Source organism: Nonomuraea sp. NPDC050404 (assembly GCF_040655495.1).
GTDB lineage: Bacteria > Actinomycetota > Actinomycetes > Streptosporangiales > Streptosporangiaceae > Nonomuraea.
Genome location: NZ_JBFAKB010000002.1, coordinates 115344 through 169250, shown reverse-complemented (window position 1 = coordinate 169250; position 53907 = coordinate 115344). Strand labels below are relative to the sequence as shown.

General features: G+C 71.1%; 59 protein-coding genes and 5 tRNA genes (1 of these 64 cut by a window edge). 24 read left to right on the top strand and 40 right to left on the bottom strand.

What is annotated here, in order from left to right:
• Nucleotides 1-5 precede the first annotated feature (5 nt).
• The 3 genes from AB0I81_RS06005 (at nucleotide 6) to AB0I81_RS05995 (ending at nucleotide 3780) form a co-directional block, all read left to right on the top strand.
• Nucleotides 6-926 carry an aldo/keto reductase gene (locus AB0I81_RS06005; protein ID WP_360650703.1) on the top strand — a complete coding sequence of 307 codons (921 nt, stop codon included), beginning with the start codon at nucleotides 6-8 and terminating at the stop codon, nucleotides 924-926.
• A gap of 39 nt (nucleotides 927-965) precedes the next feature.
• Nucleotides 966-1727, top strand: coding sequence for an aldolase/citrate lyase family protein (locus tag AB0I81_RS06000; RefSeq protein ID WP_360650699.1), 762 nt, complete (start codon nucleotides 966-968; stop codon nucleotides 1725-1727).
• 115 nt (nucleotides 1728-1842) lie between these two features.
• Nucleotides 1843-3780 carry an AAA family ATPase gene (locus AB0I81_RS05995; protein ID WP_360650696.1) on the top strand — a complete coding sequence of 646 codons (1938 nt, stop codon included), beginning with the start codon at nucleotides 1843-1845 and terminating at the stop codon, nucleotides 3778-3780.
• Here the strand turns inward: AB0I81_RS05995 and AB0I81_RS05990 are convergent.
• The 11 genes from AB0I81_RS05990 to AB0I81_RS05940 all read right to left on the bottom strand — a co-directional run bounded on the left by AB0I81_RS05990 (nucleotide 3708) and on the right by AB0I81_RS05940 (nucleotide 9544).
• Entirely contained in the window at nucleotides 3708-4097 is a 390-nt protein-coding gene (locus AB0I81_RS05990) for a VOC family protein (protein WP_360650693.1), read from the bottom strand. The two genes, AB0I81_RS05995 and AB0I81_RS05990, sit on opposite strands and share 73 nt — an antisense overlap.
• A gap of 274 nt (nucleotides 4098-4371) precedes the next feature.
• Nucleotides 4372-4719 (bottom strand): phosphotransferase, encoded by a 348-nt coding sequence (locus AB0I81_RS05985; protein ID WP_360650690.1) that lies wholly within the window; start codon nucleotides 4717-4719, stop codon nucleotides 4372-4374.
• Between the two features lie 35 nt (nucleotides 4720-4754).
• Complete coding sequence (locus AB0I81_RS05980; RefSeq protein ID WP_360650687.1) at nucleotides 4755-4976, bottom strand: hypothetical protein; 222 nt, start codon at nucleotides 4974-4976, stop codon at nucleotides 4755-4757.
• 274 nt (nucleotides 4977-5250) lie between these two features.
• Nucleotides 5251-5763 (bottom strand): DUF6879 family protein, encoded by a 513-nt coding sequence (locus tag AB0I81_RS05975; protein WP_360650684.1) that lies wholly within the window; start codon nucleotides 5761-5763, stop codon nucleotides 5251-5253.
• On the bottom strand, nucleotides 5717-6007 hold the full coding sequence (locus AB0I81_RS05970; RefSeq protein ID WP_360650681.1) for a hypothetical protein: 291 nt from the start codon (nucleotides 6005-6007) through the stop codon (nucleotides 5717-5719). The genes AB0I81_RS05975 and AB0I81_RS05970 overlap by 47 nt, the downstream gene beginning before the upstream one ends.
• A 255-nt stretch (nucleotides 6008-6262) precedes the next feature.
• Nucleotides 6263-6337: transfer RNA gene (locus tag AB0I81_RS05965), tRNA-Val, on the bottom strand.
• A 21-nt stretch (nucleotides 6338-6358) separates the two neighbouring features.
• Nucleotides 6359-6430, bottom strand: a tRNA-Gly gene (locus tag AB0I81_RS05960).
• Between the two features lie 50 nt (nucleotides 6431-6480).
• Nucleotides 6481-6551, bottom strand: a tRNA-Cys gene (locus tag AB0I81_RS05955).
• A 15-nt stretch (nucleotides 6552-6566) separates the two neighbouring features.
• A tRNA-Gly gene (locus tag AB0I81_RS05950) sits at nucleotides 6567-6638 on the bottom strand.
• 91 nt (nucleotides 6639-6729) lie between these two features.
• The gene (locus AB0I81_RS05945) at nucleotides 6730-8868 is read right to left on the bottom strand and encodes an N-acetylmuramoyl-L-alanine amidase (RefSeq protein ID WP_360650678.1); all 2139 of its coding nucleotides are present in this window, start codon (nucleotides 8866-8868) and stop codon (nucleotides 6730-6732) included.
• A gap of 64 nt (nucleotides 8869-8932) precedes the next feature.
• Nucleotides 8933-9544 carry a TetR/AcrR family transcriptional regulator gene (locus tag AB0I81_RS05940; protein ID WP_360650674.1) on the bottom strand — a complete coding sequence of 204 codons (612 nt, stop codon included), beginning with the start codon at nucleotides 9542-9544 and terminating at the stop codon, nucleotides 8933-8935.
• Nucleotides 9545-9599: 55 nt separating this feature from the next.
• Between AB0I81_RS05940 and AB0I81_RS05935 the strand changes: the two genes are divergently transcribed.
• From AB0I81_RS05935 to AB0I81_RS05900, 8 genes are all read left to right on the top strand, one after another.
• Nucleotides 9600-10436 (top strand): ABC transporter ATP-binding protein, encoded by an 837-nt coding sequence (locus tag AB0I81_RS05935; RefSeq protein WP_360650671.1) that lies wholly within the window; start codon nucleotides 9600-9602, stop codon nucleotides 10434-10436.
• Nucleotides 10408-11166, top strand: coding sequence for an ABC transporter permease (locus AB0I81_RS05930; RefSeq protein WP_360650667.1), 759 nt, complete (start codon nucleotides 10408-10410; stop codon nucleotides 11164-11166). The genes AB0I81_RS05935 and AB0I81_RS05930 overlap by 29 nt, the downstream gene beginning before the upstream one ends.
• A gap of 69 nt (nucleotides 11167-11235) precedes the next feature.
• A complete protein-coding gene (locus tag AB0I81_RS05925; protein WP_360650664.1) occupies nucleotides 11236-11511 on the top strand; it encodes a hypothetical protein in 276 nt (91 codons plus the stop codon).
• Between the two features lie 12 nt (nucleotides 11512-11523).
• Entirely contained in the window at nucleotides 11524-13344 is a 1821-nt protein-coding gene (gene glmS / locus AB0I81_RS05920) for a glutamine--fructose-6-phosphate transaminase (isomerizing) (protein WP_360650661.1), read from the top strand.
• A gap of 47 nt (nucleotides 13345-13391) precedes the next feature.
• A complete protein-coding gene (locus tag AB0I81_RS05915; RefSeq protein WP_360650658.1) occupies nucleotides 13392-14165 on the top strand; it encodes an SAM-dependent methyltransferase in 774 nt (257 codons plus the stop codon).
• 72 nt (nucleotides 14166-14237) lie between these two features.
• Complete coding sequence (locus AB0I81_RS05910; RefSeq protein WP_360650655.1) at nucleotides 14238-15257, top strand: tripartite tricarboxylate transporter substrate-binding protein; 1020 nt, start codon at nucleotides 14238-14240, stop codon at nucleotides 15255-15257.
• 93 nt (nucleotides 15258-15350) lie between these two features.
• The gene (locus tag AB0I81_RS05905; RefSeq protein WP_360650652.1) at nucleotides 15351-16445 is read left to right on the top strand and encodes a mechanosensitive ion channel domain-containing protein; all 1095 of its coding nucleotides are present in this window, start codon (nucleotides 15351-15353) and stop codon (nucleotides 16443-16445) included.
• A 457-nt stretch (nucleotides 16446-16902) separates the two neighbouring features.
• Nucleotides 16903-16978 (top strand) — tRNA-Pro (locus AB0I81_RS05900).
• Nucleotides 16979-17138: 160 nt separating this feature from the next.
• Here the strand turns inward: AB0I81_RS05900 and AB0I81_RS05895 are convergent.
• The 12 genes from AB0I81_RS05895 to AB0I81_RS05840 all read right to left on the bottom strand — a co-directional run bounded on the left by AB0I81_RS05895 (nucleotide 17139) and on the right by AB0I81_RS05840 (nucleotide 25016).
• Nucleotides 17139-17612 carry a hypothetical protein gene (locus tag AB0I81_RS05895; RefSeq protein ID WP_360650649.1) on the bottom strand — a complete coding sequence of 158 codons (474 nt, stop codon included), beginning with the start codon at nucleotides 17610-17612 and terminating at the stop codon, nucleotides 17139-17141.
• Nucleotides 17613-17620: 8 nt separating this feature from the next.
• Entirely contained in the window at nucleotides 17621-17953 is a 333-nt protein-coding gene (locus AB0I81_RS05890; RefSeq protein ID WP_360650646.1) for a hypothetical protein, read from the bottom strand.
• 11 nt (nucleotides 17954-17964) lie between these two features.
• A complete protein-coding gene (locus tag AB0I81_RS05885; protein WP_360650643.1) occupies nucleotides 17965-18477 on the bottom strand; it encodes a hypothetical protein in 513 nt (170 codons plus the stop codon).
• Nucleotides 18478-18546: 69 nt separating this feature from the next.
• Nucleotides 18547-18705 carry a hypothetical protein gene (locus AB0I81_RS05880; protein ID WP_360650640.1) on the bottom strand — a complete coding sequence of 53 codons (159 nt, stop codon included), beginning with the start codon at nucleotides 18703-18705 and terminating at the stop codon, nucleotides 18547-18549.
• The gene (locus AB0I81_RS05875) at nucleotides 18702-19235 is read right to left on the bottom strand and encodes a hypothetical protein (RefSeq protein ID WP_360650638.1); all 534 of its coding nucleotides are present in this window, start codon (nucleotides 19233-19235) and stop codon (nucleotides 18702-18704) included. The genes AB0I81_RS05880 and AB0I81_RS05875 overlap by 4 nt, the downstream gene beginning before the upstream one ends.
• Nucleotides 19225-19725, bottom strand: a complete 501-nt coding sequence (locus AB0I81_RS05870; protein WP_360650635.1) for a hypothetical protein — start codon at nucleotides 19723-19725, stop codon at nucleotides 19225-19227. Before AB0I81_RS05870 ends, AB0I81_RS05875 begins: the two co-directional genes overlap by 11 nt.
• Entirely contained in the window at nucleotides 19722-20471 is a 750-nt protein-coding gene (locus AB0I81_RS05865) for a hypothetical protein (RefSeq protein ID WP_360650632.1), read from the bottom strand. The genes AB0I81_RS05870 and AB0I81_RS05865 overlap by 4 nt, the downstream gene beginning before the upstream one ends.
• 466 nt (nucleotides 20472-20937) lie before the next feature.
• Nucleotides 20938-22248, bottom strand: a complete 1311-nt coding sequence (gene selA / locus AB0I81_RS05860; protein ID WP_360650629.1) for an L-seryl-tRNA(Sec) selenium transferase — start codon at nucleotides 22246-22248, stop codon at nucleotides 20938-20940.
• Between the two features lie 316 nt (nucleotides 22249-22564).
• Nucleotides 22565-23011, bottom strand: coding sequence for an ester cyclase (locus AB0I81_RS05855; RefSeq protein WP_360650626.1), 447 nt, complete (start codon nucleotides 23009-23011; stop codon nucleotides 22565-22567).
• Nucleotides 23012-23041: 30 nt separating this feature from the next.
• Nucleotides 23042-23413 carry a DoxX family protein gene (locus AB0I81_RS05850; RefSeq protein ID WP_360650623.1) on the bottom strand — a complete coding sequence of 124 codons (372 nt, stop codon included), beginning with the start codon at nucleotides 23411-23413 and terminating at the stop codon, nucleotides 23042-23044.
• 104 nt (nucleotides 23414-23517) lie between these two features.
• Nucleotides 23518-24675, bottom strand: a complete 1158-nt coding sequence (locus AB0I81_RS05845) for a sigma-70 family RNA polymerase sigma factor (protein WP_360650620.1) — start codon at nucleotides 24673-24675, stop codon at nucleotides 23518-23520.
• 2 nt (nucleotides 24676-24677) lie between these two features.
• Complete coding sequence (locus AB0I81_RS05840) at nucleotides 24678-25016, bottom strand: YciI family protein (protein ID WP_360650617.1); 339 nt, start codon at nucleotides 25014-25016, stop codon at nucleotides 24678-24680.
• A 171-nt stretch (nucleotides 25017-25187) separates the two neighbouring features.
• On the opposite strand from AB0I81_RS05840, the gene AB0I81_RS05835 reads away from it, so the two are divergent.
• Entirely contained in the window at nucleotides 25188-26462 is a 1275-nt protein-coding gene (locus tag AB0I81_RS05835; RefSeq protein ID WP_360650614.1) for an FAD-dependent monooxygenase, read from the top strand.
• A 12-nt stretch (nucleotides 26463-26474) separates the two neighbouring features.
• Here the strand turns inward: AB0I81_RS05835 and AB0I81_RS05830 are convergent, their stop codons facing one another.
• Complete coding sequence (locus AB0I81_RS05830; RefSeq protein ID WP_360650611.1) at nucleotides 26475-27347, bottom strand: sigma-70 family RNA polymerase sigma factor; 873 nt, start codon at nucleotides 27345-27347, stop codon at nucleotides 26475-26477.
• Nucleotides 27348-27467: 120 nt separating this feature from the next.
• Here AB0I81_RS05830 and AB0I81_RS05825 point away from each other — a divergent pair, with 120 nt between their 5' ends.
• The 5 genes from AB0I81_RS05825 (at nucleotide 27468) to AB0I81_RS05805 (ending at nucleotide 31324) form a co-directional block, all read left to right on the top strand.
• A complete protein-coding gene (locus AB0I81_RS05825) occupies nucleotides 27468-27857 on the top strand; it encodes a VOC family protein (RefSeq protein ID WP_360650608.1) in 390 nt (129 codons plus the stop codon).
• Nucleotides 27858-27888: 31 nt separating this feature from the next.
• Nucleotides 27889-28329 (top strand): DoxX family protein, encoded by a 441-nt coding sequence (locus AB0I81_RS05820; protein WP_360650605.1) that lies wholly within the window; start codon nucleotides 27889-27891, stop codon nucleotides 28327-28329.
• A gap of 65 nt (nucleotides 28330-28394) precedes the next feature.
• Nucleotides 28395-28670 carry a cytochrome P450 gene (locus AB0I81_RS05815; RefSeq protein WP_360650603.1) on the top strand — a complete coding sequence of 92 codons (276 nt, stop codon included), beginning with the start codon at nucleotides 28395-28397 and terminating at the stop codon, nucleotides 28668-28670.
• A gap of 52 nt (nucleotides 28671-28722) precedes the next feature.
• Nucleotides 28723-29958 carry an epoxide hydrolase gene (locus AB0I81_RS05810; RefSeq protein ID WP_360650600.1) on the top strand — a complete coding sequence of 412 codons (1236 nt, stop codon included), beginning with the start codon at nucleotides 28723-28725 and terminating at the stop codon, nucleotides 29956-29958.
• A gap of 220 nt (nucleotides 29959-30178) precedes the next feature.
• The gene (locus AB0I81_RS05805; RefSeq protein ID WP_360650597.1) at nucleotides 30179-31324 is read left to right on the top strand and encodes a hypothetical protein; all 1146 of its coding nucleotides are present in this window, start codon (nucleotides 30179-30181) and stop codon (nucleotides 31322-31324) included.
• A 12-nt stretch (nucleotides 31325-31336) separates the two neighbouring features.
• Here AB0I81_RS05805 and AB0I81_RS05800 read toward each other — a convergent pair whose 3' ends face one another.
• Together AB0I81_RS05800 and AB0I81_RS05795 are read right to left on the bottom strand one after the other, a co-directional pair.
• Nucleotides 31337-31756 carry a beta/gamma crystallin-related protein gene (locus tag AB0I81_RS05800; protein WP_360650594.1) on the bottom strand — a complete coding sequence of 140 codons (420 nt, stop codon included), beginning with the start codon at nucleotides 31754-31756 and terminating at the stop codon, nucleotides 31337-31339.
• 89 nt (nucleotides 31757-31845) lie between these two features.
• Nucleotides 31846-32835: a DUF5937 family protein gene (locus AB0I81_RS05795; RefSeq protein ID WP_360650591.1), complete on the bottom strand. Its 990-nt coding sequence runs from the start codon at nucleotides 32833-32835 to the stop codon at nucleotides 31846-31848.
• Between the two features lie 61 nt (nucleotides 32836-32896).
• Here AB0I81_RS05795 and AB0I81_RS05790 point away from each other — a divergent pair, with 61 nt between their 5' ends.
• Complete coding sequence (locus AB0I81_RS05790) at nucleotides 32897-34129, top strand: MFS transporter (protein WP_360650588.1); 1233 nt, start codon at nucleotides 32897-32899, stop codon at nucleotides 34127-34129.
• 79 nt (nucleotides 34130-34208) lie between these two features.
• On the opposite strand, the gene AB0I81_RS05785 is transcribed toward AB0I81_RS05790, so the two are convergent.
• The 8 genes from AB0I81_RS05785 to AB0I81_RS05750 all read right to left on the bottom strand — a co-directional run bounded on the left by AB0I81_RS05785 (nucleotide 34209) and on the right by AB0I81_RS05750 (nucleotide 41184).
• Nucleotides 34209-34496, bottom strand: coding sequence for a YciI family protein (locus AB0I81_RS05785; RefSeq protein ID WP_360650585.1), 288 nt, complete (start codon nucleotides 34494-34496; stop codon nucleotides 34209-34211).
• 24 nt (nucleotides 34497-34520) lie between these two features.
• Nucleotides 34521-35417 carry an amidohydrolase family protein gene (locus AB0I81_RS05780; RefSeq protein WP_360650582.1) on the bottom strand — a complete coding sequence of 299 codons (897 nt, stop codon included), beginning with the start codon at nucleotides 35415-35417 and terminating at the stop codon, nucleotides 34521-34523.
• A 5-nt stretch (nucleotides 35418-35422) separates the two neighbouring features.
• Complete coding sequence (locus AB0I81_RS05775; RefSeq protein ID WP_360650578.1) at nucleotides 35423-36529, bottom strand: VWA domain-containing protein; 1107 nt, start codon at nucleotides 36527-36529, stop codon at nucleotides 35423-35425.
• Nucleotides 36522-37379, bottom strand: a complete 858-nt coding sequence (locus tag AB0I81_RS05770; RefSeq protein ID WP_360650575.1) for a MoxR family ATPase — start codon at nucleotides 37377-37379, stop codon at nucleotides 36522-36524. The genes AB0I81_RS05775 and AB0I81_RS05770 overlap by 8 nt, the downstream gene beginning before the upstream one ends.
• On the bottom strand, nucleotides 37369-38385 hold the full coding sequence (locus AB0I81_RS05765; RefSeq protein ID WP_360650572.1) for a molybdopterin cofactor-binding domain-containing protein: 1017 nt from the start codon (nucleotides 38383-38385) through the stop codon (nucleotides 37369-37371). Before AB0I81_RS05765 ends, AB0I81_RS05770 begins: the two co-directional genes overlap by 11 nt.
• 3 nt (nucleotides 38386-38388) lie before the next feature.
• On the bottom strand, nucleotides 38389-39768 hold the full coding sequence (locus AB0I81_RS05760; protein ID WP_360650569.1) for a molybdopterin cofactor-binding domain-containing protein: 1380 nt from the start codon (nucleotides 39766-39768) through the stop codon (nucleotides 38389-38391).
• Nucleotides 39768-40325 (bottom strand): (2Fe-2S)-binding protein, encoded by a 558-nt coding sequence (locus AB0I81_RS05755; protein WP_360650567.1) that lies wholly within the window; start codon nucleotides 40323-40325, stop codon nucleotides 39768-39770. The genes AB0I81_RS05760 and AB0I81_RS05755 overlap by 1 nt, the downstream gene beginning before the upstream one ends.
• 61 nt (nucleotides 40326-40386) lie before the next feature.
• Nucleotides 40387-41184: an FAD binding domain-containing protein gene (locus AB0I81_RS05750; protein ID WP_360650564.1), complete on the bottom strand. Its 798-nt coding sequence runs from the start codon at nucleotides 41182-41184 to the stop codon at nucleotides 40387-40389.
• Between the two features lie 69 nt (nucleotides 41185-41253).
• On the opposite strand from AB0I81_RS05750, the gene AB0I81_RS05745 reads away from it, so the two are divergent.
• The 3 genes from AB0I81_RS05745 to AB0I81_RS05735 all read left to right on the top strand — a co-directional run bounded on the left by AB0I81_RS05745 (nucleotide 41254) and on the right by AB0I81_RS05735 (nucleotide 43501).
• Nucleotides 41254-41937 (top strand): GntR family transcriptional regulator, encoded by a 684-nt coding sequence (locus tag AB0I81_RS05745; protein ID WP_360650558.1) that lies wholly within the window; start codon nucleotides 41254-41256, stop codon nucleotides 41935-41937.
• A 69-nt stretch (nucleotides 41938-42006) separates the two neighbouring features.
• Nucleotides 42007-42606, top strand: coding sequence for an RNA polymerase sigma factor (locus AB0I81_RS05740; RefSeq protein WP_360650556.1), 600 nt, complete (start codon nucleotides 42007-42009; stop codon nucleotides 42604-42606).
• The gene (locus AB0I81_RS05735; protein ID WP_360650553.1) at nucleotides 42599-43501 is read left to right on the top strand and encodes a hypothetical protein; all 903 of its coding nucleotides are present in this window, start codon (nucleotides 42599-42601) and stop codon (nucleotides 43499-43501) included. Before AB0I81_RS05740 ends, AB0I81_RS05735 begins: the two co-directional genes overlap by 8 nt.
• A 239-nt stretch (nucleotides 43502-43740) precedes the next feature.
• Here AB0I81_RS05735 and AB0I81_RS05730 read toward each other — a convergent pair whose 3' ends face one another.
• On the bottom strand, nucleotides 43741-44964 hold the full coding sequence (locus AB0I81_RS05730; RefSeq protein WP_360650550.1) for an MFS transporter: 1224 nt from the start codon (nucleotides 44962-44964) through the stop codon (nucleotides 43741-43743).
• Nucleotides 44965-45166: 202 nt separating this feature from the next.
• Complete coding sequence (locus AB0I81_RS05725) at nucleotides 45167-46957, bottom strand: calcineurin-like phosphoesterase family protein (protein ID WP_360652013.1); 1791 nt, start codon at nucleotides 46955-46957, stop codon at nucleotides 45167-45169.
• 430 nt (nucleotides 46958-47387) lie between these two features.
• On the opposite strand from AB0I81_RS05725, the gene AB0I81_RS05720 reads away from it, so the two are divergent.
• Nucleotides 47388-47870, top strand: a complete 483-nt coding sequence (locus AB0I81_RS05720) for a DUF4396 domain-containing protein (RefSeq protein ID WP_360650547.1) — start codon at nucleotides 47388-47390, stop codon at nucleotides 47868-47870.
• Nucleotides 47871-47880: 10 nt separating this feature from the next.
• Here AB0I81_RS05720 and AB0I81_RS05715 read toward each other — a convergent pair whose 3' ends face one another.
• Together AB0I81_RS05715 and AB0I81_RS05710 are read right to left on the bottom strand one after the other, a co-directional pair.
• Nucleotides 47881-48957: a beta-eliminating lyase-related protein gene (locus tag AB0I81_RS05715; RefSeq protein WP_360650544.1), complete on the bottom strand. Its 1077-nt coding sequence runs from the start codon at nucleotides 48955-48957 to the stop codon at nucleotides 47881-47883.
• Between the two features lie 15 nt (nucleotides 48958-48972).
• Entirely contained in the window at nucleotides 48973-49728 is a 756-nt protein-coding gene (locus AB0I81_RS05710) for a sulfite exporter TauE/SafE family protein (RefSeq protein WP_360650541.1), read from the bottom strand.
• Between the two features lie 139 nt (nucleotides 49729-49867).
• Here AB0I81_RS05710 and lgt point away from each other — a divergent pair, with 139 nt between their 5' ends.
• Entirely contained in the window at nucleotides 49868-50731 is an 864-nt protein-coding gene (lgt, locus tag AB0I81_RS05705; RefSeq protein WP_360650538.1) for a prolipoprotein diacylglyceryl transferase, read from the top strand.
• On the opposite strand, the gene AB0I81_RS05700 is transcribed toward lgt, so the two are convergent.
• On the bottom strand, nucleotides 50721-51812 hold the full coding sequence (locus AB0I81_RS05700; RefSeq protein WP_360650535.1) for a hypothetical protein: 1092 nt from the start codon (nucleotides 51810-51812) through the stop codon (nucleotides 50721-50723). The genes lgt and AB0I81_RS05700 overlap by 11 nt on opposite strands.
• 799 nt (nucleotides 51813-52611) lie before the next feature.
• Here AB0I81_RS05700 and AB0I81_RS05695 point away from each other — a divergent pair.
• Nucleotides 52612-53628: a helix-turn-helix domain-containing protein gene (locus AB0I81_RS05695; RefSeq protein ID WP_360650532.1), complete on the top strand. Its 1017-nt coding sequence runs from the start codon at nucleotides 52612-52614 to the stop codon at nucleotides 53626-53628.
• 29 nt (nucleotides 53629-53657) lie between these two features.
• On the opposite strand, the gene AB0I81_RS05690 is transcribed toward AB0I81_RS05695, so the two are convergent.
• Nucleotides 53658-53907: the end of an aldehyde dehydrogenase family protein gene (locus AB0I81_RS05690; protein ID WP_360650529.1), read on the bottom strand. Its footprint extends 1190 nt past the window's final position; only the last 250 of its 1440 coding nucleotides appear in the window; the start codon falls outside the window, past its right edge; its stop codon occupies nucleotides 53658-53660.

The following is a 53907-nucleotide window of genomic DNA, read 5'->3' as shown; positions in this document are numbered from 1 at the left end:
GCTCCATGACCCCCGAGCCGGTGCTCGGAACCATGACCTTCGGTGACACCGTTGACGCGGACACCGCCGGGCGCATGCTGGACCTCGCGCTCGACCACGGCGTGACCGGCGTGGACACGGCCAACGGCTACGCGGGCGGGGCCGCCGAGGAGATACTCGGCCCGCTGCTGCGCGGCCGCAGGGACCGCGTCGTGCTGGCGACCAAGGCCGGCATCCCGCACCCGGACGCCGGCGGGCACGCGCCCCTGTCCCCGGCCGGGCTGCGGGCCGCGCTGGAGGGCAGCCTGCGGCGGCTGGGCGTGGCGCACGTGGACCTGTTCTACCTGCACCAGCCCGACCGGGCCACACCCCTGGACGACACCCTGGCCACGGTCGCCGACCTCATGGCCGAGGGCAAGATCGGCGCCCTGGGCGTGTCCAACTACGCGGCCTGGCAGATCGCCGGGATCCACCCGCGTCCCGTGGTGGCCCAGCAGCTCTACAACCTGCTGGCCAGGCGGATCGAGGACGAGTACGCCGAGTTCGCGCTCACCGCCGGGCTGCGCACGATGGTCTACAACCCGCTCGGCGGCGGCCTGCTGACCGGCCGGCACCGCTTCGACCGGACGCCGGAGACGGGCAGGTTCGGGGATTCGCGGCTGGCGGCGATGTACCGGGAGCGGTACTGGGACGCCCAGCTCTTCGAGGCCGTCGAGACGCTGCACAAGATCGCGCTGGACGCCGGGCTGCCGACGGCCGAGTTGTCGCTGCGCTGGCTGCTCGGCAAGCCGGTGGTGAGCGCCGTGCTGCTCGGCGCCTCCAGCCTCGACCACCTGCGGGCCAACCTGGCCGCGCTGGCGGCCGGGCCGCTGCCCGCCGACGTGGCCGCCGCCTGCGACGCCGTGGGAGAGTCACTGCGCGGCCCGATGCCCGCCTACAACCGCTGAGCGGCCCAGTGCCCCCCTGTAACCGTTGAGGAGACCGCCATGACCGCAGCCGAGTTCGCCAGGAAGATCCGTGACCGGGAACAGTGCGTCGGCTACTGGGTGGTGCTGGACGCGCCCGTCGCCACCGAACGGCTGGCCCGGCTCGGGTACGACTACGTGGCGCTGGACGCCCAGCACGGCCTGATCGGGAACGCGGGGCTGCTGAGCAACCTCATGGCCATCGACGCGGGCGGCCGGTCCGTCGGCGTCGTACGCGTCGAGTCGGGCGACCCCGCCGTCATCGGCCGGGCGCTGGACTTCGGCGCGGGCGGCGTGATCGTGCCGCTGGTGGACACGGCCGAGGACGCCGCCCGCGCCGTCTCCGCCGCCCGCTACCCCGCCGGGGGCCGCCGCTCGTACGGGCCGATGCGCTCCATGTTGCGCATCGGTCCCATCCCGGCTGAATCGGACGCCAGCGTGCTGGTCCTGGCCATGATCGAGACGCCCGACGGGCTGGCCAACATCGAGGAGATCTGCGCCACCCCCGGCCTGGACGGCGTGTACGTCGGCCCGTCCGACCTGTGCCTGGCCGTGGGCGGCAAGTTCCCGAACGACCCCGACGTGGCCGAGGTGTTCGAGGCGGCGCTGGAGACCGTGCGCACGGCGGCGGCGCGGGCGGGCATCGCGGCCGGGATCCACAACCCCACCGGCGAGCAGGCGGCGCGGCGGCTGGCCGAGGGCTACACGTTCGCGACCGTGGCCTCCGACCTCGTCCATCTGGAGCAGGCGGCGGCGGCCCACCTGAAGGCCGCACGCGGTTGAGCCACCCGCTTCACCCCGTCCCGTGGGCGGGCCAAACCTGTTCCACGGTCATGGAACAGGCGTGGAACACCGGTGTCACGCCCACCAGGTAGGAGGCCGTGATGCCGGGGGTGACATGACCGAGGCGAATGGGGTGCTGATCAGGCTCGCCGGGTCCTTCGCCATTGAACGGGACGGGGTGCCGTACCCGCGGGGGGCCATCGGTGGGAAGGCCAGGACGCTGCTGAAGCTGCTCGCGGCCGAGCGGAGCGGCGTGCTGGCCGCCGACCGGGTGGCGGAGGCGCTGTGGCCGGGCGGCGGGCCGAAACAGCCGGTGCAGAACGTGGCGACGCTGGTCAGCAGGCTGCGCGGGACGTTGGGCGCCGGGATCGTGATCGGCGGGCGGAGCGGGTACCGGCTGGGTGGCGCGCCCGGCGTACGAGTCGATCTGGATCTGGCCGCCGGGCTGGTCGTCGAGGCCGAGGGCTGCCTGAACGCAGGGGAGGCGTCGCTGGCGGGGGCCGCGGCGGGACGGGCCGTGGAACTGCTGCACGACGGCGTGGTGCTGGCCGGCGAACCGGACGCGGGGTGGCTGGCGGCGGCCAGGGAGGAGGCGGCGGGGCTGGTACGGCGCGCCAGGCACGCGGCCGCCGGCGCGGGCCTGCGGGGAGCCGACCCTGGCAGGGCGCGGCGGGCGGCCGAGGCCGCGGTGCGGGCCGATCCGTTCGACGAGGCGGCCTGCCGGCTGCTGATGCGTGCGTACGCGGTGGCGGGCGAGCCGGCGAAGGCGCTGCTGGCCTACGAACGGCTGCGGCACCGGCTGGCGGCCGAACTGGGCACGGACCCCGCGGCGGCGACCCGGGCCGTGCACGTGGCCATCCTGCGCGAGGAGCCCGTGGCCGCGCCGGGTCCCGCGCTCGCCGGGCGGGGCGATGAGGTGGCGCGGATCTCGCGGGCGTGGGCGCGGGCGGCGGCGGGACGCACCGGGGTGCTGCTGATCGCCGGCGAGCCGGGCATCGGCAAGTCGCGGCTGGCGGCCGAGGCGGAGCGGATGGCGGGCGCGACGGGCGGGAGCGTGTTGCGGGCCCGCTGCCACGAGATCGAGCGGGCGCTGTTCCTGCAGCCCTTCGTGGACGCGCTGCGCCCCCGCATCGCCCACCTGCCCGGGGACGTGCTGCGCGAGCTGGCGGGCACGTGGGCGGCGGCGCTGGAGTCGCTGGTGCAGGGCCAGGCCATGGAGCGCCGGTACGCCTTCGAGGCCGTCACCGCGTTCCTGCGCGCGCTGGCCGCCCGCGAGCCGGTGCTCCTGGTCCTGGAGGACCTGCACGCCGCCGGGCCGGCCACCGTCGAGCTGGTGCACTACCTGGCCAGGCGCGTGTCGGGGGTGCGGCTGCTGATCGTCGCGACGGCGCTCACGGGTGAGGACGGGGTGGTCGAGGCCCTGCGCGGGGTGGCGGAGACGGTACGGCCGGGACCGCTGCCCATGGCGGCGGTGCGCGAACTGGCGGGCGACGCGGGGCTGGCCGACGAGGTGTGGTCACGCACCCGCGGCCAGCCGCAACTCGTGGCCGCCCTACTGGCCGAGGCGGCAGCGGGCATGCCTGCGGTGAGGAACGGGCAGATGCCCGAGGCGGTGGCGGGCGCGTCCGCGGTGGGGAACGGGCAGGTGCAGGAGGCGGTGGCGGGCCCGTCCGCGGTGGCGAATGGGCAGGTGCCCGAGGCGGTGCGGGTGGTCGTGCTCGGGCGGCTGCGCGGGCTCGGCGAGCGGGGGCTGCGGGTGTTGCGGGCGGCGAGCGTGCTGGGCGGGGCGTTCGATCCCGTGCTGCTCGGCGGGCTGCTCGGGCTGGCGCCGCAGGAGGTGGCCGGGCACTGCGAGCGGGCGCTGGGCAGGGGACTGCTGGTGGTGTGCGGCAGCGCGTACGAGTTCGCCAACCCCCTGACCCGCGAGGTCCTCTACACCACCACCCCCGCCCCCACCCGCCTCGTCTACCAGCGCGAGGCTCAGGGCCAGGTCTTGGCCTCCGCCTCGAACACCGCACGGTCGCTCTCCACGGGCAACACGCACATGAGATGACCGCCGGGAACGCGCAGGGTGCGGCACTCCTGCCACCGCGCCACCTCACTCGCCCCCAGGGCGGTCAGGCGCCGGACCTCCGCCTCGAGGTCGTCGGTCTCGATGTCCACGTGGATGCGGGGCGTGTCGTCGTCCGTCACCTGCACGGCCATGAGCAGGCCGGGCTGGGGCATGGCCCCGTGCAGGGAGATGAACTGCTCATAGGAGGGCAGCGGACTGGCCGTGGCTCCCAGCGCCGCGGCCCAGAAGGCGGCCGCCGCCTCGGCTTCCGGGGAGGGGGTGTCGATCAGGAGGGCGTAAACACGACTTCGATGCATGTTGATCACCCTAAGCGGACACGCGATTCGACACACAGGCTAGGCGCCTCTGGACCGGCTGGGACACAGGCTGAAACCGACCGACCTGCTCACCCAGGCCCTGCTCAGCACCGATCGGCCCGGCCTGAACACCGAGGCGAAGTACCTGCTCTTCCGGCACAACTTCGAGAACGGGGATCGTGGCCGGGGCCGACCTGGAGACGGATGCCGTCCATGCCGGTACGTGAAACAGGTGACGTACCAGGCTCCCGGCCACGCTGGATCAGAATGGTCCTCAGTGCGGAGGCAAGTGCCTGTGCAGGGACCACCGGTGCGCCATGTCAGCCGCACGGAGCTTCCAATCCTGGGGATCATGATCTGCCGCCCGTCGCCAGGATCGGTAGTTGGCGATCACGAATTCGTCCAGCACGGTTCCGTCCTGCCAGGTCGCCAGTTCTCGCCCCCAGCCCTCCGCACCATCGATGGGGTGACCGGCCACCATCAGCCGGAAGGCCAGCATGGCGGGCTCCACCCAGGCGGCTCCCTTGCACGCCCAGGCCCAGTCCACCAGGACAGCTCGATCCCCCGAGATCAGCACGTTCTCTGGGTGCAGGTCGGTGTGTAGGAGGTGGTTTCCGGTCATGGCGGGCAAGTCGCCGTAGTGACGCTCCACGCCCCTCAACGCGCGCCTGCGACCTCGTTCAGGGCCTTGACCTGAGCCTCATCCATGACCCCACCGGCCCAGATCCAAGCGCCGTATTTATGGTCAGCCTCCACCGGGCGGAGCCCGTCGAACCGCCCGTCCTTCGCAGCCTTCTGGAACACCTCGTACGCCAAGGCGGAGGTGAAGACGTGCTGAACGGTCTTGCACACCGCCCGGTCGTGGATCGGGATGGTCATCTGGTCGCCATCATGTTCAGGAACAAGCCTTGGCCGACCTCGAACTTCCAGTCGCACCAGTACTTGGCGCTCATCAGCGCCAGGCGTTCGGGGCAGGTCAGGTCACAGAGTTGGACCTGCGTGGTTCGGCCAACTCGACGGACAGCGAGGCAGTGGTCGGAGGAGGCGGGCGTCTTGGCGTCTGAGGATGCGTTCAGCCCTGCGTCGAGGCGTAGATTACGAAGCCTGATCCCGAACGCCTTCCGGGCCTCCGCTGACTGGTCCTGCACGTGCGTCAGGCCGGGTGGTACTCGCGGTGGGGGATGGCCACCGCGTAAGCCACCTCGAAGACCTCCAGGCAGCGAGCAACGATAGCTGGGTCATCGGTGAGCTGAATGTCGGCTCGTTCTCCGTTGCCGTCCAGGACGTTGAACATCGCGAACTTGCCGTCCAGAACGAACATGTCATTGGCCGGGACGACAAGGGCAGAAGCGAGCCGCCGGGGCAGCCAGCGCAGATCCTCTCCCGCATCGACGGCCATGCCGGAGTAGCGGACGGACATGCGCTGGTAGTCCGACAGGGGTTCGGATATCAAGCGCACCCGGCGCAGATGCCTTCCGCCTCTCTCCTTCTCTTCGACCTTATCGGCCCATTGCCGGTAGGAGGCGGCCACCGCATCGAGGTCGGCCGCGAGAAAGAGCTTCAGATCCTCCTTATCGGCACCGTAGTAGTCGTGAAGCTCCAGCTTGCAGGTGTCGCGGCTAGCCCGCGCCAGCGCACCCCGCCTCTGGACTGAGATCGACTCCATACCGCTCCTTGGCGTACATCCGCACGAACCGCTCGGCCAGCGCATCAGGGATCTCGACGAAGGTTTCGTCGTCCTTCAGCGCACGTAGTTGGACCGCCACACGCTCTCCATGGCGGAGGCCCTGCACCATCCAGCTTCCCTCGCTCGTGCGGTAGAAGCTGGGGCAGTCCTCGACATCCTTGGAGTCGGGGTCCTTGCAGTAGAAGGTAAGCGAGAGATCGCCTCTGCTGCTGTTGTCTTGCACGAGATTTCGCCCTCCTGGACCACGCCGTGAGCACCCTAAGAGTCAGCTAGAGATGCGCAGAGTCAAGGTGCCGGTCACATACGATCTGACCTGGGGATCTAGTGACTCTCGGAGGGTCGGCACGATGTCTGCGCCCGTGCTGACATGTAGGGTGATCAACCACAAATAACAAGAAGCCCCAGACTCGCGGTTGTGGCCGTGAGCTGGGGCTTTGACTTGTCTTTAACCAGGTCAAACCTGATCTGCTATGGAGCATGGTGGACGATACTGGGATTGAACCAGTGACCTCTTCCGTGTCAGGGAAGCGCTCTCCCGCTGAGCTAATCGTCCATTATTGAGTTGGAAACTCAGAGCGGAAGACGGGATTCGAACCCGCGACCCTCACCTTGGCAAGGTGATGCTCTACCACTGAGCCACTTCCGCGTGGTGTTGTCTTTACTTTAGCGGATCCCGGAGGGTCCGCCGATCGGTCGAGGTGGAGACGGGATTTGAACCCGTGTAGACGGCTTTGCAGGCCGCTGCCTCGCCTCTCGGCCACTCCACCAGGAGTCTTGCTCCGAGCGGAAGACGGGATTCGAACCCGCGACCCTCACCTTGGCAAGGTGATGCTCTACCACTGAGCCACTTCCGCGTGAACTCCCGGCTACGCGTGCCGGGCCACGGGAAAACCATATCGCCTCCGAAGAGTGCCCGTGCGCACGGTGCGTCCGGTGGGGTGAAATTCAGCCGATCAGGCGCACGTCCTTGGCCATCACGAACATCACCCGGTGGCCGAGCTGGATCTGGTGATAACGGGTCTTTCCCGTGGTGGTGACATGTTTGGCGGGGGAGTAGGCGTTGGCGGCGTAGTAGGAGCCGGTGATCGTGTCACCCACCGTGTACGTCTGCCCCGGAGCGATCTTGTACTTGAGCGGGGTCAGCGGCTGATAGGCCGCGCTTTTGTAGGCGGATTTTTCCGGATACGCCCGCCCGTACACCTTCACGTTGCCCGACAGCGGCGTCACCATGGGCCCCTTGGCCGGGACGGCGGTCGGGTTCGCGGCCGGGTTGTGGAACCACGCCTTCTGCCCCAGGTACCAGATGGCCGTCCAGTCCCCCTGCCGGGCCGCGACCGCGTAGCGCTGGCCGGTCGAAGCGCGGGCGCTGTGGTCGTACACGCTGTGCGTGCTCGGCTTGCCGGGATGTTTGCCCAGGTCGGTGACCAGGGAGGCGGTCGGGCTCGGCGCGGTGCGCAGCCACACGGTGGCGGCCCCGTGCGAGGGGCAGGCCACGGTGGGCTTGGTGGTCACGCAGCCGGTGAAGTACGCGCGGTGCTTGTTGTAGGACGGGCGGATGATGATGGAACCGCCGTCCTTGGCCGCCTTGAACGGCCGGTCCATGAGCTCGAAATAGTGCTCCCAGTCCCAGTACGGGCCCGGGTCCTCGTGCATGCCCGCGACCGTCTGCGGGCTCGTGCCCGGCACGTTGTCGTGGCCGATGACATGGGCGCGGTTGAGCGGGATGTCGTACTTGTCGGCCAGGAACTTGACCAGCCTGGCCGACGACCGGTACATCGCCTCGGTGTACCAGGCGCCGCCCTTGGCCAGGTAGCCCTCGTGCTCGATGCCGATCGAACGGGTGTTGACGTCCCAGTTGCCCGCGTGCCAGGCGATGTCGTTCGTCGGCACGTGATGGGCGACATGTCCGTCGCGGGAGCGGATCGTGTAGTGCCAGCTCACGTACTTGGGGTTCCTGACGAGGGAGGGGATGCCCTGGTAGGAGCCCTCGGTGTCGTGGATGACGAGGTAGTCGACCGAGCGCTTGCGGGCCAGGCGGTCGTGGTTGCCGTAGTCGCGGTCCTTCTTCTTGCCGAAGCGCTTGTAGGCGGCGGGCATCCATTCACAGGAGAGGGAGGACGGGCATTCCGCCTGCCCCGCCGGTTGCCCCTTCGGCCCGTAGCCGGTGCCGGGGGACCACGTTGAGGTGGATGTGGGCGGTTGTTGTGCGGGGTTGTCCTCCGAGGTGGGTGCGGGGTTGTCCTCCGAGGCGGGTGGGGTGTCGGTGTCGAGCTGCTCGTTGCCCACGGGCGGGGCGTCGTCGTCGGTGACCAGTTCGTCGGTGGTGGGCCGGGCGTCGTCGTCGGCCGCCGGCTCGTTCGACGCGGGCTCGGCGTCCGGGTCGGCCTGGGTGGTGGGCTCGGCGTCGTCGTCGGCCGTGGCCATCGGCAGGGGCGGCACGGGCAAGAGTCGTACCACATGGCCATCGTCGGTACGGCGCTGCGCCCCCTCCCGCATCACCGCGAACACCTCATCCGCGAACGCCCGCGAGGCCGCCGCGTCATCCGTCCCCGCGTACCGGGCGACGGCCGCGTGCCAGTCGGCGGGATCGGAGCTGGGCCGCTCCTGGTAGGAGGCGAGGAGGGCGGCCCCGGCGCGGATGTTCGCGGCCGGGTCCGCCCGCAGCAGGGCGGGCTCCACGCCGGCCAGCCGCCCGGCCTCGGCGAGGGTCGTCCGGGGCGGCGGTTGCGACGTGCGCAGGGCCGAGCGCGACAGCACCTCGGACAGCGAGCGGGACATGGGACGGGAATCGTCCCCCCGTGGGTCGCCGGAGGCGTCGCCGATGTGGCCGTGCGTCCGCGCGTCCTCGGGAAAGGCGTCCACCAGGTGCATCGGCCCGTACCCGCCCGCCGTGCTCGGCCGCCCCCCGTTGGCGTCCCACCGCGACTCCAGGTACGCCACCCCGAGCAGCACGCTCTCCGGCACGCCGTACTCCCGCGCCGCCGCCGCGAAGTCGGCCTGCCGCCCGGGAGCCGCGCCGCCGTAACCCGTAGCGGGTACGGCGAGGACGCCGGCGGCCAGGACGGCGGCGAGCCAGAGCTGCATGACCATCTCCTCAGGAACGTCACGATTCGACTACTCACCGTAACCATTCCCAGAATGGGATGTGTCAGACGGGTCGGATGATACGCATGAGATCCGCTAGATCCGCAGCGAACTCCGCATCCCAGTCATCGACCTCCAGATGCCCCGCCAGCCGCCGATGGGCGGGAGCGTCCGGGCCGCCGCGATGCGCCCGCGACTCGTTCGACGCCGCGGAGAAACGCCCGTTCACCTCGGAGACCGCGAACCCGAGCACGAACGTGCTGACCAACCGCTCGATCCGCGGCACCTGCGCCTCCGGCACCCCCGCGTCGAGCAACGCCTGGTAGATCAGGTCCACCACGCGCACCCCGTCCGGCGTCACCGAGGAGCGGAAGAGCAGCAGTGGGAAGACCGCGGGGTGCTCGGCGGCCATCCGGCGGGTCGCCCACGCGAAGGCGCGCAGCCGCTCCTCCCAGGTCGCCCCGTGATCGGCGGGGGCCAGGCCGGTGAGCAGGCGGCCCACGAGGCCGTCGAGCAGTTCGTCCTTGTTGCGGAAGTAGCCGTACAGGGCCATGGGCGTCACCCCGATGCGCTCCGCCACGGCCCGCATGGACAGGGCGTCGAGCCCGCGCTCGTCGGCGATGGCGAGCGCCGCGTCGAGGATCTCCGGCTGACGGGAGGTCTTGAGCTTCCGCACGGCCTCAGTCTACAGTGTAGAGCAGTCTACGCCGTAGACCAAGAGGGTGATCGTCATGCTGGTCGCTGACGGGCTGGTCAAGCGCTACGGCGACGTCACCGCGCTGGACAGCTTCGACCTGCGGGTGTCGCCGGGCGAGATCGCGGGGCTGGTCGGGCACAACGGCGCGGGAAAGACGACGTTCTTCGAGGTCGCCGCCGGGCTGATCGCGCCGGACGCCGGGTCCGTACGGGTGGATGGAGAGGTCGGGATGGCGCCGCAGCGGCTCGCGCTCTACCCCAGCGTCACCGTGCGCGAGACGCTGCGGCTCTTCGGCGGCCTGGCCGGGCTGCGGGGCGGCGTACTGGCCCGCGCCATCGAGGCCACGGCGGCGGAACTGGCGCTCGAAGAGGTGCTCGACCGGCGGGTGAGCGTGTTGTCGGGCGGCCAGCAGCGCCGCACACAGGCCGCCACCGCCCTCCTGCCCGACCCCGGCGTGCTGCTGCTCGACGAGCCCACGGCGGGCGCCGACCCCGAGACGCGCGCCGCGCTGCTGCGGGCCGTGCGCAAGCGGGCGGATCGCGGCGCGAGCGTCGTCTACTGCACCCACTACCTGCCCGAGCTGACCGAACTGGGCGCCACAATCGCCGTCGCCAGGAACGGCCGGGTGATCGCCAGGGGCACCGGCGCCGAGTTGCTCAAAGACCTGCCGGGGGAGGTCAGGGTCACGGTGGACGGCGGCGAGGAGATCGCCGTGCCCACCACCGATCCCACCGCCACCCTGGCCGCGCTGCTGCGCGACCTGCACGATCGCGGCCGCCCGGTGCGCGGCGTCGACATCCGCCAGCCGTCGCTCGACGACCTCTACAGGGAGTTGTCCCATCATGCGGACCACGCGAACCATGCGTGCTGAGTCGTTGCGCCGCATCGCCGTGCTGGCCGGGCACAACGCGCTGCTGCGCAGGCGCGACCCGGCCCACTTCGTCAGCTACCTCGTCATGCCCATGGTGCTGATGCTGATCTTCAAGGGCATGCTCGGCGAGGCCACGCAGGCCGTCACCGGCCTGCTGGTGATGTTCTCGGTGTTGTCGATGGCCGACGTAGCCACCGCCACCCTCACCGAGCGCGTCTGGCACACCTGGGAACGCCTGCGCGCCACCAGGGCCAGGATCCCCGAGATCATGATCGGCAAGGCCCTGCCCGTCTTCGCCGTGCTCGTGATCCAGCAGGCCGCGCTGCTGGTGTACGGGGTGCTCGCGGTCGGCATGCGTCCCGCCGGTCCGATCTGGCCGCTCGCGCTGGCCGTGGTCGCGTGGTGCTTCGCCCTGCTCGGCGTGGGCACGGCCATCGCCGGCGTGGTACGCAGCCAGGGCGAGCTCAGCACCCTGTGCAACATCGCGGCACTGTCGGTCAGCGCGCTGGGCGGGGCGCTGGTGCCGTACGCGCTCATGCCCGCCTGGGCGCAGGCCGTCGCACCGGCCTCGCCCGGCTACTGGGCCACGACCATGTTGCAGGCCGCGGTCGAGGGCGATCTCGCGGGTACGGCCGGCCCGGCGGCGGTGCTCATCGGGCTCGGACTGGCGGCCGGAGCCTTCGCCTGGTGGCGGTTCGGCAAGGGCTGGGACCGTACGGGCATGCTCTAGACGCATTTCCTGCCCGATATCGGGCAGGATGTTGGCGTGTCTCGTTCCAGCGCCGTAGTGTCCTCGTCTGTGTCCACGGCACGGCATCCGTACGAAGATCTCATCGCCCACCTCACCAGGACGAGCCCGCTCGGCCCAGGAGAGGCGGCCCGGGTGGTGGCCGACGTGCTGGCCTACTTCTCCGAGCCCGTCGAGGAGTTCGTCCGCCGGCGCCACGGGGAGCTGAAGTCCAGGGGCTTCACCAACGACGAGATCTTCCCCCGGATCGCCGGCGAATTACGGGGCCGCCGGGTTGCGGCTCCAGAGCTGTCCCTGAGGCAGCTACGAAGGATCGTCTACGGATAAGAGGAGACCTCGATGTGCGGAATCGTGGCCTATGTCGGCCCCAGGGACGCTGCGCCCATCCTGCTGGAGGGCCTGCAGCGGCTTGAGTACCGGGGCTATGACTCGGCCGGGGTCGTGGTGTCCAACAAGGGACTGAAGGTGCGCAAGGTCAAGGGCCGGGTCGCCGATCTGGCCAAGGTCGTGCCGGCCAGGTTCAAGGGCGGCCTGGGCATCGGGCACACCCGGTGGGCCACGCACGGCGTGCCCAGCGACGTCAACGCCCACCCGCACCTGTCCGGTGACGAGCGCATCGCCGTCGTGCACAACGGCATCATCGAGAACGCCGCCGAGCTGCGCGCCAAGCTGGAGGCCGACGGCGTGACGTTCGCCTCCGAGACCGACACCGAGGTGCTCGCGCACCTGATCTCGCACGCCGCCGACGAGAACGACTCGCTGGAGGAGGCCGTCAGGAAGACGCTCAAGAGCGTCGTCGGCACGTACGGCATCGCCGTCGTGGACGCCCAGCGGCCCGGCGAGGTGGTCGTGGCGCGCAACGGCAGCCCGATCGTGCTGGGCATCGGCGAGAAGGAGATGTTCGCCGCCTCCGACGTCTCCGCGCTGGTCCGCTACACGCGCCAGGTCGTGCACCTGGAGGACGGCGAGCTGGCCGTGCTCAAGGCCGACGGCTTCCACACCTTCGCCAGCGACGCGCGCGAGACGGCCAAGGAGCCGCTGACCGTCGACTGGGACGCCGGCCACTACGACACCGGCGGTTATGAGCACTACCTGCTCAAGGAGATCTCCGAGCAGCCCGAGACGATCACCCGCACGATGAGCGGCCGCCTCGACGAGCGCTTCCACGTGGCCCACCTCGGCGGCCTGAACATGGACGCCCGCGAGACGCGCGGCTTCCGCCGGGTGAAGATCATCGGGTGCGGTTCCGCGTACTACTCGGGCCAGATCGGCGCGCAACTCATCGAGGAGCTGGCGCGCATCCCGTCCGACGCCGAGCCCGCCAGCGAGTTCCGCTACCGCAACCCCGTCGTGGACCCCGACACGCTCTACGTCGCGATCAGCCAGTCGGGGGAGACCTACGACACCCTCGCGGCCGTGCAGGAGCTCAAGCGCAAGGGCGGCCGGGTCATCGGCATCGTCAACGCGGTGGGCAGCGCCATCGCCCGCGAGGTGGACGGCGGCATCTACCTGCACGCGGGCCCCGAGGTCTCGGTGGCCTCGACCAAGGCGTTCACCTCGACCTCGACGGCGTTCGCGCTGCTGGCGCTGCACCTGGGCCGGGTGCGCGACCTGTCGCCCGCCGACGGGCGGCGCGTCGTGGAGGGCCTGCGCCGGCTGCCCGGCCAGATCGAGGAGATCCTCCAGCAGGGCGACAAGATCGCGGAGCTGGCCAAGAAGTACGCCCCTCATCCGAGCATGATGTTCGTCGGGCGCGTACGGGGTTACCCGGTGGCCCGCGAGGGGGCGCAGAAGCTCAAGGAGATCTCCTACGTGCACGCGGAGGCGTACCCGGCCAGCGAGCTCAAGCACGGCCCGCTCGCGCTGATCGGCCCCGACATGCCGACGGTCGCGATCGTGCCCGACGACGAGCTGCTGGACAAGAACCTCACCACGCTCGGCGAGATCCGCGCCCGTGGCGGCCGGGTGCTCATGGTCGGCCACCGCGAGCCCGGCCCCAAGCTGGCCGACGACTCGATCGTGATCCCCAAGAACGAGATCGAGCTCGACCCGATCCTGCTGACGATCCCGTTGCAGCTGCTGGCCTACCACGCGGCCGTGGCGCTGGGCCGCGATGTGGACAAGCCGCGCAATCTGGCCAAGAGCGTTACGGTCGAATAATCGCCTGGGTAGTGTTATTCGGCTGCGTACGACATAAATTCGGTAGTGTGCGGCAGTTCGACCACCACAGGCCCAATCCCGCACGCATGTACGACTACATGCTCGGCGGGAAGGACAACTTCGCGGTCGACCGCCAGGCCATCGACCAGCTCGCAGAGCTGATCCCGGAGGCGGTCCCGCTGGCCCGCGCGAACCGGGCCTTCCTGCAGCGTGCCGTACGCTACGTCGCCCGAGCCGGGGTCGACCAGTTCCTCGACCTCGGCAGCGGCCTGCCCACCCAGGGCAGCGCACACGAGGTGGCGCCCCGGGCCAGGGTCGTCTACGTCGATTCCGACCCGGTGGTCGCCGCGCACGCCGCGATCCTGCTCCGGCGCTCGCCTGGCATGGCCCGGTTCATCCACGCCGACCTGCTCGACCCGGTGAACGTACTGACCAGGGCCGGTGAGTTCCTGGACCTCGACCGGCCGATCGGAGTGCTGCTGGTCTCGATCCTGCACTTCCTGCCCGACTCGGCGGATCCGCAGGGGGCCGTGGCCAGGTTGCGCGAGCTGATGGCGCCCGGCGGGTTCCTGGTGATCTCGCATGCCACGACCCTGGGGCACCTGGAGGATGAGGAGCGGGCCAGGGGCTTCTACGGAGGCCCGTCCGCCAGCGGGGGCACCGACCGGACGCCGGGGCAGATCCGGGAGTTCTTCGGTGGCTGGCCGCTGGAGCCGCCGGGGCTCGTACAGGCCACGGACTGGCGTCCCGACCGGCCCAAACTGGTGGGCGACTGGTCGCTGCCATCGTCCCTGATGGCCGGCACCGGCAAGAAACCCTGAAATATCGCGATATTGGTGGCGGACTGGGACCCCGGTGTATAGCTCTCCGTAATGGGGCAATAACCTGGAGTAATGCGGGGATATGGGGAGCGGGGGCCGTCCAGGAGGCGGTTCCTCGTCTGGGGGCTGGGCCTGGCCGCCGGCGCTGCGGCCTGCGCCGCCGGTTGCGGCACCGAGCACGCGGGCGGCGGGGGTGTGGACGCGCTCCGTACCCGTTTCTCGATCAATCCCGGCGGGCCCCGCTGGGCCAGGGCCGGGCGGGCGTTCGCCGGAGTGGCCCGCGCGGCCGGGTTCATGGCCGGCGGCGGCCCGGAAGCCGGCCGGGCGGCGGGCTTCGGGTCGGCGATCACCCTGACCGGCCTGCCCGCGCTGGCCGCCGCCGAGCTGAACAACGCCCAGAGCCTGCTCGACGACGCCACCCCGCTGGCCAGGCTCAGCGGCGAGGTCGAGGTGGTGGTCGTGCCGGACGGCTCACCCCTGCGCGACTTCGACGACTTCGGCGCCCAGCTGCTCGCCCGCCCCGGCCAGACGCCGCTGGCCGGCGGGCCGCAGGGCGAGCCCGACCACCTGCTGTTCGGCCTGATCGCCAGGGCGCTGGGCGCGGACGGCAGGCAGGTCGACTACAGCGGCTACCCCAGCAGCGGCGAGGCCGTCACCGCGCTGCTCGCGGGCAAGGCCGCCGCCGCCGCGGGCCCGCTGCGCGACTGGCGCGCCGGCATCGGCCGCGGCCGGGTCAGGGCGCTGGCGGTCTCCTCGGCCCTGCGCGTGCCCGACCTGGACGTGCCCACGCTGCTGGAATGCGGCGCACGCGTGGACTTCGCCGACTGGGTGGGCGCGTTCGGGCCCGCGGGCATGTCCGACGAGAGCCGCGACTCGGCCGTACGGATGTGCGCTGAGGTGATCGGCTCCAGCGCCTGGGAGGCGGCCTGCCAGGCGGCCGGCTGGTTGCCGATCCCGCTCTCCGGCGACGACTTCGCCAACTGGCTGGACACCGAGATCGCCAGAACCCGCGCCGTGCTGCGGGACCTCGGCCTGCTCCCCACCGCCAAAGAGGACACGACCTGCTGGGTCAGCTGCGGCAACGGCCACTAGGCACCGGGCCGGTTTCCTACAATGGCTTACCGAGTGGCGGTTGGGGGCAATGGGACCCCTGAAGAGACGTTCTAAGTTTTTGGGGGCTTAAGCGTGCGGTCTCTGGCGGACTGGCCGATCCTCGTCATCTCGGTGGTCGGGTCGATCCTCCTGGTGGAAGTGGCCCGGCGGGTGCTCAACCGGGTGGGGCGCAAATGGGCGCTCGCGCGGCACCTGGTGGAGCACTGCACGTGGCCGGCGTTCTCGGTGGCCGCCGTGGTGGCCTTCAACCTGGCGTTCGGGCCGGACATGTTCGGCGACTCGGGAAGTGATCAGGCCACCGCCGGGACGGTCGAGCGGGTGCTCGGCCTGGCCACGATCGCCGCGGTCACCTGGCTGATCGTGCAGGCCGCGTACGCGCTGACGGACGTCATCCTGGACCGGCTGGTGCTGGTCGAGGGGGAGCGCAACCGGCGGGCGCGGCGCATCATGACGCAGATCGCGCTGGTCCGCCGCGTCGCCGCCGCGATCATCATCGTGATCGCGGTCGGCGCGATGCTCTTCTCCTTCCCGCAGGTGCGCGCGCTCGGCGCCGGACTGCTCGCCTCGGCCGGGATCGCCGGCGCCATCGTCGGCATCGCCGCCCAGCCCACGATCGGCAACATGCTCGCCGGGCTCCAGCTCGCCTTCAGCGACGCGCTCCGGCTGGACGACGTGGTCGTGGTCGAGAACGAGTGGGGGCGCATCGAGGAGCTGACGCTCACGTACGTGGTGCTGCGGTTGTGGGACGAACGCCGGCTGGTGCTGCCCGTGTCGTACTTCACCCAGAACCCGTTCGAGAACTGGACCAGGCACGGCAGCCGGGTGCTCGCCGTGGTGCACCTGCGGGTCGACTGGTCGATACCGGTCCCCAAACTCCGCGAGGCGCTGTATGAGTTCCTTCAGGAGAGCCCGCTGTGGGACCAGAAGGACTGGACGCTGCAGGTCACCGAGGTGCTGCCGAACGGCCTGGTCGAGCTGCGGGCCCTGATGAGCGCCGCGGACGCGCCCTCCTCGTGGGACCTCAAGTGCGACGTACGGGAGTTCCTGGTCAACTACGTCAGGGACAACCACCCCGACTCCCTGCCCCGCTTCCGCGTCGACACCCAGGAGGACCGGGCGGACCTGAGCTGGACCAGAGATCGGGGTCCGGTGCGGGAAGAGGATTGAGAGGTTCCCTCCACCTCCCCGTGAAGGCGGGGCATTGTTCCCTCACGGCGAGTTCAAAGCCGGTCGCCGCGCGCAATGTATGCAGTATGACGGCAAACACCAAGAAGAACTGCTCATGCGGACACGGATCATCCTGTTCGTGCGCCAGTAGCTGCAGTTGCGGCTGCAACGCCTGATCCGCGGCGCGTACCCCCGAAGGGCGGGCGTCCGGCAGTGAAGCAGTTTCATTTGCCGGAGCCCGCTGCGCCATTAAACAAGTGGCGCCGGCCTCGATCGCCGGTTTACCGTGGACATCGTCCAGCAGCGAGCAGAAAGGCGGCGAAGTGAGTTACCTGAGCATCTCACGACCGCCGGCCGGCCTGTCCGAGCTGCGGCGATGGCTTTCCGGATAACCATTTACAGGTTGTCGGGAAAGCCGCCTCGGAATTCTTCCGGGGCGGTTTCTTCATACGTGTGACCGAGTGTGGGGCAGTTTGGTCAGCCCGCCTGCCTTGGGAGCAGGAGCACCGCAGGTTCAAATCCTGCCGCTCGGACTCGGCCCTGAAAGAAAAGGGCCGCGGGTACGGCCTGGCCGACGGGAATGGCGCCCCCCGGCCGGACCACGCCCCCGCCCCGGGCCGGCCCACGCCAGTCCAGCCCGGGGCCCAGCCACTCCGGCCCGGAGCTCAAGAACGAGACTCCCGGGTTCGGCGCTCATGAGCAGGAGGGGCGTGCCTGCGCCGGAGGCTTCGCGGGCAGCCCGAGCGCCCTGAGCGTGCCCTTGAGGTACGCGGGGGCGCGCATCCAGCCGGGACTCACGACGTTCTTCTGCGCGGGCGTGTGGACGACCGGCCGCGTGCCCGCGTACGGGTAGACGTACTGGACGACGACCGGCAGATCGACGCCGGGCTCGTACCAGTCGATCCGGTAGCGGGGCCCGAGGCCGCCGTCGGGGCGTCGGGCCGAGAACACGTCGGGCAGCCCTTCGAGCAGCGTGTTGTTGACGGCGGTGCCGGTGCGCACGGTGTTGAGCCGCCGGTCGTCGGCGGCGGTCCCCGGCTTGATCTCGATGGGGCGCGACAGGCCGGGACCGGTCAGCGTGCCCCGCTCCACCAGCTTGGCGGCGGCGGGAGAGGCGATCACGAGAGGGAGCAGCGCCACCGTGAGTACCACGAAGAGACGTCTCATGTTTTCTCCTACCGCCGGATGGCCGGCGAGGTTCCCAGGAGGTGACGGAGCCTGAGCCCCGCGAGCGTCCAGGCCAGCCGGAGCGCCGCCGCCCGCCGGCCGGGGGCGACGAGCCTGGCGCCCCGCCACCACAACGGTACGCCGCCGAGCAGCCGGGCCGAACCCTTCTCGTCCTCCTCCACGGCCAGCGGCCTGGCACACGGACGCTCTCCCCGTACGACGGGGAACTCCACCGGCAGGTGCGGGTCCCGGCAGGAGCGGACCAGCACGGGCACCGCGAGGATCCCCGCCAGTTCGGCCGCGATCGCCGAACAACCCCCGCAGGAGCTGTCGGCGATCACGACCAGCCGCCTCACCACAGCGGCCCGGAGATCAGCAGCCCGGACGTCAGCGCGGTCACCGTCCCCACGACGGTGGCCGCGGCCAGCACCCTGGCGTTGGCGTGCCACAGGTCGCTCCACGCGCCGTCGTCGCTGTGCGCGATGCTCGTCGCCGCCATGCCCCAGCGGGCGATCGCGAAGCCCGTGGCCGCCGCGGCGGCGCCGTACCAGGGGAGGGCCAGCAACATCGCCAGCAGCACCAGGTGAGGCTGGGCCGACGGCGAGTACGTGCGCATGCCCGTGCCCATCTCGAAACCGAACTGGATGCCGCCCACGAACCGGCCCTTGTGCACCACGTGCTCGGGCACCAGCCGCGCGTTCTCCGGCACCGGCACGTTGATCAGGCCGAACTCACGCAGGACGACGATCGCCGCGAGCAGCGCGAGCAACCCAAGCCGTACGGATGCGGGGACCAGAGCCTGCACCACGCCGCCGAGCACCACGGCGACCAGCGCGACCGTCCACGCCCCGAGCAACAGTCCCACGCCATAGACGGCGAGGGCGCCACGACCGCGCCAGACCGACGCGCTCAGCAGGAAGGCCGAGTTGTGGCTTCAAGTGCTGCCCGAGTTGGCGTAGCCCGCGTTGAGGCCCGCCCAGAGGAACATGAGGGCCGCCGGGGCCTTCACCGCCAGGGGCAGCGCCGAGCCGAGTACGATCGGCACGGCCACGACCAGCGGATGAAGGACCCGGCTGCGCAGCGGCTGACTCATACGCCGCACATCGCGATGGTCAGGTCGCGGTGGTAGGTGCCATCACGCCAGGTGACCGTGGTCATGGCGTCGGAGCAGCGCCAGGCGTTGTTCGACCAGCGCCAGGCGTTCCGGCCCGCGCACGTGGTGGTGCGGATGACGTTGGTGTAGCGCTCCTGGTCGGAATAGCCGGGCCGGTGCGTGCGGCTGCCCTCGAAGTGGAAGCCGCCGCTGCACGGATAGGAGCCCATGCGCCAGCCGCCGAAGCAGACGGCCCGGCCGTCGCCCCACCAGTTGTTGCGGCCCTGGGAGTAGTCGCCGTAGGGCGGGTCGCAGTTGCCCGCGGTGTACTCCGACGTCGGGCCGGCCAGGGCGCGGCGGCGCGACAGCGCCCAGTCCAGGGGGACGAGGGTGGCGGCCATGGCCGTGACCGCCAGGCCCTTCATCAGGGTCCTGCGACCGGCGGGCATTTCGGCGATCATGGCGCGGACCCTGCTGCGCGGCGCCCCCTCCGGCGCGGGCCCCATTTCGGGAATCGACTCAAAGCGCATGGTTGCTCCCCGTTGGTAGAAGTTCGCTGAGAAGAGTTGGGATGTCGGTGTCGCCGTACACGAAGCGGCGGTCGAGGACGGCTCCCGCGTCGTCGATGATGGTCAGGCTGGGCGCGTATCCCTCGTACAGCGCCGTCCACAGGTCCGGGTCCGCCAGAACGGTGCCCTCGGTGAAGGCGGAGGCCGCGGCGAGGTCGCCGGTCACCCCGACCACCCGGACGCCCGGCAGGTCGGCGCCCTGCAGGCTCTCCCAGACGCCGTGGCAGATCGCGCAGCCGCCGTCGAGGAGCATCGCCAGCGTCGCCTGCCGCCCGGGTCCGGGAAGCAGCGCGGCGGGCATCTTCACCTCGTCGTCGGCCAGGCGGTCACTGTCAGGGTTCAGCGCGGTCTGCTCCAGGGCCTTGACCCTGGAGTACACGGCGGTCACGGCGATGACCGCGAAGATCGCGATGAGGAGGGAGAGCAGGGACAGGGCGAGCGGCAGGCTCATGCGGCCCACTCGACCCGGACGCCGCCGAGCACGGCGTCGACCATGGCCTGGTCCCGGGAGTTCCTGAGCGCGGCCGCCTCGGTCCCGTCCTTGGGGAACATGACCGTGAAGACCGCGGTCGGGCTGGCGAAGGTGTAGCGCCACTCGTAGGGCGTGCCGGTCAGCGCGGCCTTCTGCTCGGGGTCGAGGGCCAGCGCGTCCTTCCAGACCTCGACGTCGCCCCTCGCCATGCCCTGCCAGTCGGGCAGGGACTCGCGGGCCGTGCGCGCGTCGAGGGCCATGATGAGGACGCGGTCGCTGATCCCGAACACCGAGGTCCCGAACTGCTGCGTGCCTACCTTGAGGCGAGGCGTGACCTTGGCGCCCTCGGGGCCGTCGGCGAACTCGATCGCGGCGGCGAGGGAGTTGAGCACCGACTGGCGCGGCGCGGGCCCGTTGAACCAGGTGGTGGCCTCGTGGTACGGCCCCGCCCAGATCAGGCAGCTGTTGGAGCGGTCGGCCGCCTCGTACAGCCGCAGGTCGTATCCACGGCGGCGGAACGTCTCGGCCCGCCCGCCGGGGAAGATGTGCGTGGGAACGGCCTTGCTGTGACCGGCCGGCGCGAGGCTGAAGGCCCGCAGGAGCCCCGGCGCCGCGATCCGGGTGTGGCCGTGCCATTCCAGGGTTCCCGTCTCCACCGGGAGGTCGATGGTCAGCCGTGCCCCGTCGGCTGCCAGGCGTGTGAGGGCGAAAGTGGAAGTGATCATGTGTCCCCAATCGTCGGGTGCGTCGTTATGCGCACCACCGCATGATCCATGCGAACAGTAAGGTCAGGATTTCTCGACATCAATAGATGTATGGACACTTCGGAGTTCCCGATTATTTGGGCCAGGCCCTATTGCCGGTTCTCCAGAAGCGGCCCGTCGATGACCCCGGCTCACCTTTTTCTAGATCCGTTTCCCGTTTTCGCTCGGATCAGAGCAGGTGAAGTGCGTCGTCAGGCCCGGCGGAAGCTCCCGCTCGTAATTGTTGCGGGCGGCGACATTTGAGGTGCTGATCCGCATGGCTCGACCCATCTCCAACTGCGGTGGGAGTGGTTCCCGTGTTTGCCGGAGGAGTCGGTTCGTGCCGTATATTTAATGCTTTCGGGTCGCAGTTGAAATGGCCTACGAATTGTTGTCAGGTTCAAGGCGCCGGCCTGCCGTGCTACTCGGGTCGGAGTGGCCGTCGCACTCACTCCGCTGCCGGCACGGCATGAACGCTCGCCAGCAGCGCGTCGTCGTGATCGGCCGGCACCGCGCGCAGGTCGAGCAGGCATCGGTCGTTCTCCACACGGGCCAGTACGGGCGGCTCCGCCCGGCGCAGCGCGGCGGCCATGCGCCCGTCCAGCGCGACGGCGGCGCTCGGCAGCACGACCCCGGGCGCCCCACCGCCGCCGACCACGCTCTGGGTGTCGACGGCCTCGGCGTCGATCCCCTCGCCGCGCAGCCGCGCCGCCAGGCGTTCGGCGCGGGACCTCAGCGTGGCGTGATCGGCGTGCAGGCACTCCCAGGTCGGGGTCGGCGGGCCGGCGACCGTGGCCTCCAGGGCCGCCAGCGTGATCTTGTCCACCCGCAGCGCGCGGGCGAGCGGATGGCGGCGCAGCCGGTCCACGAGGGCGGCGCGGCCGAACAGCAGCCCGCACTGAGGGCCGCCGAGGAGCTTGTCCCCGCTGGTGGTGACGAGGTCCGCGCCCTCTTTCAACCAGCTCGCGACGTCGGGCTCACGGGGCAGCAGCGGCTCGGGAGTCAGCAGCCCGGAGCCGGCATCGCCGACGAGCGGGATTCCGCGCTCCCGGCACAACTCCGACAGCCGCGCCACCGGGACGTCGGCCGTGAAGCCCTCGATCCGGTAGTTGGACGGGTGCACCTTCAGCACCATGCCCGTCCGCGGCCCGATAGCGCCGGCGTAGTCGGCGAGGGCGGTGCGGTTGGTCATGCCGACCTCACGCAGCCGCGCCCCCGTGGAGGCGAGCAGGTCGGGCAGGCGGAACCCGTCGCCGATCTCGATCAGCTCCCCTCGGCTGATCACGATCTCGGCTCCGGCCGCCAGCGTGGTGGCCGCCAGCACGAGCGCGGCGGCGTTGTTGTTCACCACGTGCACGGCCTCCGCCGCGGGGACCGCGGCCGCCAGCGCGGCCAGCGCGGTACGTCCCCGCCTGCCCCGGCCGCCCGTGCCGAGGTCGAGCTCGACGTCGGTGACCCCGGCGGCCCGTTCCACCGCCCGGCGGGCGGCGGCCGACAGCGGGGCGCGGCCCAGATTGGTGTGCAGCAGCACGCCGGTGGCGTTGATCACCGGCCGCAGGCCGGAGGCGGCGGCGGGCAGCGACGCCAGCACCGCGGTCAGGACCTCCGCGGGCGCGAGTGCTCCGTCCCTGGCGCGCTGCTGCGCCGCGACGATCGCGGCTTTGACCCGGGCGTCGCCGAGCCGCCGCCGCGCCTCGACCAGCCGGGGTTCGGCGAGCAGCGTGTCCGTCCGTGGAATGGATCGACGATGGTCCGCCACGCTAAGGACGTCCGATCACCGTGCGGAGCACAAGATCCCCGGGCCTTGTACGGGGCTGATCACGCACCATATGATCACCGGCCTTCCGGCGGCATGGGGAGAGGGTGGGCGCCGACATCCGGGCAACGTGGATCGGGGCGGACGGAGCCCAAGTCATTCAACAGCTCCGTCGGCGCGGGAATCAACCGCAAAAGCGGATGGCTCACCCCGCCCGGCCCACGCCACCGCGCGGGCCGGGCGGGGTGAGCCATCCGCCCCCAAGATGATCCGGCCCGCGACGCGGTACGACCGCCCTGCCTCAGGCACCGACCTCCAGTTACGCCCCCGGTCCGGGGAACGCGCCGAGTTGCCGCATCACCGACATGACATCGACGACCGCCCACGTCTCGGCGATCCGGCCGTCGGCGAAACGGGCGATGATGACCTCCTTGTAGGTGACGGACCTGCCGGTCGGTGGCACGCCCATGTACTCACCCCGGTGCGTCCCGGTGACCGTGTTCCTGGCGACCACCCGGTCCCCTTCCGCGATCACGTCCTCGATCTCGACGTGCAGGTCGGGGAAGGCGCGGTGCAGCACCGTGAGAACCTCCTTCAGCGCCTGCGTCCCCTTCGTCTCGATCGGCAGCGGCGTGCCGATCCGCACGTCCGGGTGGACGACCTCGTCGATCGTCCTGGAAAGGGTCTCCTCGTCGCCGGAGCTCACGGCGGCGTGGAAGCGGCGCAGCGCTTCCTTGTTGCGGGCCGGTTCGGTGATGGTCGACATGTGCTCTCTCCTCGGATTCATGGGGATGTGTCACCCGGCGTAGGGGCCGAACCGGCCCCAGACGACGAGCGCGGTCAGTGCGAAAAGGATGAAGGTGGCCGGCAGCCCGGACAGTTCCCTGCGGCGGAGGTGCAGGGCGGCCGCCAAGAGCATCATCAGCGCCAGCCCGGCCGCCGCGATCGGCGTCAGGACGGGCGCGATCCCGGTGAGGGCGGGCACGATCAGCCCGATCGCACCGAGCATCTCCACCACGCCGATGAGCCGCACCGCCCCCTGGGAGAACGTCTCCATCCACGGGTACTTGCCGACCAGCTCATCCTTCGGCCGGGCGAGCTTCGTCAGGCCGGACATGCCGAAGGAGGCGGCAAGGAGCGCCTGCACGACCCACAGGAACACGTTCATCGAGGTGCCCCACCGGGGGCTTCCGTCCGGAGACCGGAAATGTTGTCGCTCATACCCAGGCGACGAACGGGATGCCTCCCGGGGGACACCCAGGACCCGGGGAATCAGAGCTGTTCGAGCCGGTGGGTCAGGAATCGCCGTTCGGGCGTCGAGGTGGCCAGGTCGAGGGCGCGGCGGTAGGCCGTCCCGGCCTCGGCGCCGCGGCCGAGGCGGCGCAGCAGCTCACCACGGGTGGAGTGGAAGTAGAGGTAGTCGTCCAGGCCGAGGCGGTCAACGGCGCGCAGCGCCGCGCCGGGGTCGCCGGCCTGGGCGATCGCCACGGCGCGGTTGAGCTCGACCACCGGGGAGCCGGTGAGGGCGGCCAGCCGGCCGTACAACTCGGCGATCTGCGGCCAGTCGATCCGCTCGCGGGACTGCAACGACGCGATCGCGGCCTGGACGACGTAGGCCCCGCGCCCGCCCAGCGCCATCGCCCGGTCCAGCACCGCCCGGCCCGCCGCGATCTGGCCCGTGTCCCACAACGAACGGTCCTGGTCGTCGAGCAGTACGAGGTCCTCGCCGGAGAACCGGGCCCGCCGCCGGGCGTGGTGGAACAACATCAGCGCCAGCACCCCGTGCACCTCCGCCTCCTGCGGCATCAGCGCGGCCAGCAGCCACCCCAGGCGGATGGCCTCGGCCTCCAGGTCGACCCGGCCCCGGTAGCCCTCGTTGTAGATCAGGTAGAGGACGGCGAGCACCGCGTCCACGCGTTCGGGCAGCAGCCGCGCCTCCGGGACCGCGAACGGGATCCCGGTCGCCTTGATCTTGGCCTTGGCGCGGGTCAGCCGCCGTTTCATGGTCTCCTCGGGGACCAGGAACGCGCGGGCGATCTCGCCGGTGTCCAGCCCTCCGAGCGTCCGCAGCGTGAGCGCCACCTGCCCCTCCAGCGGCAGCGCCGGATGACAGCAGGTGAAGATCAGTTCGAGCCGTTCGTCCTTGATCGGTGTGTCGTCGAACTCGTCCACGATGGCCTCCGGCGCCGGCAGCAGATGGAGCTTGTCGGCCAGGGTGCGCTCCCTGCGGAGCCGGTCGATCGCCCGGTTGCGGGCCGTCGTCACCAGCCACGCGACCGGCGTGTCCGGCACACCGGCCGCGGGCCAGCTCCGCGCGGCGATGGCGAACGCCTCCTGCGCGGCCTCCTCGGCCCGATCGAAGTCACCGAGGAACCCGACCAGCGAGGCCAGCACCCGGCCCCACTCGTCGCGGAACACCTCCTCCAGCACACTCAGAACCGCATCACCGGCCTGACCTCCACCGTGCCGCCGTGCCTGGCGGCCGGGATCCGCGCCGCCAGCTCGATCGCCTCGTCCAGGTTGTCGGCCTCGACCAGGCAGAATCCGCCGAGCACCTCCTTGGTGTCGGCGAACGGGCCGTCGGTCATCAGCGTCCGGCCGCCGCTCACCCGCACGCAGGTCGCCGTCTCGGCGGACTGCAACTGGGTGGCGCCGACATAACTCCCCTCGTCGGTCAGCGCGAAATACTCCGCGTACGTCGCCTCCCGCTCGGCCTCGGGCAGGGCCTCCAGGTAGCCGGGCTCGGCGTAGATCATCAGGGCGTACCGCATCGCAACCTCCGTCTCGGTTCTTGACGAACGAGCAACCCCTCAGGGGACACTTTCCGCCATTTTCCCGTCCTGCCGGCGCGGCGGGAGACGCATATCACACGTCGCCGATGTCCCAGGCGGGCCGGGCCGTTTCGTCTCGGGGGTGACAGCGAACCGGCAAGGGAGTTCACCATGGACGCAAGCGACAACGCCGGCCGCCGGGCTCTGGTGGTCGGGCTGGGCATCAGCGGGATCGCGGCCGCGCTGCGGCTGCGGCAGATCGGCTGGACGCCGGTCATCGTCGAGCGGGCCGCCGCCCGGCGCTCGGGCGGATACTTCATCGCGCTGTTCGGCGCGGGGCGGGCCGCCGCATCTCGCCTGGGCATCCTGGACGGGCTGACCGACCGCGACCCGGCCGGCGGCGCGTACGACATCGACCGGGCGGGGAGGCGCCGCCCCGGACTGAGCTTCAAGGACTTCCCCGGCCAGCCGTGGATGATGACCCGCGGGGACGTGGAGGAGGCGGGCTTCGCCGCGCTGCCGCCTGACGTCGAGATCCGGTACGCCACCGTGCCGACCCGGATCGAGCAGGACGCCGGCGGGGTGGAGGTCACCCTGGCCGACAACGCCGCGGGGACCGAGACCACCGAGCGCTTCGACCTGGTAGTCGGCGCGGACGGGCTGCGTTCGACGGTGCGGCGGCTGGTGTTCGGGCCGGACGAGCGGTACCTGAGCCCGATGAACTGCATGGCGGTGGCCTTCCAGTTGCCCGGCGCGCTGCCCGGCCACGACCTGGGCGACTGCGTCATCCTGATGGAGCACCGGCGGTCGATGTGGATCTTCCCGTTCAAGGACCGCCCGCCGACCGTGCTGCTGAGCTACCGCACCGACGACGTGGCCGCCGAGTTCGCCCGGCCGATGGCCGCGCGGGTGCGCGAGGCGTACGGCCCCGAGCCGACCGGCGCGTCCCTGGGCGCGGCGCTGGACGCGCTGGAGTCGGCCGACCATGTCCTGTTCGACTCCGTCGAGCAGGTGCACATGGACCGCTGGCACCGTGGCAGGGTGGTGCTCGTCGGCGACGCGGCCTGGTGCGTGACGTTGTACGCCGGAATGGGCGCCTCCACCGGCCTGGCCGGGGCCGACCTGCTGGGCACGATGCTGGCCAGGCACCCGCGCAGTGTGACCGAGGCGCTGGCGCGATGGGAGCGGCGCCTGCGCCCCTCCATCGACGACCTCCAGGGCAACGGGCTGCAGATGCGCAGCCTGTTCGTCCCGGCCACCCGCGTGGAACTGGCGCGGCGCCAGGTGCTGGTACGCGCGGGCAAACTGCCGGTGATCTCCCGGTTCTTCACCAGGTGGCGGGAGAAGGCCGGCCGCATGAAGGAGACCGACTTCGCCCACCCCGACTTCGCCCACCCCGACTTCGGCCACCCCGACTTCGGCCCCGACCGTCTCGCACACGCCTGAGACCCGTGCGGGTCAGCGCCGTTCCTTGTCTCCGGCGGTGAGAAGGACGATGTCGAGGTCGCGGAGCCGGTCGGGGTCGGTGTCGATGTCGACGCGGGTGATCCTCCCGTCGTGGACGGTGAACGCGAAGACCGCCTTTGGCCGGCCGAGATGCGACCATACGGCCGCCGGTACGCCATCGACCAGGGCGAGCCTGGCGGCCTCGGCCCGCCCGGAGAAGAAGTCGGCCACCGCCCGGCCGCCACGCAGGTCGCCCGCCACGGCGTCCGGATCGAGCAGTTCGAGCAGGGCGGCGAAGTCCCCGGTCCTGGCGGCGGCCAGGAATGCCTCGACGATCTCCCGCTTGGCCGATCGCGCGGCGTCGGACGCGTCTGCGGCCCCCTGCACCCTGCGCCGGGCCCGGCTGGCGAGTTGCCGTGCCGCCGCCGGGGAACGGTCGATGATGGCGCCGATCTCGGCGAACGACACGGCGAAGACGTCGTGCAGGACGAACGTGAGCCGCTCGGCCGGCGTGAGCGTGTCCAGCACCACCGTCAGCGCGACCCCGACAGAATCGGCGAGCAGCGCCTCGTCCTCGGGGCCGGCCCGGCCGGCCGGGTGCGTGCCCGTGTGCGCTCCGGCCGGTTCGGGCGGCAGCGCCCCGGCCGATTCCTCACGCCGGTTCCGGCGTGCCTCCAGCATGTTCAGGCAGACCCGGGCGACGACCGTGGTCAGCCACCCTCCCGGATTCTCCACCTGCGCGGTGCCCGCGCGGGTGACCCGCAGCCACGCTTCCTGCACCGCGTCCTCGGCCTCACCGGGGGAGCCGAGCATCCGGTAGGCCAGCGCGTGCAAGCGGTCGTGGTGTTCGGCGAACCGTTCGCTCACCCAGTCCTGCTCGGCCATGTGTCACATTCCTCCGTTTCGCCGGTCATACCAATGTGACCGGCGTACCCGTGCCGATGTGACATCCGGGCCCCGGCCCGGCTGTCCGGCACATCCACCGCAATCAAACAGGAGAGAACCGTGTCACTTCAGGTGAGCGCCATCATGCTCGGCGTCAAGGACCTGGCCCGCGCCAAGAAGTTCTATGCGGCCCTGGGCTGCGAGATCGATACCGACACGCGTGGCTTCGTCTCGTTCAGCCTGGGCGAGGGATCCCCGCGGCTGGCTCTGTACGAATGGGAGGCGGCGGCCAAGGACGCCGGCGTCTCCGCCGAGGGCTCCGGCTTCCGCGGCGCCTCCTTCCACTTCAACCCGGACTCCCGGGAGGTCGTGGACGCGATGATGCGCGACGCGGTGGCCGCCGGCGGCAGCGTGGTCAAGGAGGCGGCCCCTGCCCAGTGGGGCGGCTACTTCGGCTACTTCAGCGACCCGGACGGCTATCTGTGGAAGGTCACCACGTACGGCTCCTGACGCGCCCCGATCATTCATGAAAGGACAACGCATGACCGCCCGAGTCTGGCCGAGGCGCCTGATAACCGGTCTGTACTGGTTCTGGGCCCTCCAGTTCGCGCTGGGAGCCATCACCAAGTACTGGCCCGGCGAAACGTTCTTCGGCCCGCCCTACTCGATGAAGTTCGCCGACTGGGGTTACCCGTCCTGGATGCGTTTCGTCATCGGCGGCCTGGAAGGCGTCAGCGCCATCCTGCTGGTGATCCCCAGCAGGCGGACCCGCTTCGTGGGCGCCACCATACTGGCGTTCGTGCTCACCGGAGCGGTCACGACGCACATCATCAATCACGACGTGTTGTCCCAGAGCTGGGCCGCGCCGACCCACCTCGTCATCGCCGGCGCCGTCGCACTGGCCAACTGGCCGGCCGACTGGCGAGAGCTCCTGCGGCGTGCCGTCCCGCCCACGACCCGGGCGGCGCCTATGACGGAGTGACACCGGCTCGTCCCTTCCGGCCCGGTTCAGCGGCGCCCGCACCCCGCTCCGCGGCGGGGGCGCTGGTGATCTGCTCGCTTCCCGCCGCCAACCGCGACCACTCCTTCGTGGACGACCCGGACCGGCTCGACGTCACCCGGGAGGCCGCCGGCCATGTCGCGTTCGGCCACGGCGTGCACCACTGTCTCGGCGCGCCGCTGGCCCGGATGGAGCTGCGCATGGCCCTGCCCGCCCTGTTCCGGCGCTTCCCCGGCCTCGCCCTGGCCGACCCCTACGAGCGTACGGACTTCAGGAGGTTCAGCGTGGTGTTCGGCCTGAACTCCCTCCGGGTGACCTGGTGAGCGGCCGCCGTATCGTTGAAGCCGCTTCCCGGACGCCAGTTAGGAACCACGCATGACCACGCCGCACGCCTTCCCCCTGGAACCCACCCCGATCCACGTGCCCGACAAGGTCCTCGACGACCTGCGCGCCCGTCTCACCTTGACCCGCCCGCCGCTGGACGAGGGGAACGAGGACTGGTCGTACGGCGTCCCGGACAGTTATCTCCGTGAGCTGGTCGCCCACTGGCGCGACACCTACGACTGGCGCGGGGCCGAGGCCGCCATCAACGCCTACGAGCACTACGAGGTGAGCGTCGCCGGCGTCCCGGTGCACTTCATGCGCAAGCCCGGCCGCGGCCCCCGCCCGATCCCGTTGATCCTCACCCATGGCTGGCCGTGGACGTTCTGGCACTGGTCGAAGGTGATCGACCCGCTCGCCGACCCGGCCGCGTACGGCGGTGACCCCGCCGACGCGTTCGACGTCATCGTGCCGTCCCTGCCCGGCTTCGGCTTCCCCGGGCCGCTCGCCGGCTTCCCCGACGTCAACTTCTGGAAGGTCTCCGACCTCTGGCACATCCTGATGACCGAGACCCTGGGATATGAGAAGTACGCCGCCGGGGGTTGCGACATCGGCGGGATCGTCTCCAGCCAGCTCGGCCACAAGTACGCCGACGAGCTGTACGGCATCCACATCGGCTCCGGGCTGCCGCTCGACTTCTTCACCGGCCCCCGGGCCTGGGACTTCGCCAGGAACCGGCCACTCACCGACGACCAGCCCGCCGACGTCCGCGCCCGCATCATCGAGCTGGACCACCGCTCGGCGACCCACCTCAATGTGCACATGCTCGACGGCGCCACCCTGGCCCACGGGCTGAGCGACTCACCCGCCGGGCTGCTCGCCTGGCTGCTGGAGCGCTGGAACGCCTGGAGCGACAGCGGCGGCGACGTCGAGTCCGTCTTCACCAAGGACGACCTGCTCACCCACGCCACGATCTACTGGGTGAACAACTCCATCGCCACGTCGATGCGGTACTACGCCAACGCCAACCGCTACCCCTGGACCCCCGCCCACGACCGTGTCCCGGTCGTGCAGGCCCCGGTCGGCCTCACCTTCGTCACGTACGAGAACCCGCCCGGCATCCACACCGCGGACGAACGCGTCCGGGCCTTCGAGAGCGGCCCGCAGGCCGCCTGGTTCAACCACGTCAACGTCAACGCGCACGACCACGGCGGCCACTTCATCCCCTGGGAGAACCCCGGCGCCTGGGTGAGCGACCTGCGCCGCACCTTCCGCGACCGCAGGCCGTGAAAGACCCCGCCGATCCGAACACGAACCGAGCGAAGGGCAAGGATTGACCCAACGATGCGTATGGGCACGTGCACAAGCCTCAAACGGCCGAGGCCGCTGCATGACCATGGCGAGGCAGACGAACCCTGTTTTCTGGTTTCGATCCGGAGCCCCGGCGGCACGTTGATCTCCCAGCTCAGCCGGGCCACCTGCCGTTTTACGAGCCCCCGGAGACTGAACGATGGCAGAAGTGATGAGCGGAGCGGACGCCGGCCGTTGTCCGCCGCAGCCGAACACGAACCGGGCGGGCGCGAGCGCGGTCCAGCGCGGGCACGGGTTGTGGTGGGCGATCATCGTGATCACCGGGACCACGTCCATGGCGTTGAACGTCGTGCACGCGGTCGTGTACCGGCAGGGCTCCATCGTCGGGGACGGCGCCGTGATCGATTTGTCCCAGGGCGGGCGGATCGTCCTGGGGGTGGTCGCGGGCGTGCTGCCGGTCCTCATGGGCGGGCTGCTGAGCCACTCGTTCGCCGTCACCTCGCCCACGCTGGTCCGGCTGGCGGTGGCGAAACTGTTCACCTTGGGGATGGGCATGAGTTTGTCGGCGCAGGTGGAGCTGCTCACACCCGTGATCGGCTGGCTGCGGGCGCTGGGCACGGCGATCATCATTGATGTGTCGGCCCTGCTGAGCCTGTTCATGATCGAGTACGGGAACAGGGTGCGGAAGGCGGCCGATCGGCGGGCGGCCGAACGTTCGGCCACTCAGCGGCAGGCGGCCGAGCAGGCACGCCGTGAGTCGGAGACGGCCAAGAGGCGGCAGGAGGAGCGGGCGTCGGCCGAACGCCTGGCGGCCGAGCAGCGGGCGGCGGCCGAGGCCCAGGCGGCCAGGGCCGAGGCCGAGAGGCTGGCGGCCGCCGAGCGGGCGGCGGTGGAGCGGTGCGCGGTCGAGCGCGCGGAGGCCGAGCGGCAGACGGCCGTCGCGCGAGCCGAGGCCGATCAGCGCGCGGCCGAGCGTGCGGAGGCCGAGCGGCTGGCAGCCGAGCAGCGGGCGGCAGAACGCGAACGTGCCCAGCGCGCGGCCGCCCAGCGCGAGGCCCTCCAGCGCGACGCGTTCCAGCGCCAGGCCAGGGCCGAACGCCGCCAGGCGGTGCGCAGGGCCTGGGCGGAACGGCTCGCCGAGCACGGTCCCGCCGCGGACGAAGGCGACGATCTTCCGCCGGAGCAGAAGGAAACGATCATCCGCGCGGAGTACGGGACGGATTCCGCGATCACGGCGGCGGCGGTGGCCGCCACGGTGATCGCGGCCGGCGGCCAGATGTCGGAGCCACGCGCGCGGGCGATCCTGGCCAAGATCCGCCGCGAGGCGGCCGACGGCCCCGCCTGACCCCCTCGACCGTCAGAGGGTGTTGCTCAGGAACATGGGGAAGTTGAAGCAGTTCGGGCCGATGAGCCTCTGGACCGAGGAGATGGTGTCGCCGAACTGCCACCACCTGTGGTGCAGGTCGGGGATGGACTGGCCGGGAAGGACGCAGTAGGCACGGCCGCCGTTGGCGTCGTGCTGGTAGACGACCCAGGCCGAGGTGCCGGTCACCTGGAGGGAACTGGCCCGGTCTTCGCTGCCGGTGGAGGAGAGGTTGCCGTTGGACTCGGTGAAGGACCAGTTGGTTCCGCCCAGGGACTGGTTCTGACCGAGAGTGAGCGTCCCGACCATGGACCGGCCGCCGCCCGCGGTCCCGGTGGCCTGGACGGGCGCGGCGGTCGTCAGTGCCGCCACGGCGGCTGCCGAGGCCAGGATGATCGTCAGGTGCTTGCGCATGAGATGCCTCCTCTTGAGGATGATGGTCACCAAGAGGGGCGTTCCATGGTGTTCCACGTGTTCCATCACAGCGCCATCCCTGGAACATCTCACGTCGTCCCGGGCTTCACGGCATGCGGTGCCAGGAGGGCCTCGGCCGCCGCCGTGCGGGCGTACAGGACGTACCTGCCCGTGCGGTGTGCCGTACACAGTCCCGCTCTGCGCAGCGCGGTGAGGTGCTGGTTGACGCCGGGCTCGGAGAGGCCGGCGCGCTGGGCCAGGTCGCGGGTGTGCGCCGGCTGGTCGAGCTCGGCCAGCAGCCTGGCGCGCGTCCTGCCGAGGACGGCGGCCAGGGCCTCGGGAGGCTCGACCTCGCGGCGCTCCCAGAGCGTGGCGATGCCGCGCGGGGGATAGCGGACCGTCGGCTGGTACGGCGGCGTGGTGACGGAGAAGACCCTGGGCGAGGCGAACACGCACGGCACCAGCAGCAGCCCCAGCCCGCGCAGCGTGCGCACGCCCGACACGAAGCGGTGCTTGATGCGCAGCGTCCCGTCCCGCCAGGTGACGGTGTCGTCGAGGTCGGCCAGCATGCGCTGGATGCCGCCCTCCGCCAGCAGCCTGGCGCGGTGCAGGATCTCCCCCTCCAGCAGGGAACGGACGCGCGGCCAGTACGGTGCCATGGCGGCCTCCCAGTAGCCCTCGACCTCCTTCGCCAGCCGTTCGAGCCCCTCTTCCGGCCGGTCATAGAGCGCCCGCACGTGTTTCGTGCGCGGACCGGGGATCTCCTCCAGGTCCGAGCGGACCCGGCCGGCCGCGCCGCGCATCGTGGCGAGTTCGAGGTCGAGGTCGGGCATGGAGGTGGCCGGCGGGGTGCAGGTGAAGCCGGCGATGGAGATGGTGGGCACGGGCACGAGGTCGGACAGCAGCCGCCAGTCCACGTCCCGCAGGCGGCGGCGCACCTGGTCGGCCCAGGGGCGCAGAAGGGGGTGCGCCCGCGGGTTCTTCACCACCCTGACGCTGGCCACGACCTCGCCCAGCGGGGAGACGGCGAAGCGGGTGTTGGCGACGTCGTGGGTGGTGAACGCCAGGTCCAGGGTCACTGGATTAGCTTCTCACTTAATTGATAGCCCTATAGCGCGAAATTTCCGCACTCTGACGGACATGTCCACCTCAGTCGCACAAGAGCCGCCGCCGCTGCTGCGTTCCCGCGGATTCCGCAACCTCTACGTCGCCGCCGCGATCAACCAGTTCGGCAGCCAGATCAGCTACGTCGCGCTGCCCCTGCTCGCCGTGACCGCGCTGGGCGCGGGAGCCGGACAGGTCGGGCTGCTGGCCGCGCTCGGCACCGTGACGGTGCTGCTCGTCGGGCTGCCCGCCGGCGCCTGGGTGGACCGGGTGAGGCGGCGGCCGGTGATGATCGCCACCGATCTCGTACGGGCCTGCGTGTTGTTGTCGGTGCCGGTGGCGTGGTGGGGCGGATGGTTGTCCATGGGGCAGCTCTACGCGGTGGCCGTGCTGGTGGGGGCGGCGTCGCTGCTGTTCGACGTGGCGTCCATGAGCCTCGTTCCCGGGCTGGTGGGGCGTGAGCGGCTGACGTCCGCGAACTCGCTGCTGGTGGGGACGGGCTCGGGGATGGACATCGCGGGCCGCAGCGCCGCCGGGGTGCTGGTGCAGGTGGTGGGCGCGCCGATGGCCGTACTGGTGGACGCGCTGAGCTACCTGTGGTCGGCGATCTGGCTCCGCGGCGTCCCCGAGCCCGCGGTCACGGGGACGGCGGGCGTACGCGAGCCGTTCGCGCGGCAGATCTCGGCCGGTGTGCGCTTCCTGTTCGGCAACCCGGTGCTGGTGGCGGCGCTCATGCAGGGGACGATGGCCAACCTGGCCTTCCCGCTCTGCTCGGTGCTGCTGCCCATCCTGATCGTCGACGAGCTGGGCTACCCGGAGTGGGTGCTCGGCGCCTACCTCGCCGTCGGCGGGCTCGGCACGCTGGCGGGCTCCGCGACCGCTCACCTGATCGGCCGCCGCCTCGGCACCGGCCGCGCCACCCTGATCGTCAGCATGGCCACCGCCCCGGCCTCACTCGTGATCCCGCTGCTGGACCGGGGCCCGTGGTTGTGGGCCGCCGCGGGGGCGTGGTTCGTGCTGACGTTCCGTACGGGCGTCAACAACGTGCTGCTGGTCAGCCTGCGGCAGCGCGTCACCCCCGATGACCTGCTGGGACGGATGACGGCCACGATGCGACTGCTGCTCATGGGAGCGGTCGGGCTGGGCGGTCTGCTGGCGGGCGCGTTCGGCGAGATCTGGGGAGTGCGCGCCGCGCTCCTGGCGGGCGCCCTGATCATGGCGGTGAGCTGGCTCCCGATCCTGCTGTCCCCACTACGCCACCAGCCCTGAGCGCCACGCGCGGAGCCGGTTGGGTGGCGGCGGGGGACTACGTTTCCTCAGTGTGACCGCCCGCCGCCTCCCGCATCGATCAGCTCGGCCCGGAGTCGAGTGAGCCGACCGTCACCCGCCACTCGCGCAACTGGCGATCCTTGGTGACCTGCAACTGTGTGTAGGGGTCCTGGTCGACGAGTGCCTGCGCCGCGGTCTCGTCCTCCGCACGCAGGACGATCATGCCGGCCGTCAGGTCCGTGAAGGGGCCGGCCGCGACGACGCTGCCCTGTTCCCAGAGCTTGTTCAGATGGGCGACATGGTCATCGCGGCGCTCAGCTCGCAGTGGAGTGTCGTTGTAGCCGTAGGTCAGGACGAACAGGGCCATGACTGGATACTTCCTTTCGGTGGGTCAGCCGCCCAGCCCGTACACCCGCCGCGCGGTGCCGGCGAAGATGGCGTGCTGGTCGGCGGGTGGGAGGTGGGACAGGGCGTCCTGCCAGGTGGTGACCAGTTGCGGCATGGTGGTCCAGAGTTTCTCGACCGGGAAGTTGGTGCCGAACATGGCGCGGCCGGCGCCGAACCAGCCGAGCACCTCGCGGGCGACCGAGGAGATGAGGTCCGGATCCACGCAGTGGACGAAGGTGCCCTGGCCGGTGAGTTTGACGACGATGTTCGGCAGTTCGGCCAGCGCGGCCATGCCGGAGCGCCACTGTCCGGCGTATTCGGGGCCGATGAGCATGCCCGCGTGCACGAGGACGAAGGTGACGTCGGGGAAGGCCGCCACCAGATCGGCCGCGTCCGGCATCTGCTCGGGGAAGACCTGCAGCTCGAACAGCCAGCCGAGGTCGGCGAGCGTGCCGATGTTCTTGCGGAGCACCGGATCCCGCATGCGGTCGGGCGCGGTGGCGAAGCGGAACTCCGGGCGCTCGTGCCAGTGCAGTTGCTGCCGGACACCCCGGACCAGCGGTGTGATCGCGGCCTGCCGTCGCATGACCTCCGGGGCGTCCTCGTCGAACAGGTCGGCCGCGCCGACGAACGCCGACGGCCGGCCCGTCTCCCGGTGCACCTCGTGCAGCCAGCGCACCTCGTCCACGACCCGGTCGAGCGGCCAGTTCGTCTGCACGTAGACCGACTCGCCGATGCCCGAGGCCGCGGCGTCGGCGAGGTACTCCTCGATCAGGTAGTCCCGCCTGATCGCCTCGTACGGGCCGAAGATCCGCGGCACCATCGGGCCGGACAACCACGGCAGGTCCGCGGCCCGCCAGATGTGATGGTGGCAGTCCACGATGTCGCCCGTGTAGCGCATGAAGATCACTCCTTGGCCAAGGTCTGTACCTGCTCGTACGCCGTGCGCAGGTCCCGTACGCCGGCAAGCGCGTCCACATCCCCGAGCACGGCCGACATGCCGCGCGTGATCGGCCGGTAGGCCGGGTCGCAGGCGAGCGGCGTCCACCACAACAACCGGTGCCCCAGCAGCGACAACCGCCGCACGGCCGCCCGCATCGGCCCGCAGTCGCCGCGTTCCAGGCCGTCCGAGAGCACGATCACCAGGGCGCCGCGCGCCATGGTGACGTACCGGGCGTTGCCCAGGAACTGCTGGAGCGAGGGGCCGATCCGCGTCCCGCCCTCGGCGTCCAGGACGACCTCGCTCAGCGAGCCGACGGCCGCGTCCACATCGCGGGCCCGCAGCGGCCCGGTGACGCGGGTCAGCCGGGTGCCGAAGGTGAACACCTCGGCGCGGTCGAGGCAGCCGACAACGGCGTGCGCGAAACGCAGGTAGCCGGCGCTGTGCTGCTTCATCGAGCCCGACACGTCGATGAGCAGCAACACCCGGCGCTGCCGCCGGGGACGGTTCCGCCGCCGCAACGTCACGATCTCGCCGTGGCCGCGCCAGGACTCGCGGCAGATCCTGGCCAGGTCGATCCACGGGCCCCGCCGGGCGGGCCGGCGGCGGCGTGAGCGTACCGTGGGCATCGCGTCGCGCAGTTCCCTGCGCAGCAGGGGGAGCACCGCGCGGTCGTCGGGGCTCGCCGGGCCGAACACCGGGCGTCTCTCGCGCTCCGCGGAGCCGGCCTCAAGGCCGGCCTGCCCGCCGAGCGCGGCCGCGAACGGAGTCTCGTCCCCCGTCCCGCGTGCGGCGGGGCTCTCGTCGTCGGGGGACTCCTCGTCGCGGGCGGGCCGTGCCGGGAGCCCGCCGAACCAGCGCGCGAAGACGGGGGAGTACACCTCCAGGTCCTCGCGGGAGTGGGTGAGCGTGCTCGCGCCGATCCAGTACAGGTGCGTGAGGTCGCGCGGGCCGACGGCCTCGATGGCCCGGAGGAAGATCCGCTGTTTGGCGACGGGCACGTGAAGGGAGTGCTCGCGCAGGTCCCGCAGGAACCCGTGCACGTGGTCGCTGACGAGGGACCGCTCAATCACCGAACACCTCCTCCGCGTGCCGGCTGACCAGGGCCAGGTCCTCCTCATGCTTGACGAGCAGCCCCGCGGACCTGCGCATCGCCTCCGGCCAGCTCGAACCCTCGCCGGCCAGCGCCTGCACGCCGCGCGCCCAGGACGTCGACTCCGCGATGCCGGGGCGCTTGAGCAGCGCCAGGCCGCGGATCCGGTGCACGGCGGTCACGAGACGGGCCGCGCTGCGCTCGTCCAGGCCCGGCGACTGCGCCCGGATGATCGCCCGCTCGCGTTCCGCGTCGGGGAAGGGGATCCAGTGGTACAGGCACCGGCGCTTGAGCGCGTCGTGCAACTCGCGGGTCCTGTTCGAGGTGAGGACGACGAACGGGACGCTCGCCGCCCTGATGGTGCCGATCTCCGGGACGGTGATCTGGAAGTCGCCGAGGAACTCCAGCAGGAACGCCTCGAACTCGCTGTCGGCACGGTCGATCTCGTCGATCAGCAACACCGCGCCGGACGCCGCCCGCAACGTTCTCAGCAGCGGGCGTTGCAGCAGGAACTCCTCCCGGTACAGGTCGCCGACGCCGCGCCCCTCCACCTCGGCGGCCCGCAGGGACAGCAGTTGCTTCGGGTAGTCCCACTCGTACAGGGCCTGGGAGGCGTCCAGCCCTTCGTAACACTGCAGCCGGATCAGCTCGCGGTCCAGGACCCGGGCCAGGACGTTCGCGATCTCCGTCTTGCCGACCCCCGGCTCGCCCTCCAGCAGCAGCGGCAGCCCGAGCACGCCGGCCAGGTGCACGGCGGTGAGCAGGCCCTCGTCGGCCAGGTAGCCCTCCGCGCCCAGCCGCCCGCCCAGCTCGTCCTGGTCAACCGGCACGGCCGGCCCGCAACTCGTCGAGTCCGCGCAGGACCTTCTCCGGGGTGAACGGCATGGTCGTCAGTCGTACGCCGACCGCGTCGTACACCGCGTTGGCGATCGCCGGGATCGGCGCGTTCGCCGTCATCTCACCGATCCCCTTCGCCCCGAACGGCCCGTTTCCGGCGGGCCGTTCCAGGAACACGCTCGTCTGCGCCGGCAGGTCGGCCGGCCCCGGCATCAGGTAGGAGACGAAATCGACCGGGCCGTGCTCGCGCGAGTCCGGATAGTACGGCTCGGTCGACTCGAACAACGCATGCGACAACCCCATCCAGGCGCCGCCCTCGACCTGCTGCGTCGCGATGGCCGGGTTGAGCGCGCGCCCGACCTCGTAGGTGTTGTAGAGCCGCAGCACCTCGATGACGCCGGTCTCGTCGTCCACCTCGACCTCGGCCACCGTGCACGCGTGCGCCTGGCAGGAGTCCGGGTCCATCTCGCCGGTCTCCGGCACCGGAGTGCTCGGCTCCTTGAGGAAGATACCCCGGCCGGAGATGGTCCTGCCCTGACGGAAGTGCGCGGCGAGCGCGACGTCGCTGATGTGGATTTGCTTCTCCGACGATCCCTTGAGGCGGACGAAGCCGGTGCCGTCGGTCTCCAGATCCTCCGCGTCCACCTCCAGCTCGTCGGCGGCGACCTGCAACATCACCTCCCTGGCCTCGCGGGCGGCCATGACCACGGCGTTGCCGACCCGGTGGGTGCCCCGGCTGGCGAACGTCCCCATGCAGTGCGGGCCCGTGTCGGTGTCGGCGGTATCCACGATGACGTTCCCGATCGGGATGCCGAGCGTCTCGGCCGCGCACTGGGCCACGACCGTGCGCAGGCCCTGGCCGAGATCCACCGAGGAGAGCGTGACCACGAAGCCGCCCATGGTCGTGGCGTGCACGAGTGCCTGCGACGGGTCGCCGCCGAGGTTCATCCCGGTGGGATAGTTGACCGCCGCGTACCCGCGCCCCTGCCGCAACGCCATCGCTCAGCCCTCCGTTCGTTCGCTCGACGACATCGCCCGGTACTCCGGCGGCAGGTCGTGCCCCACCAGGTCGGCGGCGCGCTGGATCACCTCGACCAGCGCCGTGCCCGACGCGATCTTGCGGTGCGCCTTCATGTCGCCGTCCCGGTAGGCGTTGATGAGCCGCAGCCGCAGCGGGTCCATGCCCAGCTCCCTGGCGATGTGGTCCATCTGCGACTCCAGCGCGAAGTCGCCGATCGTGACGCCGAACCCGCGCATGGCGCTGGACGGTGTGCGGTTGGTGTATACGCAGTGGCAGTCCACGTGCACGTTCGGGATCGTGTACGGGCCGGGCATGTGCGCGGCCGCCTTGGTGGCGCCGTACGGGCTGTGCCGGGAGTAGGCGCCCGCGTCCACGTACAGGGAGACCTTGCGGGCGACGATCCGGCCGTCGTCCATGACGCCGTCCTTGATGTAGATGCGCTCGGCCGCCCGGGTGGAGGAGACCTGCATCTCCTCGGCGCGGCTGTAGACGTACTTGGCGGGCCGGCCGGTGAGCATGGCCGCGATGCAGGCCAGGGGCTCGACGATGACGTCGACCTTGCCGCCGAAGCCGCCCCCGACGGTGCCACCGACGACACGCAGGCTGGTGGGCGGGACGTCGAGGATGAGCGCGGTGTTGTCGAGGGTGAAGAAGGCGGCCTGGGTGTTGCTGTGGATCCGCAGCCGGCCGTCACCCTGGGGGACGACGACGCAGCCGGTCGGCTCGGTCGGCGCGTGCTCGATGGGTGAGGAGCCGTAGCGGCCCTCGATGACGCGGTCCGCCTGCGCGAAGCCCCGCTCGACGTCGCCGAAGCGGACCCGGCGGCAGTGGTGTCCCTCGTACACGAAGTGGTTGGTGCCCGCCTGCTTGATGATCGGCGCGCCGTCGGCCAGCGCCTCCTCGACGTCCAGGACGGCGGGCAGGTCGGTGTAGTCGACCACGACCCTGGCGGCGCCCTCGCGGGCGGCCTCCTCGGTCTCGGCGATCACGGCGACGATCGGTTCGCCGCGGTACAGGACCCGGTCCTCCGCCAGTACGGGCTCGTCGTCGGGGCCCACGCCGATCAGGCGGAGCACGACGTACCAGTTGCCTGGCACGTCCTCGTGGGTGATGACCCGGAGCACGCCCGGCACCGCCAGTGCGCCGGAGACATCGACCCGGTTGATGAGGGCGTGGTGCCGCGTGGACCGGTGGATCTTGACGTGCGTCAGGTCCGGCGGCGTCATGTCCTCGAAGAAGACCGTGCGGCCGGTGACGTGGCCGCGGGCGTCCGAGCGCTGGACGGCGGAGCCGATGACGGTGAAGTCGCCCGCCCGCTCGTCCTTGAAGTACGCGGTGTCGATCGGCGTGAGGCGCGCCATCAGACGTCGGCCTTCGCGGGCGCCGGGGCTTTCGCGGGCGCTGGGGCTTTCGCGGGCGCCGGGGCGTTCGCGGACGCCGGCGGGAGGGCGCGGCGGCGTTCGGCGGCGGTGAGGACGGCGGCGATGATCGGCTCGTAGCCGGTGCAGCGGCAGACGTTGCCGCAGATCGCCTCGGTGACGTCCTGACGGGTCGGATCCGGTTTCCGGTTGAGCAGCGCCGTCGCGGACATGATCATCCCAGGGGTGCAGAAGCCGCACTGCGTCGCGAACAGGTCGACGAACGCCTGCTGCACCTCATCGAGCCGGTCGCCGTCGGCCAGGCCCTCGATCGTCTCCACGGCCGAGCCGTCGATGGTGGCGACGGGGACCAGGCACGAGACCACGGGCCTGCCGTCCAGCAGCACCGTGCAACTGCCGCAGCCGCCCTGCGCGCAGCCGCGCTTGGCCCCCATCAGCCCGAACGTCTCGCGCAGGGCGTTCAGCAACGTCGTCGACGGCCGGGCGATCAGCTCCCGCTCGGTGCCGTTCAGCTTGAGCGTGACGATCCTTGAGGGCATTCGATCCCCTTTCAGGCCCCGAGCAAGGCACGACTTCCACGCCCCGAGCAGGGCACGACTTCTACGCCCCGAGCAGGGCACGACGCAGGTGGACGGGGTAGACCCGGGCGCGGTACCAGGCGGAGGCGTAGGCGTCGTCGAACGGCTCGATGACGTCCGCTTCCGCCGCGCGGGCGACGACCTCGGCGGTCAGCGGCGCGCCCAGCAGGACACGCTCGGCGCCGGTCGCCCGCAGCAGGCGGCGGGCGAGACCGCCGAGCACGAGACGGACGTCGCCGACCACGCCGTCCTCGACCGTGATCCGGGCCGCCACCGTGACGATGGCTCCCGAGTTGAGCTGCCGCCTGCTCGCCTTGTGGAACCGGAAGGTGCCCGCCGCCGGAGCGGTGAACCGGATCCGGGTCACCAGTTCGCCCGCGGGCAGGCCGCCGGTGACGATCCGTTCCAGCGGCTCGCGGCGCACGCCGTCCGCGCCGAGCACGTCCAGCTCCGCGTCCAGGGCGAGCAGGGCCGCCGCCAGGTCGCCGTACGGCTGCGGCACGAAGAGGTTGCCGGCCACGGTGGCGAGGTTGCGGACCGGCGGGGAGGCGATCGAGCGCAAGCAGCCGGACAGGAAGCCCAGCCGGGCGTCGTCCTCGACGTCGGCGAGCGTGGTGGCCGCCCCGATGGCCACGGAGGCGCCCTCGACCTCGATGCCGGACAGTCCCGCCCGGCGCAGGCTGACGAGCCGCAGGTCGCCGCCGGCCTCATCGTTGAGCCGGGTCATCAGATGGGTGCCGCCGCCCAGCGGTACGGCCCCCGTCTGGAGGTCCGCCCGAGCCGCCTCGGCGCTCTCCGGTGTCTGAACCGATATCAGCATCTAGGCTCCCATTATCGATATCGATAATTTGAGAGTAGATGGCATGATCGAAGAGTCAAGGGAGGATATTTGTCGGATTCCACGGGCAACCCGTCCACCGTCCCGCGCTCCGCACGGCCGACGCTGAGCCGGCAGATCCGCGACGGCCTGCTGCAACGGATCGTCTCCGGCGAGCTCGGCGAGGGCGACCGGCTGATCGAGACGAAGATCGCCCAGGAGTTCGGCACCAGCCAGGCCCCGGTCCGGGAGGCGCTACGGCAGCTTGAGGGCCTCGGCCTCATCGAGGGCCAGCCCCGCCACGGCAGCCGGGTGCTGCCCTTCGCCGAGCAGACGATCCGGGAGGCGTACATCGTGCGGGCGGCCCTGGAGGAGACCGCGACGCGGCTCGCGATGCTGGCCGGAGTCCTGCCCTTCGACCACCTGGGGGAGGCGGTCGCGGAGATGCACCGCTGCGCCAGGGACGACGACGTGCCCGGCATCGGCGCGGCCAGCGCCCGCTTCCACCGGCACGTCGTACGGGCGGGCGGCAACGGCCTGCTGACCCGCGCCTGGGAGGCGCTGCAGATCGAGGCGCGCACGGCCATCGCCCTGATGGTCACCAGGCCGGAGCTCGAACGGGTCGCCGAGGAGCACCGCGAGCTGCTGGAGGTCATGCGCGCCGGGGACGTCGAGGCCGCCTGCCGGCACGCCCGCGACCACCAGTGGGCCTACGCCGACACGCCGCACGACCCGTACGGGACCCCGAAACGCTAGAACCGGGAACCGCTCGCGTCCGGCAGGGCAACAACTGCTGTCCTGGTTCATCGCCGAAAGGCACACAACGTGAGCGAAACAGAGCGGACGGAGGGCGATGACGCCTCCCATATCGAACGCTCCCTGCGCGAGTCGGAAGCCTTCGCCGAGGTGTTCCGCCGGCACGCCGCCGGTATCACCCGGTACGTCGCCAGAAGGCTGGGGGCCGACGCCGCCGATGACGTGGTGGCGGAGACGTTCCTGACGGCGTTCGGGCAGCGTGGCCGCTACGACCTGTCCCGCCCGAACGCCCGCCCCTGGTTGTACGGCATCGCCACCAACCTGATGGGCCGGCACCGGCGTGCGGAGGTGCACCAGTTAAGAGTTCTGGAACGGACGGGCATCGACCCGGTGACGGCCCCCTTCACCGACCGCAGTGACGACCGGGTCAGCGCCGAGTCCGCCCGCCGCCGCCTGGCCGGGGCGCTGGCGACGCTGCCCGGAGGTCACCGTGACGCGCTGCTCCTGGTCGCCTGGGCCGGCCTCACCTACCCGGAGGTCGCCGAGGCGCTGAACGTACGCGTCGGAACCGTGCGCTCGCGCCTTAACCGGGCCAGGGAGAAGCTGCGCAAAGAGCTCGGAGAGGTCAACCCGATGGCCATCGTCAGCGAGGAGCCCGTCCATGAATGAGATGACCGAGCTCGAACGCCTCCGCTCGGAAGTGCCCCCGCCCAGCTCGGAATCCCTGATCGCGCAGGAGAACCGCCTGCTGGCGGCCATGGCCGCCGCTCCCGCTCCCGCTCCCTCTCCCTCTCCCGCTCCCACTCCCGCTCTCGCTTTCCGGCGACGGCGACGCAGCCGCTCCGTCCTCGTCGGCCTGCTCGCCACCGCCGTGCTCGCCGTCGCGGCCGTCCTGGGCCCGGCGCTGATCGGGCGGGACTCCGACCCCACCGCCTACGCCAACGCCGCCATGGACATCGAACTGCGCGGTGACACGTACGTGGCCACGATCAAGGACCCGTTCGCCGACCACGCCCTGTACTCGGAGGCGTTCAAGGCGATGGGCCTGGACGTCACCCTGGACCTGCGGCCGGCCTCCCCGACGAAGGTCGGCCAGATCTTCCGGCTGGGTTTCGCCGGCACGACCGAGAAGGACCGCATCGGCGGCGGCCTGGAGCCGGAGGGCTGCACTCCCGGGCGGCCCGGTTGCGCCCTCACCGTCACCATCTCCAAGGGCTTCAGCGGCAAAGGCATCATCTACCTGGGCCGCCCGGCCAAGCCCGGAGAGGCGTACCAGAACAACGCGGACGCCAGCAAGGCGGGGGAGTCGCTTGAGGGCTTCGACCCGGACGGCCGCACGGTCGCCGAGGTGCTGGCCGAGACGCGTAAGCGAGGTCTGGAGGTGACGTTCCAGATCATCAGGCCCGCCCCCGGCGGAAACGGCTTCTCGGCGAGCCCGGGCGATCAGTCGGCGAAGGTGGGCGGCCACTGGATCGTCTGGGCGGCCGAACCCCACCGGCAGGGTGCGGTGCGGCTGCTGGTGTCGGAGAGGCGGGTGGCGAAGAACCCCGTCCACGGAGACTGACCTCACTTGTCGTGGTCTTGCTCGTTGAGCGGGAACGGGGAAGCCTGGTGGTATTCGCGGGCATTGGCGGAGTGCCCCGGCCTGGCCCGGACACCAACGTCGCGGTGTCCGGGCCGCTCCGGCCGACTCAGGGTCCGGCAGGCTCAGGGTCCGGCAGGCTCAGGGTCCGACCGGCTCAGGGTCCGGCGGGCTCACGACTCGGTGGGCTCACGACCCGATGGGCTCACGTTTCGGTGGGCTCACGTTTCGGCGGGCTGGGGGCGAGGGCTGCGAGCGGCCTCGCGGACGAACGACAGCGCGACGGCGCCCGCCAGCGGGCCCGCCGCCAGCGTGCTGAACGCGGCGGTGAAGGAGCCGGACATCTGGTAGACCGCGCCCACCACGACGGGCACCGCGACACTGCCCAGTTGCGCCAGCGCGTTCATCGCACCCGCCGCGGAGCCCGCCAGCGCCGTCCCCGACAGGCTGGGCACCATGGCGACCAGCAGCGGCGTGTACAGGTAGGCACCCAGCCCGGCGAAGGCGGCCATCGCCAGGAACGCCGGCTGCGTCTCCAGCCCGCCGAACACCAGCAGGCAGCCGGCGAAGGCGATCATCACCGCGACCGCCGGCCGTTTGCGTCCCCGCCCGGCCAGGTCCGTGGCCAGGCCGATGACCGGTTTGCCCGCCGCGCCCGCCGCCGCGAACACCACGACGACCGTCCCCGCGGCCACCGGGTCGATCCCGTGCCCCGTGACCATGAGGGTGTTGGACCACACCACGAAGCCGTACGTGCCCCACAACCCGCCGAACCCGGCCAGGCCGATCAGCAGCAGGTCACGCCGGCGCAGGAGGTCGCGCAGCGGCGGCGGCCGTACCGGCGCGGGGCCGCGCCGTTCGCGCAGCAGCGCCAGGCACACCAGGGCGAGCACCATCGACACCACCCCGAACAGGTGGTACGAGGTCCGCCAGTCATAGACCTGGATCAGCCGGGGCACGACCATGTTGGCGATCATCGTGCCGAGGGACGAGGCCATGGTGAACACCCCCATCGCCAGCCCGCGTTCCCGGTCGGGGAACCAGGAGGCGATGAGCTTGACGCCGGCCGCGAAGTCGGCGCCCGCGCACAACCCGATCAGCGCCTGCACCGCGATCCCCGCCCCGGCCGACGGCACGTACCCGAAGGCCACCATGAAACCGCCGGCCGTGAACAGCGAGCCCGACAACACGACCCGGCTGCCGATCCGGTCGCCGAGCATGCCGCCGCCGATGTTGGACAACACGTACCCCACGTAGTACGCGGTCGCGAACGCGCCCAGCCCCGCCAGCGACACCCCCAGCGCCTCGCCCGCCTGCAGCGACGCGGGCCCCCAGGTGGAGCGGTCGACGGAGGTCATGGTGAGCGAGGCCCAGCACAACAACAACACGACCCACCGGCGCCGGGACCTCTCCTCCACCGATGGTGACACTGAGTAATCACGCACGTGTAGTCACGTTACAATCCGCGGGCGATCCACTCCTGGCAAACGCGGAAGCCCGCCCCCGGAGGAGGGGCGGGCGGAAGAGCGGGCCGGTCAGCGCTCCTCAACGACGGTCAGCGCTTCGCGGAGGGCCGGCTCCTCGACGATGGTCAGCGCCTGACGAGGGTCAGCACTTACACACGAGGGTCAGCGCTTCGAACGACGGTCAGCGCTCCTCGACGACGCGGAAGCGCAGGGTGTCGGTGAACTGGCGGCCGTAGGAGTCGGTCGCGGTCACCACCGCGCGGTGCTCGCCCTCAGAGAGGCCGGCGGGCAGTTCGAGCCGCCACAGGTGCATCGCCCGGTCCGCCACGCTGCCGCCGTTGACGAGCTGCTGCGCCACGGCGTGCGGGTCGGACCACTCGGGGCCGACGCGCTGCGCCTCACCGCGCAGCGGCTGGGTACGGACCGCCGAGCTCGGCCGGCCGCCGTCGAGGCGCACCTTGACGGTGGAGCCGGTGGAGCCCATCCAGAAGTTGGTGGTGAGCCAGGTGCGCCCCGCCAGGTCCGCGCGGCTGACCACGTTCGGGTCGCCCAGCTCCGGCGCCGTGCCCTCGGGGGTCTGGTTCCAGGCCTGCCGGTCGGCGTACCACTGGCGGTAGGCCGGGGTGTTGAGTGCCAGCTGCGTCTGCACCTGATCGCTCTCGCCGGTGACCGTGTAGCGCTCCTTGAAGGAGTTGCCCCGCACGTCCAGGGTGAGCACGCCCGGCCGGCCGCCGTCACGGCCGACGGCGGAGGGGTAGCCCTTGTCGGACACGGCGCCGGAGTACCAGTCGCCGGAGATCGCGCCCGCGGTGATGTGCGGGAAGGGGAGCCGTTCGATGCCGAAGATGTCGCCCCAGCCCTTGGCCGAGTCGCCGGCCTTCATGTTCTCGATCGAGTGGCTGTGCCCGGCGACGGTGACCGCCTTGCGGCCCTTGAGCAGGTCGTGCACCTCGGCGACCTGGTCGACCTGGTGGATCGGGCTGCTCTCGTCGGCGAAGTTCAGCAGCCCGACGTGGCCGGCGATCACGACGAGCTTGTGGCGGTCGACCCTGGCCAGGTCCCGCTTCAGCCAGGCGAGCTGCTCCTCGTCGAGGCGGCCGTTGTAGGCCGGCTTGTTCTCCGGGTCGTCGCACTGGGGCCGGCGGCCGTCGGCGTTGTCGACGTCCGGCGTGCACGGGTAGCGCACCGTGTTCAGCGCCACGACGTGCACGTCGCCCACGTCGTAGGAGTAGTACGCGGGCGCGAGCTGCGCGCGGAAGGTGTCGAAGGAGTGCTCGGCGGTCTCGGCGTCGAAGTCGAGGTCGTGGTTGCCGGGCAGGAACCTGGCCGGTCCGTTGGTGAGGCCGGTGAGCTGCTTCACGTCGGGGTAGAGCGACAGGTCGTCGCCGACGACGTCACCGATGAACAGCGTGCCGCAGCCCCGGTAGTCGTGCCGCCGGGAAAGGTCGCCGATCGCGCCCTTGCGGGCGTACTCGACCTCTTTCTTGTTGTACGTCTGCAGGTCGCCCGCGATCACGCAGTGCTGCTCCCGCGACTGCGTGAGATGGCTGCGCACGAGCGGGAAGTTCACCGCGGACGGCAGCGGCCCCGTGGGCGCGATGCCGCCGTAGCGCAGCGCCGGCGAGCCTTCGGGCAGGTGGTTGTAGTGGAACTGCGCCACGTTCGACTCGTCCACGGGCACCTGGTAGCCGGACGGCTGCGTGACGAACACCGTCATGTTGTCGTAGACCGGCAGCTCGTAGCGTCCGCGGGAGTCGGTGGCGACCACGTCACGCCCGTTCGACACCATGACGCCGCCGAGCCCGCGCTCGTTCCTGTCGCTCACGCTGTCGCGGTCCTGGTCGAGGAAGACCTTGCCGGTCAGGACGGAGGGAGCGGACGAGCCGTCCTGCGCCCGGACGACCTCGACGTGACCTCGGTAGGCGCTCTCGTTCCAGCTCCCGGCCGTCGCCGAGTCGGCCGTGGCGGGGATGGCGGGGGTGAGCGTCGCGGCCGAACCCAGGAACGTGAGGGCCGCTAAGGCCAGGACGGTACGAGGCTTCTTGCGGTCTGAGGCTCTCAACACTGTTCTCCGAAAAGTCGCCGGGGTGAGGCGCCGGCGGTCCTGCACCGGCGGGGCGATCCTTTACGACATTTCTGAACGGCGACCGTATGAGAGCTGACGCACAGATGATCTCTTACTACCCGGGCCACCTCCGGTCAGAGGCCCGGGTCACCAGGGCGGCTACCACGGTGAAGACCTTGCCCGGATACCACGGCATCGCGGCGACCCGGCGGGCCGCCGACCTCCACCGTGGCGTCGTACGGGTCGGGACACACCCAGGGGGCAGTGCCCTCGATACGGCATAGGGGTATAGGGTGAGCCACGCTCGACGTGCGAACGATTCGCCTGGAAGGTGGCAATGTCCGAATCTGAACAGAGCGACCAGGGTCATCACGGGCCGATGAAGGCGACGTGGGCGGTGGCGGCGTCCGCGACGCTGCACTGCCTCACGGGATGCGCCATCGGCGAGGTGCTCGGCATGGTGATCGCCACCGCCCTCGGCTGGCACGACCTGCCCAGCATCCTGCTGGCCGTCGCCCTGGCGTTCGTCTTCGGCTACGCGCTCACCCTGCGCGGCCTGTTCCGCGCGGGGCTCAAGTGGCGTGCGGCGCTGCGGCTCGCGCTGGCCGCCGACACCCTGTCGATCCTGGTCATGGAGATCGTCGACAACGGCGTCATGCTGATCATCCCCGGCGCCATGGACTCAGGACTCGCCTCCGTCCTGTTCTGGGGCGCTCTGGCGTTCTCGCTGATCGTCGCCTTCGTCGTGACCCTGCCCATCAACAAGTGGATCATCGGAAGGGGCAAGGGTCACGCGGTGATCCACGCCTACCACCACTGACGGCGGCCGGTCAGGCGCCTGCCCGCTTGAGCAGCTCCTGGAGGAGGGCGGCGACCTCGGCCGCGCTGAAGTCCATCGCGTTCTCGCCGACGGTCACCTCGAAGCTGCACCGCGAGGGGTCCGGCCCGGACCGCACCCGGGGGTAGAGCTGGACGCCCTGTTCGGCGAGCAGTTCCGCGCCGGCCTTCTCCACGGCCCGCCGGGACGCCGGCAGGTGGACGTGGAAGATCGGCGTCTGCGGAGGATCGGGGTGCACCCGGGCCGCGCCGCCCGCGTTGACGGCGGCCGCGATCGCGATGGCGTGGTCCCGGTAGGCGGGCATACGTTCGGCGATGGTGTCCAGGCCCACCAGGGCGGACAGGGCGAGCGGCCACGCGTCGCCGATGCCGCCGCCGAGCCGTTGCCGCCAGGTCCTGGCGACGTCCACCGTCGCGGCGTCGGCGGCCAGCACAGCGCCGCGCGTGCCCAGCAGGCTCTTGTAGAGCGAGACGTACACGGTGTCGAACAGCGCGGCGATCTCCGCCGGCGGCCGGCGGTAGTAGGTCTGGGCCTCCCAGAGCCTGGCGCCGTCCAGATGCGCCGCCGCGCCGCCGGCCCGCGCCACCGTGACCTGGTCGCACAGGTCGTCCCATTCGGGCAGGAGCCCGCCGAGATCGCGCTGCGGCAACTCCCACACCACCGCGGCCACCGGTTCGCCGATGGCGGCCAGGTTCTCGGCGGTCATCAGCTCGAACGGGTCGCCGGTACGGCGGAACCACAGGCCGTGGACGGCGTTGTAGCCCTGCTCCTCCCACACGTCCAGGTGCGACTGGGGATGCGCCGCGAAGGCGCGCCGTCCGCTGCGCTCCGCGTGCACCCGCAGCGCCACCTGCTGGGCCATCGTCCCGCTCGGGAAGAACAGCGCGGACTCCTTGCCGAGCAGCGCGGCCAGCCGCCGTTCGAGCACCGCGACCGGGCCATCGGGGCCGTCGGGCGGCGTGTCGTCGTCCACGAGGGCGAGCATGCGCTCCAGCACGGCGCGCGGCCCGCGGCCGATGGGGGCGTGCAGGAACAGTGAGCGGCGCACCCGCGGGGCAGGGTCGGCCATCGTCTCGCTCCAATCTCAGTGCAGCACCAGCTGGGCGATGGCCACGGCGCCCACCACCACGATGAGGGTACGCAGGATCGCGGGGCTGAGCCGACGGCCCGCCCTGGCCCCGATCTGGCCGCCGATCGCGGAACTCACCGCGAGGAGCACCACGGCGGTCCAGTCGAACTCCGCGGCGACCAGGAAGAAGATCGCGGCGACCCCGTTGACCACGGCGACGAGAACGTTCTTGATGGCGGTGAGCCGTTGCATGCTCTCATTGAGGAGCATGCCCATCAGTGCGACGTAGATGATCCCCTGGGCGGCGGCGAAGTATCCGCCGTACACGCTGGCCAGCGTCAGCCCGGCGAACAACAGGAAGCCGCCGTCGGCGCCGCCCTTGCGCGTGCGGTGGCGCAGTTTCGCGCTGATCCACGGCTGCAGGACGATCAGGACGAGAGCGAGGGCCACCAGGACGGGCACGATCGTCTCGAACGCCGAGGCGGGCAGCGTCAGCAGGAGCGTGGCGCCGGTGAGGCCGCCGATCAGGGCGCCGACGCTCAGTTTCATGATGCGCCGGCCCTGGCCGCGCAGCTCCTCGCGGTAGCCGATGGCCCCGCTGATCGAGCCGGGGATCAGGCCGAGCGCGTTGGAGACCGTGGCGGTGACCGGCGGCAGGCCGGTGGCCAGGAGAACCGGGAACGTGATCAGCGTTCCGGAGCCGACGACGGTGTTGATGGCACCGGCGCCGACGCCCGCCGCGAATATGGCAAGCATTTCCCCAACCGTCATGCCCGCCTTATTCCTCCGTAGGTGTTCTTGGGGTGAAGCGTAGGGTTTGAACGCTTCGACGAGGACCGAAGCATAGCGGTACCGTCACCGTCCCCCCGCCGCCTGGTCAAGCCGCCCCGCGTTGGCTAGCCTCACCGGCATGCTCCTTGCCGCGATTCCCAGCCCCGCCGAGGGGGTCTGGCACCTCGGCTTCATCCCGATCCGGGCCTACGCGTTGTGCATGGTGGCCGCCGTCGTGTTCGGCGTCTGGCTGAGCGAGCGCCGCTGGCGCGCCGCCGGCGGCGAGAAGGGCGCGATCTACGACATCGCGGTCCCCGGGGTGATCTGGGGCCTGGTCGGCGCCCGCCTCTACCACGTCATCACCGACTGGCAGACCTACTTCGGCGACCGGGCGATCAAGGAACCCTACCGGGCGCTGTTCATCTGGGAGGGCGGGCTCAGCATCTGGGGCGCGGTCGCGCTGGGCGGCGTCGGCGTGTGGCTGGCCTGCCGCCGCCGCGGACTCGCCCTCGGCCCCATGGCCGACGCGATCGCCCCCGGCATCGCGTTCGGGCAGGCGATCGCCCGCTGGGGCAACTGGTTCAACCAGGAGTTGTACGGCAGGCCGACCACGCTGCCGTGGGGCCTGGAGATCGACCGGGCGCACGGCGGCGAGCCGGGCGTGCTCTACCACCCGACCTTCCTGTACGAATCGTTGTGGACCGTGGCCCTCGGTTTCCTGCTGATCCTCATCGGCAGGCAGTTCACGCTGCGCCACGGCCAACTGTTCGCCTTCTACGTCGCCGGTTACACGCTGGGGCGGTTCTGGATCGAAGGGCTGCGGATCGATCCGGTGGGCGGGGTGGACCACGCGGTCACGTTCCTGAGCCTGCGGATCAACCAGTGGACCTCGATCGCGCTGTTCGCCGGCGCGCTGGTCTACCTCTGGATGACCCGCCCCAAGAACCCCGCCCCACGCGACGTGGACGGCAGGGCGAGCACGGAGACCGAGGTCAAGGGCTGACCGCCAGGAACAGGAACGCGGCGAACAACACCAGGTGAACCCCGCTCTGCATCAGCGTCGCCCGCCCCGGGACCACCGTGAGGGTCGAGACGACGAACGTCAGGGCCAGCAGCACCATGTGCGTGGCGCCGAGCCCGAGCAGCAGCGGCCCCTCCAGCCAGATCGAGGCCACCGCGATGGCCGGGATCGTCAGCCCGATGCTGGCCATCGCGGAGCCGAGCGCCAGGTTGAGGCTGATCTGCACCTGGTCGCGCCGTGCCGCCCGGACCGCCGCGATGGTCTCGGGCAGCAGCACCATCAGCGCGATCGCCACGCCCACGACTGCGTGCGGCAGCCCCGCCGACGACACCGCCGCCTCGATCACCGGCGACTCCACCTTGGCCAGCCCGACCACGGCGACCAGCGCCACCAGCAGCAGCCCCAGACTGCCCAGCGCGGTACGCGCGGAGGGGCGCGGCGCGTGGTCCTCCTCGCGCATGGTCCTGCCCTCGACCTCGACGGGCAGGAAGTAGTCGCGGTGCCGGACGGTCTGCGTCAGCACGAACAGCCCGTACAGCAGGAGCGAGGCCACCGCGGCGAACGCGAGTTGCGCGGGGGAGAAGACCGGCCCGTTCGCGCTCGTCGTGAACGTGGGCAGGACCAGGCTGAGCGTGGCCAGCGTGGCCACGGTCGCCAGCGCCTTGCCCGTGCCCTCCGCCTGGAAGATCGCTGTCTTGCGCTTCAGCGTGACCGCGAGCAGCGACAGGCCGACGATGCCGTTGCAGGTGATCATCACGGCCGCGAACACGGTGTCCCGCGCCAGCGTCCCCGTCTGCGGGCCGCCGGACATCATGAGGCTGACGATCAGCGCCACCTCGATCACCGTCACGGCCACGGCCAGCACCAGCGATCCGAACGGCTCGCCGACGCGGTGGGCGATGACCTCCGCGTGGTGCACGGCGGCCAGCACGGCTCCCACCAGCAGCAGCGCCGCTACCACCATCAGCGCGGTGGGTATCTCACGGCCCCATGAGAGGACCAGGGCCAGCAGGGCCAGCACCGGAACGACAATGGTCCACTTGTTCATGGCGTCGCGAATCATGGGCAGTACGCGGTCCCTTCTTCAGGCATGGCTGCCTGGACATCCCTTACATGGACAATCGAGAGTGATGCCGCCCGGGCCCAGGCGTCATTCACAGGCGGTTCCTGAACGGCTCCGCCGCAGGTGAGAGCGCCTCTCCGAGAGGCCAGGAGGACGAGAGCCCTCCGAGGCGCCAGGGGCGAGCCTTCCGAGGCGCCAGGGGCGAGCCTTCCGAGGCACCGGGGCCGTGCTACGGGCGGCTGCGGCTTCGGACGGCTGCGCTTCGGGTGGCCGTGCTTCGGGCGGCCGTGCTTTGGGCGGCCGTGCTTTGGGCGGCCGTGCGCGCCTCCGCCGGGCGGCGGGCGGTGGGCTCAGCCGGATTCAGGTGGGCGGACGCCCATGTTGGCGCCCCATGTGCTCACGTAGCCGTTCGTACCGATCGGACGGAACTCCAGCCACCGCACCACCTGACGCGCACTCCGGACCCGGGGCCACGAACGCCTGCCACCGGGCCAGCCCATCGTCCCCCCTCCGAAATGCACGTTTTGCCCATTCTATCCGCATTTGAGAGCCGAGCTGGAGCCAGTCCCGCGACCGTCTGCGGCCGCCGCCGTCCCGGCGCAGCAGCTCGCTCGCCCGCCGCACCGCCTCGTCCTGCGTGGCGGTGGTGGGACGCGCGGAAGGTGAGAAAAGGTGGGAACGCTCCGGCTCTGTCACGTAATCGCCCCGGTTCGCCGGCGGATCCAGTGGGGAGAATCGATCCGGACGAGGGCGGCCCGCGGCATGACCGCCCGTGCACCGGGAGGAAGAGGAACCCCTCATGCTCGCTCGTACGGCGGGGAATGAGCAGGTGGAGCGCTTCCAGCAGACGGCGTCCGACGCGTTCGCGCCCCTGCGGATCCGCCCGACGGCCCCGGGCACGGGTGGCGCGCTGCGCGGTGCGCGGCCCGGTGAGGTGCTCATCACTCGTATCACCGGAGGTCCCTGCGTCGTGCAGCGCACCAGCGCGCTCATCGGTTCCGCCGACCGCGAGCTGGTCAAGGTGGCGCTGCACGGGTCGGGCCGGGCGGGTGTGCAGCAGGACGGCCGCCAGTGTCTGCCGGGCGCGGGCGATCTCGTCGTCTACGAGACGACCCGGCCGTACGAGCTGCGGTTCTGGGATCCGTTCGACCTCGTCGTGCTCGGCATCCCGCGCCCGCTCCTCGGCGCGCACGCCGACCTGCTGGCGGCGCGGACCGCCCTGGTGGTGCGGACGGACGGCGGCGGCCGCAGACTCGCGGCGACCCTGCTGCGGGACGCGGCCGACGAACTGGACACGATCGGCGGGCCCAGCACGATCGGCGGGCCCAGCACGGTCGGCGCGTCCAACGCGGTCGGCGGGCTCGACACGATCGGTGAGCTGGGCACGATCGGCCGGGGCGGTGCCGCGCACCTGGCCAACGCGCTCGTCTCCGTCGTGCTGTCCGCGCTGGCCGAACAGCCGACACCCGCCCCCGGGCAGGACGATCTCGCCGACCGGCTGCTCACGTACTGTCTGGGCCGGTTGCACGACCCGGGGCTGAGCCCGGAGTCGGTGGCCCGCGCGCACCACATCTCGGTGCGTTACCTGCACAAGGCGCTCAGCGGGCGCAGCGTCACGCTCGCGTCCTGGATCCGCGCGCAACGGCTGGAACGCATCCGGCGTGACCTGGCCGATCCCGCGCTCGCCCGCCGCAGCGTGGCCGCGATCGCCGCCCGCTGGGGCATCTTCGACGCCACACACCTCAGCCGCGCCCTGCGCGCGGTATGCGGGCAGAGCGCGGCCGAGATCAGGAAGGCGTCGCGTCATGCGACCTGAGCCGGAGTGCTCCGGTGAGAGGCCGGGCTTCAGGCGAGGTTGGTCCAGATGCTCTTCACCTCGGTGTACGCCGTGATGGCCTCCCAGCCCATCTCCCGCCCGATGCCGGAGGCCTTCATGCCGCCCCAGGCAGCGGCGGCGTCCAGGCCCTGCATCATGTTGATCCACACGGTGCCGGCCTTCACCTGCCGGGCCAGCCGGTTGGCGGTGCCGATGTCGCGGGACCAGATGGCGGCGGCCAGACCGTAGTCGCTGTCGTTGGCCAGCACCGTCAGCTCC

What these genes read in the sequence shown, in the direction of transcription:
- AB0I81_RS05945 (WP_360650678.1), bottom strand. Translation starts at nt 8,868, where the DNA reads ATGCAGCTCTGGCTCGCCGCCGTCCTGGCCGCCGGCGTCCTCGCCGTA.
- AB0I81_RS05720 (WP_360650547.1), top strand. Translation starts at nt 47,388, where the DNA reads ATGTCCGAATCTGAACAGAGCGACCAGGGTCATCACGGGCCGATGAAG.
- AB0I81_RS05710 (WP_360650541.1), bottom strand. Translation starts at nt 49,728, where the DNA reads ATGACGGTTGGGGAAATGCTTGCCATATTCGCGGCGGGCGTCGGCGCC.
- AB0I81_RS05805 (WP_360650597.1), top strand. Translation starts at nt 30,179, where the DNA reads ATGGCAGAAGTGATGAGCGGAGCGGACGCCGGCCGTTGTCCGCCGCAG.
- AB0I81_RS05695 (WP_360650532.1), top strand. Translation starts at nt 52,612, where the DNA reads ATGCTCGCTCGTACGGCGGGGAATGAGCAGGTGGAGCGCTTCCAGCAG.
- AB0I81_RS05840 (WP_360650617.1), bottom strand. Translation starts at nt 25,016, where the DNA reads ATGCGGTACGCCCTGATGATCTACGCCGAGCCCGGCTACCTGGAGGCC.
- AB0I81_RS05910 (WP_360650655.1), top strand. Translation starts at nt 14,238, where the DNA reads ATGCGGGGATATGGGGAGCGGGGGCCGTCCAGGAGGCGGTTCCTCGTC.
- AB0I81_RS05875 (WP_360650638.1), bottom strand. Translation starts at nt 19,235, where the DNA reads ATGCGCTTTGAGTCGATTCCCGAAATGGGGCCCGCGCCGGAGGGGGCG.
- AB0I81_RS05760 (WP_360650569.1), bottom strand. Translation starts at nt 39,768, where the DNA reads ATGGCGCGCCTCACGCCGATCGACACCGCGTACTTCAAGGACGAGCGG.
- AB0I81_RS05870 (WP_360650635.1), bottom strand. Translation starts at nt 19,725, where the DNA reads ATGAGCCTGCCGCTCGCCCTGTCCCTGCTCTCCCTCCTCATCGCGATC.
- AB0I81_RS05830 (WP_360650611.1), bottom strand. Translation starts at nt 27,347, where the DNA reads ATGGCCGAGCAGGACTGGGTGAGCGAACGGTTCGCCGAACACCACGAC.
- AB0I81_RS05765 (WP_360650572.1), bottom strand. Translation starts at nt 38,385, where the DNA reads ATGGCGTTGCGGCAGGGGCGCGGGTACGCGGCGGTCAACTATCCCACC.
- AB0I81_RS05755 (WP_360650567.1), bottom strand. Translation starts at nt 40,325, where the DNA reads ATGCCCTCAAGGATCGTCACGCTCAAGCTGAACGGCACCGAGCGGGAG.
- AB0I81_RS05935 (WP_360650671.1), top strand. Translation starts at nt 9,600, where the DNA reads ATGCTGGTCGCTGACGGGCTGGTCAAGCGCTACGGCGACGTCACCGCG.
- AB0I81_RS05785 (WP_360650585.1), bottom strand. Translation starts at nt 34,496, where the DNA reads ATGGCCCTGTTCGTCCTGACCTACGGCTACAACGACACTCCACTGCGA.
- AB0I81_RS05975 (WP_360650684.1), bottom strand. Translation starts at nt 5,763, where the DNA reads ATGGAGTCGATCTCAGTCCAGAGGCGGGGTGCGCTGGCGCGGGCTAGC.
- AB0I81_RS06000 (WP_360650699.1), top strand. Translation starts at nt 966, where the DNA reads ATGACCGCAGCCGAGTTCGCCAGGAAGATCCGTGACCGGGAACAGTGC.
- AB0I81_RS05700 (WP_360650535.1), bottom strand. Translation starts at nt 51,812, where the DNA reads ATGATTCGCGACGCCATGAACAAGTGGACCATTGTCGTTCCGGTGCTG.
- AB0I81_RS05855 (WP_360650626.1), bottom strand. Translation starts at nt 23,011, where the DNA reads ATGTCGACCATCACCGAACCGGCCCGCAACAAGGAAGCGCTGCGCCGC.
- AB0I81_RS05790 (WP_360650588.1), top strand. Translation starts at nt 32,897, where the DNA reads ATGTCCACCTCAGTCGCACAAGAGCCGCCGCCGCTGCTGCGTTCCCGC.
- lgt (WP_360650538.1), top strand. Translation starts at nt 49,868, where the DNA reads ATGCTCCTTGCCGCGATTCCCAGCCCCGCCGAGGGGGTCTGGCACCTC.
- AB0I81_RS05865 (WP_360650632.1), bottom strand. Translation starts at nt 20,471, where the DNA reads ATGATCACTTCCACTTTCGCCCTCACACGCCTGGCAGCCGACGGGGCA.
- AB0I81_RS05835 (WP_360650614.1), top strand. Translation starts at nt 25,188, where the DNA reads ATGGACGCAAGCGACAACGCCGGCCGCCGGGCTCTGGTGGTCGGGCTG.
- AB0I81_RS06005 (WP_360650703.1), top strand. Translation starts at nt 6, where the DNA reads ATGACCCCCGAGCCGGTGCTCGGAACCATGACCTTCGGTGACACCGTT.
- AB0I81_RS05880 (WP_360650640.1), bottom strand. Translation starts at nt 18,705, where the DNA reads ATGAGTCAGCCGCTGCGCAGCCGGGTCCTTCATCCGCTGGTCGTGGCC.
- AB0I81_RS05810 (WP_360650600.1), top strand. Translation starts at nt 28,723, where the DNA reads ATGACCACGCCGCACGCCTTCCCCCTGGAACCCACCCCGATCCACGTG.
- AB0I81_RS05735 (WP_360650553.1), top strand. Translation starts at nt 42,599, where the DNA reads ATGAATGAGATGACCGAGCTCGAACGCCTCCGCTCGGAAGTGCCCCCG.
- AB0I81_RS05850 (WP_360650623.1), bottom strand. Translation starts at nt 23,413, where the DNA reads ATGAACGTGTTCCTGTGGGTCGTGCAGGCGCTCCTTGCCGCCTCCTTC.
- AB0I81_RS05985 (WP_360650690.1), bottom strand. Translation starts at nt 4,719, where the DNA reads ATGACCGGAAACCACCTCCTACACACCGACCTGCACCCAGAGAACGTG.
- AB0I81_RS05750 (WP_360650564.1), bottom strand. Translation starts at nt 41,184, where the DNA reads ATGCTGATATCGGTTCAGACACCGGAGAGCGCCGAGGCGGCTCGGGCG.
- AB0I81_RS05990 (WP_360650693.1), bottom strand. Translation starts at nt 4,097, where the DNA reads ATGCATCGAAGTCGTGTTTACGCCCTCCTGATCGACACCCCCTCCCCG.
- AB0I81_RS05780 (WP_360650582.1), bottom strand. Translation starts at nt 35,417, where the DNA reads ATGCGCTACACGGGCGACATCGTGGACTGCCACCATCACATCTGGCGG.
- AB0I81_RS05980 (WP_360650687.1), bottom strand. Translation starts at nt 4,976, where the DNA reads ATGACCATCCCGATCCACGACCGGGCGGTGTGCAAGACCGTTCAGCAC.
- AB0I81_RS05715 (WP_360650544.1), bottom strand. Translation starts at nt 48,957, where the DNA reads ATGGCCGACCCTGCCCCGCGGGTGCGCCGCTCACTGTTCCTGCACGCC.
- AB0I81_RS05995 (WP_360650696.1), top strand. Translation starts at nt 1,843, where the DNA reads ATGACCGAGGCGAATGGGGTGCTGATCAGGCTCGCCGGGTCCTTCGCC.
- AB0I81_RS05930 (WP_360650667.1), top strand. Translation starts at nt 10,408, where the DNA reads ATGCGGACCACGCGAACCATGCGTGCTGAGTCGTTGCGCCGCATCGCC.
- AB0I81_RS05820 (WP_360650605.1), top strand. Translation starts at nt 27,889, where the DNA reads ATGACCGCCCGAGTCTGGCCGAGGCGCCTGATAACCGGTCTGTACTGG.
- AB0I81_RS05800 (WP_360650594.1), bottom strand. Translation starts at nt 31,756, where the DNA reads ATGCGCAAGCACCTGACGATCATCCTGGCCTCGGCAGCCGCCGTGGCG.
- AB0I81_RS05895 (WP_360650649.1), bottom strand. Translation starts at nt 17,612, where the DNA reads ATGAGACGTCTCTTCGTGGTACTCACGGTGGCGCTGCTCCCTCTCGTG.
- glmS (WP_360650661.1), top strand. Translation starts at nt 11,524, where the DNA reads ATGTGCGGAATCGTGGCCTATGTCGGCCCCAGGGACGCTGCGCCCATC.